At 33.7% G+C, this 57,671-nt stretch carries 49 protein-coding genes, 4 tRNA genes and 1 pseudogene (1 of these 54 running past the window's edge); 26 read left to right on the top strand and 28 right to left on the bottom strand.

Features of this window, described 5'->3' with window-relative positions; genetic code table 11:
* On the top strand, nucleotides 1-588 hold the final stretch of the coding sequence (gene dnaE, locus BAR153v2_RS03405) for a DNA polymerase III subunit alpha (protein WP_078680322.1). Its footprint begins 2,901 nt before the window's first position; only the last 588 of its 3,489 coding nucleotides appear in the window; its start codon lies beyond the left edge, outside the window; the stop codon is at nucleotides 586-588.
* A gap of 238 nt (nucleotides 589-826) precedes the next feature.
* Here the strand turns inward: dnaE and BAR153v2_RS03400 are convergent, their stop codons facing one another.
* Nucleotides 827-2,077 carry an FAD-binding protein gene (locus BAR153v2_RS03400; protein WP_078680321.1) on the bottom strand — a complete coding sequence of 417 codons (1,251 nt, stop codon included), beginning with the start codon at nucleotides 2,075-2,077 and terminating at the stop codon, nucleotides 827-829.
* 1 nt (nucleotide 2,078) lies between these two features.
* On the bottom strand, nucleotides 2,079-2,333 hold the full coding sequence (locus tag BAR153v2_RS03395; protein WP_078680320.1) for a zinc-finger domain-containing protein: 255 nt from the start codon (nucleotides 2,331-2,333) through the stop codon (nucleotides 2,079-2,081).
* 332 nt (nucleotides 2,334-2,665) lie between these two features.
* Here BAR153v2_RS03395 and BAR153v2_RS03390 point away from each other — a divergent pair, with 332 nt between their 5' ends.
* Entirely contained in the window at nucleotides 2,666-4,846 is a 2,181-nt protein-coding gene (locus BAR153v2_RS03390) for an RNA degradosome polyphosphate kinase (protein WP_078680319.1), read from the top strand.
* An 8-nt stretch (nucleotides 4,847-4,854) separates the two neighbouring features.
* Nucleotides 4,855-6,375: a Ppx/GppA family phosphatase gene (locus tag BAR153v2_RS03385; RefSeq protein WP_078680318.1), complete on the top strand. Its 1,521-nt coding sequence runs from the start codon at nucleotides 4,855-4,857 to the stop codon at nucleotides 6,373-6,375.
* 56 nt (nucleotides 6,376-6,431) lie between these two features.
* On the opposite strand, the gene rnd is transcribed toward BAR153v2_RS03385, so the two are convergent.
* Nucleotides 6,432-7,586: a ribonuclease D gene (gene rnd, locus BAR153v2_RS03380; RefSeq protein WP_078680317.1), complete on the bottom strand. Its 1,155-nt coding sequence runs from the start codon at nucleotides 7,584-7,586 to the stop codon at nucleotides 6,432-6,434.
* Between the two features lie 133 nt (nucleotides 7,587-7,719).
* Between rnd and aspS the strand changes: the two are divergent.
* Both aspS and parC read left to right on the top strand, forming a co-directional pair.
* Nucleotides 7,720-9,509: pseudogene (aspS, locus tag BAR153v2_RS03375) on the top strand (aspartate--tRNA ligase).
* Between the two features lie 340 nt (nucleotides 9,510-9,849).
* Nucleotides 9,850-12,099, top strand: a complete 2,250-nt coding sequence (gene parC / locus BAR153v2_RS03370) for a DNA topoisomerase IV subunit A (RefSeq protein ID WP_078680316.1) — start codon at nucleotides 9,850-9,852, stop codon at nucleotides 12,097-12,099.
* An 87-nt stretch (nucleotides 12,100-12,186) separates the two neighbouring features.
* Here the strand turns inward: parC and BAR153v2_RS03365 are convergent, their stop codons facing one another.
* The 10 genes from BAR153v2_RS03365 to rpe all read right to left on the bottom strand — a co-directional run bounded on the left by BAR153v2_RS03365 (nucleotide 12,187) and on the right by rpe (nucleotide 21,103).
* Nucleotides 12,187-13,440 (bottom strand): multidrug effflux MFS transporter, encoded by a 1,254-nt coding sequence (locus tag BAR153v2_RS03365; protein WP_078680315.1) that lies wholly within the window; start codon nucleotides 13,438-13,440, stop codon nucleotides 12,187-12,189.
* A gap of 66 nt (nucleotides 13,441-13,506) precedes the next feature.
* A complete protein-coding gene (gene grxD, locus BAR153v2_RS03360; protein ID WP_078680314.1) occupies nucleotides 13,507-13,839 on the bottom strand; it encodes a Grx4 family monothiol glutaredoxin in 333 nt (110 codons plus the stop codon).
* A 97-nt stretch (nucleotides 13,840-13,936) separates the two neighbouring features.
* Nucleotides 13,937-14,170 (bottom strand): BolA/IbaG family iron-sulfur metabolism protein, encoded by a 234-nt coding sequence (locus tag BAR153v2_RS03355; protein ID WP_078680313.1) that lies wholly within the window; start codon nucleotides 14,168-14,170, stop codon nucleotides 13,937-13,939.
* A gap of 16 nt (nucleotides 14,171-14,186) precedes the next feature.
* Nucleotides 14,187-16,400, bottom strand: coding sequence for a phosphoribosylformylglycinamidine synthase subunit PurL (gene purL / locus BAR153v2_RS03350; RefSeq protein ID WP_078680312.1), 2,214 nt, complete (start codon nucleotides 16,398-16,400; stop codon nucleotides 14,187-14,189).
* A gap of 244 nt (nucleotides 16,401-16,644) precedes the next feature.
* Nucleotides 16,645-17,319, bottom strand: coding sequence for a phosphoribosylformylglycinamidine synthase subunit PurQ (purQ, locus tag BAR153v2_RS03345; protein ID WP_078680311.1), 675 nt, complete (start codon nucleotides 17,317-17,319; stop codon nucleotides 16,645-16,647).
* A gap of 11 nt (nucleotides 17,320-17,330) precedes the next feature.
* Nucleotides 17,331-17,570 carry a phosphoribosylformylglycinamidine synthase subunit PurS gene (gene purS / locus BAR153v2_RS03340; RefSeq protein WP_078680310.1) on the bottom strand — a complete coding sequence of 80 codons (240 nt, stop codon included), beginning with the start codon at nucleotides 17,568-17,570 and terminating at the stop codon, nucleotides 17,331-17,333.
* An 82-nt stretch (nucleotides 17,571-17,652) separates the two neighbouring features.
* A complete protein-coding gene (gene purC / locus BAR153v2_RS03335) occupies nucleotides 17,653-18,417 on the bottom strand; it encodes a phosphoribosylaminoimidazolesuccinocarboxamide synthase (RefSeq protein WP_078680309.1) in 765 nt (254 codons plus the stop codon).
* A gap of 143 nt (nucleotides 18,418-18,560) precedes the next feature.
* Nucleotides 18,561-19,109 carry an alpha/beta hydrolase gene (locus tag BAR153v2_RS03330; RefSeq protein WP_078680308.1) on the bottom strand — a complete coding sequence of 183 codons (549 nt, stop codon included), beginning with the start codon at nucleotides 19,107-19,109 and terminating at the stop codon, nucleotides 18,561-18,563.
* An 8-nt stretch (nucleotides 19,110-19,117) separates the two neighbouring features.
* A complete protein-coding gene (purB, locus tag BAR153v2_RS03325; RefSeq protein WP_078680307.1) occupies nucleotides 19,118-20,419 on the bottom strand; it encodes an adenylosuccinate lyase in 1,302 nt (433 codons plus the stop codon).
* Between the two features lie 9 nt (nucleotides 20,420-20,428).
* Entirely contained in the window at nucleotides 20,429-21,103 is a 675-nt protein-coding gene (rpe, locus tag BAR153v2_RS03320) for a ribulose-phosphate 3-epimerase (protein ID WP_078680306.1), read from the bottom strand.
* Nucleotides 21,104-21,260: 157 nt separating this feature from the next.
* Between rpe and BAR153v2_RS03315 the strand changes: the two genes are divergently transcribed.
* Complete coding sequence (locus BAR153v2_RS03315) at nucleotides 21,261-21,800, top strand: flavin reductase (RefSeq protein WP_078680305.1); 540 nt, start codon at nucleotides 21,261-21,263, stop codon at nucleotides 21,798-21,800.
* Between the two features lie 792 nt (nucleotides 21,801-22,592).
* On the opposite strand, the gene BAR153v2_RS03310 is transcribed toward BAR153v2_RS03315, so the two are convergent.
* On the bottom strand, nucleotides 22,593-22,919 hold the full coding sequence (locus BAR153v2_RS03310; protein WP_078680304.1) for a flagellar biosynthetic protein FliO: 327 nt from the start codon (nucleotides 22,917-22,919) through the stop codon (nucleotides 22,593-22,595).
* Between the two features lie 167 nt (nucleotides 22,920-23,086).
* Between BAR153v2_RS03310 and BAR153v2_RS03305 the strand changes: the two genes are divergently transcribed.
* Nucleotides 23,087-25,639 carry a response regulator gene (locus BAR153v2_RS03305; RefSeq protein ID WP_078680303.1) on the top strand — a complete coding sequence of 851 codons (2,553 nt, stop codon included), beginning with the start codon at nucleotides 23,087-23,089 and terminating at the stop codon, nucleotides 25,637-25,639.
* A 238-nt stretch (nucleotides 25,640-25,877) separates the two neighbouring features.
* Here BAR153v2_RS03305 and purN read toward each other — a convergent pair whose 3' ends face one another.
* Both purN and purM read right to left on the bottom strand, forming a co-directional pair.
* On the bottom strand, nucleotides 25,878-26,489 hold the full coding sequence (gene purN, locus BAR153v2_RS03300; RefSeq protein ID WP_078680302.1) for a phosphoribosylglycinamide formyltransferase: 612 nt from the start codon (nucleotides 26,487-26,489) through the stop codon (nucleotides 25,878-25,880).
* Nucleotides 26,486-27,571 (bottom strand): phosphoribosylformylglycinamidine cyclo-ligase, encoded by a 1,086-nt coding sequence (purM, locus tag BAR153v2_RS03295; RefSeq protein WP_078680301.1) that lies wholly within the window; start codon nucleotides 27,569-27,571, stop codon nucleotides 26,486-26,488. Before purM ends, purN begins: the two co-directional genes overlap by 4 nt.
* Nucleotides 27,572-27,788: 217 nt before the next feature.
* On the opposite strand from purM, the gene BAR153v2_RS03290 reads away from it, so the two are divergent.
* The 6 genes from BAR153v2_RS03290 to BAR153v2_RS03265 all read left to right on the top strand — a co-directional run bounded on the left by BAR153v2_RS03290 (nucleotide 27,789) and on the right by BAR153v2_RS03265 (nucleotide 31,914).
* Nucleotides 27,789-28,946 (top strand): AI-2E family transporter, encoded by a 1,158-nt coding sequence (locus tag BAR153v2_RS03290; RefSeq protein ID WP_198934316.1) that lies wholly within the window; start codon nucleotides 27,789-27,791, stop codon nucleotides 28,944-28,946.
* Nucleotides 28,943-29,632, top strand: coding sequence for a DnaA regulatory inactivator HdaA (gene hdaA, locus BAR153v2_RS03285; protein WP_078680299.1), 690 nt, complete (start codon nucleotides 28,943-28,945; stop codon nucleotides 29,630-29,632). The genes BAR153v2_RS03290 and hdaA overlap by 4 nt, the downstream gene beginning before the upstream one ends.
* A gap of 456 nt (nucleotides 29,633-30,088) precedes the next feature.
* A tRNA-Pro gene (locus BAR153v2_RS03280) sits at nucleotides 30,089-30,164 on the top strand.
* 96 nt (nucleotides 30,165-30,260) lie between these two features.
* Nucleotides 30,261-30,566: an ETC complex I subunit gene (locus BAR153v2_RS03275; protein WP_078680298.1), complete on the top strand. Its 306-nt coding sequence runs from the start codon at nucleotides 30,261-30,263 to the stop codon at nucleotides 30,564-30,566.
* A 37-nt stretch (nucleotides 30,567-30,603) separates the two neighbouring features.
* Nucleotides 30,604-30,680: transfer RNA gene (locus tag BAR153v2_RS03270), tRNA-Arg, on the top strand.
* Between the two features lie 868 nt (nucleotides 30,681-31,548).
* Nucleotides 31,549-31,914, top strand: coding sequence for a response regulator (locus BAR153v2_RS03265; RefSeq protein ID WP_078680297.1), 366 nt, complete (start codon nucleotides 31,549-31,551; stop codon nucleotides 31,912-31,914).
* A 123-nt stretch (nucleotides 31,915-32,037) separates the two neighbouring features.
* On the opposite strand, the gene rpsI is transcribed toward BAR153v2_RS03265, so the two are convergent.
* Nucleotides 32,038-32,523, bottom strand: coding sequence for a 30S ribosomal protein S9 (rpsI, locus tag BAR153v2_RS03260; RefSeq protein ID WP_078680296.1), 486 nt, complete (start codon nucleotides 32,521-32,523; stop codon nucleotides 32,038-32,040).
* Nucleotides 32,524-32,525: 2 nt separating this feature from the next.
* Nucleotides 32,526-32,990, bottom strand: coding sequence for a 50S ribosomal protein L13 (rplM, locus tag BAR153v2_RS03255; RefSeq protein WP_078680295.1), 465 nt, complete (start codon nucleotides 32,988-32,990; stop codon nucleotides 32,526-32,528).
* Nucleotides 32,991-33,232: 242 nt separating this feature from the next.
* On the opposite strand from rplM, the gene recJ reads away from it, so the two are divergent.
* Nucleotides 33,233-35,017: a single-stranded-DNA-specific exonuclease RecJ gene (gene recJ / locus BAR153v2_RS03250; protein ID WP_078680294.1), complete on the top strand. Its 1,785-nt coding sequence runs from the start codon at nucleotides 33,233-33,235 to the stop codon at nucleotides 35,015-35,017.
* A gap of 17 nt (nucleotides 35,018-35,034) precedes the next feature.
* Here the strand turns inward: recJ and parE are convergent, their stop codons facing one another.
* The 4 genes from parE to BAR153v2_RS03230 all read right to left on the bottom strand — a co-directional run bounded on the left by parE (nucleotide 35,035) and on the right by BAR153v2_RS03230 (nucleotide 39,734).
* Nucleotides 35,035-37,113 (bottom strand): DNA topoisomerase IV subunit B, encoded by a 2,079-nt coding sequence (gene parE, locus BAR153v2_RS03245; RefSeq protein WP_078680293.1) that lies wholly within the window; start codon nucleotides 37,111-37,113, stop codon nucleotides 35,035-35,037.
* A gap of 94 nt (nucleotides 37,114-37,207) precedes the next feature.
* On the bottom strand, nucleotides 37,208-37,945 hold the full coding sequence (lipB, locus tag BAR153v2_RS03240) for a lipoyl(octanoyl) transferase LipB (RefSeq protein ID WP_078680939.1): 738 nt from the start codon (nucleotides 37,943-37,945) through the stop codon (nucleotides 37,208-37,210).
* A gap of 289 nt (nucleotides 37,946-38,234) precedes the next feature.
* A complete protein-coding gene (locus BAR153v2_RS03235; RefSeq protein WP_078680292.1) occupies nucleotides 38,235-39,086 on the bottom strand; it encodes a YgcG family protein in 852 nt (283 codons plus the stop codon).
* A complete protein-coding gene (locus BAR153v2_RS03230) occupies nucleotides 39,087-39,734 on the bottom strand; it encodes a LemA family protein (protein WP_078680291.1) in 648 nt (215 codons plus the stop codon).
* Nucleotides 39,735-40,839: 1,105 nt separating this feature from the next.
* Between BAR153v2_RS03230 and BAR153v2_RS03225 the strand changes: the two genes are divergently transcribed.
* The 7 genes from BAR153v2_RS03225 to BAR153v2_RS03195 all read left to right on the top strand — a co-directional run bounded on the left by BAR153v2_RS03225 (nucleotide 40,840) and on the right by BAR153v2_RS03195 (nucleotide 47,921).
* Nucleotides 40,840-41,685, top strand: a complete 846-nt coding sequence (locus tag BAR153v2_RS03225; protein WP_078680290.1) for a septal ring lytic transglycosylase RlpA family protein — start codon at nucleotides 40,840-40,842, stop codon at nucleotides 41,683-41,685.
* 127 nt (nucleotides 41,686-41,812) lie between these two features.
* Nucleotides 41,813-42,985 (top strand): D-alanyl-D-alanine carboxypeptidase family protein, encoded by a 1,173-nt coding sequence (locus BAR153v2_RS03220; RefSeq protein WP_078680289.1) that lies wholly within the window; start codon nucleotides 41,813-41,815, stop codon nucleotides 42,983-42,985.
* Between the two features lie 42 nt (nucleotides 42,986-43,027).
* Nucleotides 43,028-43,660, top strand: coding sequence for a dTMP kinase (gene tmk, locus BAR153v2_RS03215; RefSeq protein ID WP_078680288.1), 633 nt, complete (start codon nucleotides 43,028-43,030; stop codon nucleotides 43,658-43,660).
* Nucleotides 43,657-44,712: a DNA polymerase III subunit delta' gene (locus BAR153v2_RS03210; RefSeq protein WP_078680287.1), complete on the top strand. Its 1,056-nt coding sequence runs from the start codon at nucleotides 43,657-43,659 to the stop codon at nucleotides 44,710-44,712. The genes tmk and BAR153v2_RS03210 overlap by 4 nt, the downstream gene beginning before the upstream one ends.
* A gap of 64 nt (nucleotides 44,713-44,776) precedes the next feature.
* Nucleotides 44,777-46,318 carry a methionine--tRNA ligase gene (metG, locus tag BAR153v2_RS03205; protein ID WP_078680286.1) on the top strand — a complete coding sequence of 514 codons (1,542 nt, stop codon included), beginning with the start codon at nucleotides 44,777-44,779 and terminating at the stop codon, nucleotides 46,316-46,318.
* Between the two features lie 8 nt (nucleotides 46,319-46,326).
* Entirely contained in the window at nucleotides 46,327-47,100 is a 774-nt protein-coding gene (locus BAR153v2_RS03200; RefSeq protein ID WP_078680938.1) for a TatD family hydrolase, read from the top strand.
* 8 nt (nucleotides 47,101-47,108) lie between these two features.
* Nucleotides 47,109-47,921: an MBL fold metallo-hydrolase gene (locus BAR153v2_RS03195; RefSeq protein WP_078680285.1), complete on the top strand. Its 813-nt coding sequence runs from the start codon at nucleotides 47,109-47,111 to the stop codon at nucleotides 47,919-47,921.
* A gap of 89 nt (nucleotides 47,922-48,010) precedes the next feature.
* Here BAR153v2_RS03195 and pcsA read toward each other — a convergent pair whose 3' ends face one another.
* Nucleotides 48,011-48,772 (bottom strand): phosphatidylcholine synthase, encoded by a 762-nt coding sequence (gene pcsA / locus BAR153v2_RS03190; RefSeq protein ID WP_078680284.1) that lies wholly within the window; start codon nucleotides 48,770-48,772, stop codon nucleotides 48,011-48,013.
* Between the two features lie 179 nt (nucleotides 48,773-48,951).
* On the opposite strand from pcsA, the gene BAR153v2_RS03185 reads away from it, so the two are divergent.
* The 4 genes from BAR153v2_RS03185 (at nucleotide 48,952) to BAR153v2_RS03170 (ending at nucleotide 51,740) form a co-directional block, all read left to right on the top strand.
* A complete protein-coding gene (locus BAR153v2_RS03185; RefSeq protein WP_143245208.1) occupies nucleotides 48,952-50,181 on the top strand; it encodes a UbiH/UbiF family hydroxylase in 1,230 nt (409 codons plus the stop codon).
* 331 nt (nucleotides 50,182-50,512) lie between these two features.
* On the top strand, nucleotides 50,513-50,860 hold the full coding sequence (locus BAR153v2_RS03180) for a hypothetical protein (RefSeq protein WP_078680283.1): 348 nt from the start codon (nucleotides 50,513-50,515) through the stop codon (nucleotides 50,858-50,860).
* Nucleotides 50,838-51,164: a hypothetical protein gene (locus BAR153v2_RS03175; RefSeq protein WP_078680282.1), complete on the top strand. Its 327-nt coding sequence runs from the start codon at nucleotides 50,838-50,840 to the stop codon at nucleotides 51,162-51,164. The genes BAR153v2_RS03180 and BAR153v2_RS03175 overlap by 23 nt, the downstream gene beginning before the upstream one ends.
* Nucleotides 51,165-51,650: 486 nt before the next feature.
* A tRNA-Ser gene (locus BAR153v2_RS03170) sits at nucleotides 51,651-51,740 on the top strand.
* 576 nt (nucleotides 51,741-52,316) lie between these two features.
* Here the strand turns inward: BAR153v2_RS03170 and BAR153v2_RS03160 are convergent.
* Nucleotides 52,317-52,392: transfer RNA gene (locus BAR153v2_RS03160), tRNA-Lys, on the bottom strand.
* A gap of 280 nt (nucleotides 52,393-52,672) precedes the next feature.
* On the opposite strand from BAR153v2_RS03160, the gene rimO reads away from it, so the two are divergent.
* Entirely contained in the window at nucleotides 52,673-53,986 is a 1,314-nt protein-coding gene (rimO, locus tag BAR153v2_RS03155) for a 30S ribosomal protein S12 methylthiotransferase RimO (protein WP_078680280.1), read from the top strand.
* A gap of 40 nt (nucleotides 53,987-54,026) precedes the next feature.
* On the opposite strand, the gene ttcA is transcribed toward rimO, so the two are convergent.
* From ttcA to BAR153v2_RS03135, 4 genes are all read right to left on the bottom strand, one after another.
* On the bottom strand, nucleotides 54,027-54,863 hold the full coding sequence (gene ttcA, locus BAR153v2_RS03150; RefSeq protein ID WP_078680279.1) for a tRNA 2-thiocytidine(32) synthetase TtcA: 837 nt from the start codon (nucleotides 54,861-54,863) through the stop codon (nucleotides 54,027-54,029).
* Between the two features lie 296 nt (nucleotides 54,864-55,159).
* Nucleotides 55,160-55,777: a 30S ribosomal protein S4 gene (gene rpsD / locus BAR153v2_RS03145; RefSeq protein WP_078680278.1), complete on the bottom strand. Its 618-nt coding sequence runs from the start codon at nucleotides 55,775-55,777 to the stop codon at nucleotides 55,160-55,162.
* 173 nt (nucleotides 55,778-55,950) lie between these two features.
* On the bottom strand, nucleotides 55,951-56,763 hold the full coding sequence (gene murI / locus BAR153v2_RS03140) for a glutamate racemase (protein WP_078680277.1): 813 nt from the start codon (nucleotides 56,761-56,763) through the stop codon (nucleotides 55,951-55,953).
* Nucleotides 56,764-56,788: 25 nt separating this feature from the next.
* Entirely contained in the window at nucleotides 56,789-57,610 is an 822-nt protein-coding gene (locus BAR153v2_RS03135; protein WP_078680276.1) for an RNA methyltransferase, read from the bottom strand.
* Nucleotides 57,611-57,671: the final 61 nt, after the last annotated feature.

Here is a 57,671-nt window from a genome sequence, read left to right as displayed (position 1 = left end):
ATAGGTTTTTATTTTTCTGCTCATCCTTTGAGTGAGTATCAAGATGTTCTTATTAAAAAACGTGTTCAGACTTGGAGCGATTTTGCTACCTCAATTAAAGGAGGAGCAACTGCTGCCCGGCTTGCTGGAACAGTTGTAGCAAAACAAATTCGTAAAATAAGGTCTGGGAAGAAAATGGGTATTATTCAGTTTTCTGATACGAGTGGGCAGTATGAAGCGGTTATATTTTCTGAAGGACTTTCTGTGTATGGAGATATGCTGGAGCCTGGAAAGTCATTTATTATTACAGTCATTGCAGAGGATCGTTCTGAAGGAATTAATTTGCGTATTGAGACAGTTCAATCTTTAGATGAAGATGCATTTCAGTATCATAAAATGATGCGTCTCTTTATAAAAACAACAGATATGCTTTCTCAAATTGAGCAAAATTTAGATTCTAAAGGCAATGGAGAAATAGCGATTGTTCTAATTCAGGAGGATGAATTTCGAGAAGTTGAGATAGCTCTACCAAAAAGATATAAAGTGGATACACGTGTCGTAAATGCTATGAAAGCGCTTCCTGGTGTTATCGATGTTGAATTAAGCTAAATCAAAGAGTATAACAATTGTTCATTTGCTATTTCGAAAATTACATTTTTGATTAGTTTAAAATATTAAAATAGACTAGTATTTAAAAATTTATATTTGCAAAATAAACACTCTATTTTTTCTACAAATTTTGTCATTGTTTTCAAAAGCTTTTTAAATTTACTATGAAAATAAATTACAACTTTTTTAGCTTAAAGTGATCTAGCTGTAACTTTTATAAACTTTTTACTACATCTTTTTAAATATTATTCTTTGTTTGATTCATTGCATCATAAGTATATAGCCAATCAAGACGGGACATAATATTTTCTGCTGTATGAATTTTCATATAGAAATTACGAGCAATTGCTATAGGTCCAGTTGCGTGGTAGACAAATCTATTAAAATCTCCGCGTTTTTTTACAGCTTTAACGCGCGGTTTGCGTATTTTTTCATAAAATGTAGTGGCTTCAGCGAGTGAGAGATCATTCAGAGAGAGTACTTCTGCTAATGTGGCGGCATCCTCTAATGCCATAGAAGCGCCTTGTGCTGCAAAGGGTAAAAATGCATGCGCAGAATCCCCCACAAAAACTTGCCGTTGTAAACCCAAAAAGCGATTATGCTTCATTTGAAATAGTGGCCAATAGCTCCACTCATCAATGTGATTAAAAACTTGAAGAATTTCTGGATTCCAATCATTAAAAAGAGATTTAAGTTTCTCTTTATTTCCTGTTTTTTTCCATCCTCTCCCTGAATTTTCTCCATGAGTGATGGCTACAAAATTGAATGTTTTTATTGATTGAATGGGATAGGCGACAAGGTGATTTTTAGGTCCCATCCAACCAGTAATTGTTTTTATATTTTGTAATAAAGAACAAAATTTTGGAGAGAGACTTTCAAATGATTTTGTTGCTCGCCACGCGATAAAGTTACTGAAACTGGCTTTTTCATGAAAAGGGGGAGATTGTCGTAATGTTGACCAAACACCGTCACATCCAATAAGAAGTGGCGTTGAATAAAATTGATATCGTTGTATTCCAGTTTTTTCTTCTATTGTGATTGTTTTTATTTTAATAGTATCAGTTGTAGATTGAATAGATGATACGACCTTTTCTCCCATTTTGTATTTGATAAGAGGATTTTTAATAACAGCATTGTATAAAACGTTCTGTAAATCAGCTCGGTGAATTGTAATATAAGGAGATTTCCAGCGTTTTTCAGATAATTCAATAAGATCTGCACGTAAATGTGTTTTCAAAGATATACCATCTTTTAATTCAAGGAAATTCGGTTTAATACCTAATTTAATAAGTGTATTAAGAACTCCCCAACGAGCAAGAATACGTGTTGCATTTGGAGTCAGTTGAATACCAGAGCCAATACTATCAAGCTGCGTACGCTTTTCAATAATAATACTTGCGATTCCTTTATGAGCAAGCGCTAAAGCAGAGCTTAGCCCTGCGATACCTCCTCCAATGATAATTGGAGATTGATCTTTCAGTTGTTTCATATCAAAGAAACAGAGAATCGTTGTGATGATATATGCATCCTGTAGGATTTGTCTGATTATATGCTAATGTATGATTATAGCGATAAAGAGTTGAACAATAGGGGCAAATTTTTTCATCAGCTGCTCCCATTTCAATAAAAATATGAGGATGGTCGAATGGTTGTGTGGCACCTATACACATAAATTCTTTTACACCAATTTCGATTATTTTGTATCCATTATCATTTTGGAAATACGGAATATTGTAATCAGCCATAATGCATAAACTCCAGATAAATTATCCTAATAAAGTATGATTTAAATCATGTATTTTATTATTAATTTGTAATACGATATACTATAATGCAAGGTCCTTTTTCAGATAATTTATAAATGGAGATAGATTCAATTATTTTAAAGTATTTAATAGTTGTATGGGGAGAGTTAGCCATTATATTATAATATTATGTATTATGGTTGAGCTAAAACTTTTTGAAATTTTTGTAGTTTACAAAATTTGATAAAAAATAGATAAAATTTTATTTCCATAAGAGCAGGATTTTTATTTTGTAAAGTTTTTTATAAATATAAAGCTGCTTAATTGAATATATGAAACAAACGCTGGCAGATCAAATTACTATGCAGGATATAACGTTGGATAATCCAGCGCGATTTGTTAATCGTGAATTTTCATGGTTACAATTTAATAATCGTGTTTTAATGGAATCTGCAAATTCGAAAAATCCTTTATTGGAACGGGTACAATTTCTTTCGATTTCAGCAACTAATCTTGATGAGTTCTTTATGGTTCGTGTTGCTGGCCTTATTGCTCAAATTCGTGCTGGAATTATAGAACGTAGTGCAGATGGGCGTACACCGCAGGAACAACTTGATTTTATATTAACTGAGATTGCATATTTGCAAGCTAATCAGCAACAAGAATTACGTACCTTATGTTATGAATTAAAACAGAATAATATTGAAATTATTTGTTCTGAAAAGCTTTCAGAAGTTGAAAAATTATGGCTTGAAAGGTATTTTTTTAAAGAAATTTTTCCTGTTTTAACACCTTCTTTTATTGATTCTAAACATCCTTTTCCCTTTGTTCCTAATTTAGCTCTTTCTATTGCGTTTCAATTATTACGGCGCGTTGATCAACATCCTATAATGGTGTTGTTACCTGTGCCTAATACTTTGAGACGTTTTATTCTTCTTCCTCAAGAGGGAAATAATTTTCGTTTTATTTCATTTGAAGATCTTGTTTGCCTTTTTGTTGATCGTTTATTTCCTGGTTATGACAATAATGGGGCGGGAACATTTAGAATTATCCGCGATAGCGATATTGAAGTAGAAGAAGAAGCAGAAGATCTTGTGCTTTTTTTTGAAACTGCACTGAAAAAACGTCGTCGTGGAGAAGTTATTCGAATTGAATTTAATATGAAAATGCCTGAGAATTTACGGCAATTGATAACGCGTGCACTTAGAGTGCCTAGTAATTGTGTGAGTGTTATCAATGGTTTATTAGCACTGAATATGATTTCAGAAATTGTTTCTATTTCGCGCAATGATTTAAAATTTATTCCTCATAGTTCTCGTGTTCCCGAATGTATTCGTGAGCATGGTAGTGATTGTTTTGCAGCTATTCGTGAAAGAGATATTATTATTCACCATCCTTACGAAACATTTGATGTTGTTATACAATTTTTACGTCAAGCTGCTGATGACCCTAATGTGATTGAAATCAAGCAAACTCTTTATCGCACATCAAATGATAGTCCGATTGTTAGCGCTCTTATTAATGCTGCTGAACGAGGTAAGTCGGTGACAGCTTTGGTAGAATTAAAAGCGCGTTTTGATGAAGAGGCTAATATTCGTTGGGCACGTGATCTTGAATGTGCAGGAGTTCAAGTGGTTTTTGGTTTTATTGAATTAAAAACACATGCTAAGATGTCTTTGGTGATAAGACAAGAAGAGAACTGTCGTCGTTTTTATGTTCATCTTGGAACTGGGAATTATCATCCAATCACCGCTAAAATGTATACGGATCTTTCCTTTTTTACAACCGATGATGATATTGGTCATGATGTTGGACTGCTTTTTAATTATCTTACTGAATATGCGCAGCCAAATGAATCAATGAAAATAGCTTTTTCACCATTAACATTGCGTAGTCGTATTCTTGAACATATCAAAGAGGAAATGACTAATGCACAACAAGGGCGAGTAGCAGCTATTTGGATGAAGGTAAATTCATTGGTTGATCCTGAAATAATTGATGCTTTATACCGCGCTAGTCAAATGGGAGTACAGATTGATCTGATTGTACGTGGTATATGTTGTTTACGTCCTGGTATTTTAGGTATTTCAGATAATATTCGTGTGAAATCGATTGTAGGCCGATTCCTTGAGCATAGTCGCATTTTCTGTTTTGCTAATGGTGAGAATTTGCCAAATAAAAATGCTATTGTTTATTTGGGATCAGCTGATATGATGCCTCGTAATCTTGATCATCGTGTTGAAATATTGGTTCCAGTTTTAAATAAAATAGTTCATCAACAAGTTCTTTCACAAATTATGTTGGCCAATATTATTGATAACCAACAAAGCTTTGATATATTGGCCGATGGAACATCAAGACGTAGAACCCCGCAAAAAGATGAAAAGCTGTTTAACGCGCAGGAATATTTTATGACCAATGTGCTTTTTTTTGAGTATGAAAATTTTTTTCAGGCTCCTACTTCACATTTGATTGAATTGTTCCAGCAGCAGATGAAAACACGTAAAGACTGAAATATCCAATGACATATATAAATATTCAAAGTCGGCTGAAAGGGTATAAACCCATCGCAGTTATCGATATTGGTTCGAATTCTGTTCGACTTGTTATTTATGAAGGCCTTGTACGTTCACCAGCAGTTTTATTTAATGAAAAAGTTTTTTGTGCTCTTGGTCAAGGTGTTGCAAAGACTGGAATTTTGGAAGAAAAATCAATTGAGATGGCGCTGCGAACACTGAAACGATTTTATGCTGTTTGCCAACAGGTGGGTGCAGATGCGATCTATACTTTGGCAACAGCAGCAGTACGAGAAGCAAAAAATGGATTGGCGTTTATTCAAAGCGCTGAAAGTATTTTACAAAATAAAATATATGTTCTTTCGGGAAGCGAAGAAGCCATTTATTCAGCTTACGGAGTTATTTCTACTTTTTATCGGCCAAATGGTATTTCTGGTGATCTTGGTGGTGGAAGTCTTGAACTTATTGATATTCATGATTCCAATGTAGGCGAAGGGATAACATTGCCATTAGGCAGTTTACGACTACAATATATGTCAAATAATGATTTTGTTTTGGCAAAAAAAATTGTTCATGAGCACCTTTGTAAATCTTCTATTGTTATACATAAAGATATAGATCGTTGTTTTTATGCGGTAGGAGGAACTTGGCGTAATCTTGCAAAACTATATATGCTAATCAAAAATTATCGATTACCTGTTATGCATGGCTACGAGGTTGATGTACAGGAGATGAAGGAATTCTTGCTTCTTGTTATCAATGGTGGTATTGATAAAATCAAAGAAATTTCAGTTATTCCCAAAAATCGTCGTCAACTTTTAGCATATGGAGCAATTGTTCTTATTGAATTGATTCAATTCATAAATTTTAAAAGAATAGTTTTTTCTGGAGCAGGAGTTCGTGAAGGTTTTCTTTATTCGAAATTACCGCGAGAAGATCGTATTTCTGATCCATTAATTACCGCATGCTTAGAAATGGCTATCTTAAGAGCACGCTCACCAAAGCAAGCGAGTGAACTTATTGATTTTACCACAGGTGCGTTTGAGGCCTTTGGAATTTTAGAAACTGAAAATGCATGTCGTTATCGTAAAGCTGCTTGTCTTCTTTCTGATATCGGTTGGCGTATACATCCAGATCATCGGGGTAATGAAGCAGCCAATCAGATAGCGTTAGGATCTTATCCAGGAATTTCACATAAGGGGCGTATTTATGCTGCATTAGCTGTTTTTTTCCGTAATACAGGTTTATCGCTTGATAAGGAAGAAGCTCCTGAGGTTCTCAAATTAGCAACTAGCGATATTGTTGAAAAAGCAAGAATCCTTGGCGGAATTATGCGTATTGCTAATCTTTTTAGTGCTTCCACTGCAGGGATTTTACCTAATTTATCATGGCAAAAGAAGCAAAATAATAATATTACATTGCATGTCCCAGTACGCTATGCGAATTTAATAGGTGAACGGCCTTATAAACGTTTGCAGCAATTATCAAAAATAACTCAATTTTCCTTAGCTTTTGAAGTTTTTTAATTCTTTTGCAAGACAGAACATCAAAGTGTATATTATAATATTTTCATATTTGTAAATTAAAGTTTTTTGATCGTTACTTCTCCATTGTTATAATAAAATGCTATTTGACCTTTTAGCATTTGTTCTGCTTTTTTACCAAAAATTTCATAACGCCAACCATTCATAGCAGAAATATTATGCATTATATTGCCATTAGAAAGTTTTTCTAAATCACTAGAGGTTGCAATAATTTTAGGTGTAATATTATTTTCATTTGCAACAAGCTTTAATAATACTTTAAGAAGATCGATTGTAACAGCTGTTTTCTCATCAATAGTACTATGCTTGGGAAGGGTAGGTAAAGTAGCAAGATCGACTTTTAAGCCTTGATGTATGGCTTTAATTAATGTACGCATAGCTGGTGGGTCATTCCAGCTTTTGTTAATGCTACGTAAGCGCTTTAGAGCAGCTTCATTCTTTGGTTGTTGGATTGCGATTTCAATAAGACATTCATCTTTCATTATATGGCGGCGAGGGGTATTATATTTGTGTGCTTCACGCTCACGCCAAGCTGCTATTTTTTGCAACACAGCAAGTTCACGTTTTTTTGTAATTTTTCCCTTTATTTTTTTCCACGCTTCATTTTCTGGTATATCATAGGTTGTCGGTGTTAAGAGGATTGCCATTTCATCATTCATCCAATGGGTACGTTTTTTTTCCTCTAATTGTTTTTTTAATACAAGATAGACCTCTCTTAGATAAGTAACATCAGCGAGTGCATAGAGCAGTTGCTTTTCAGAAAGGGGGCGACAGCTCCAATCTGTAAAACGAGATGATTTATCAAGATGATGCCCAGTGCAACGTTGTACAATTTGATCATAGGAAATAGAATCACCAAATCCACAGATTGATCCTGCTACTTGTGTATCAAAGAGGGGAGAAGGAATAACTCCTCCAAGATGATAAATAATTTCGATATCTTGGCGCGCAGCATGAAAAACTTTGACAATTTTTTTATCGATCATTAGATCAAAAAATGGTTGTAAATTAATATCTTGCGCCATTGGATCAATAAGTATTGTAACATCTGACGATGCAACTTGAATCAGGCATAACTGAGGCCAGAAGGTTGTTTCACGTATAAATTCAGTGTCTACTGTTACAAAATTAGACTTGCGCAAAGCGGCAATAGCAATTTCAAGATCTATAGTATTTGTAATAAGTCTCATTATTTCATTATAGCTAAGTAGATTAAATTTGTCTTTTATTGTATTTTTTTCTAGTCTTTGTAATCATACCTTGACAAGTGATTGTTAAAAAGCGTTTGTAATGTATGTAAGATAAATTACAACCAAAGGAAAAAATATGCACCGTTACCGCAGTCATAATTGCGCTGCTCTTCGTAAATGTGATATGGGGAGGCAGGTTCGTCTTTCTGGATGGGTTCATCGTGTTCGTGATCATGGTGGAATTCTTTTTATTGATTTACGAGATCATTTTGGGATCACACAAATTGTTGTTGATCCTAATTCACCAGCTTTTAGAATTATAGAAAAGGTGCGTTCTGAATGGGTTATTCGTGTAGATGGAGAAGTACGTGCTCGTGCTGATGAAGTTGTTAATACAGCTCTTCCAACGGGTGAAATTGAAATTTTTGCAAAAGAGGTTGAAATTCTTTCAAAAGCTGATGAGCTTCCTTTACCAGTTTTTGGCGAACCTGATTATCCGGAAGATATTCGATTGAAATATCGTTTTCTTGATTTACGTCGAGAAACCATGCACAAAAATATAATGCGTCGTACTGCAATTATTGCTTCCATAAGGCGGCATATGCAAAATTGTGCTTTTACAGAATTTACTACACCAATTTTAACAGCGTCATCCCCAGAAGGGGCACGTGATTTTTTGGTTCCGAGCCGCATTCATCAGGGACAGTTTTATGCATTACCTCAGGCACCTCAGCAATATAAGCAATTGTTAATGATGTCTGGTTTTGATCGTTATTTTCAAATAGCTCCATGTTTTAGAGATGAAGATCCACGAGCAGATCGTTTGCCGGGTGAGTTTTACCAATTAGATATTGAAATGAGTTTTGTTGAGCAGGAAGATATTTTCGTAACGATAGAGCCCATTATACGTTCCATTTTTGAAGAATTTGCAGATGGAAAATCTGTGACGCAAAATTTCCCCCGTATTTCATATGATGAAGCAATGCAGAAGTATGGTTCAGATAAACCTGATTTGCGTAATCCAATTATTATGGAAGATGTTTCTAAGCATTTTCAGGATTCTGGCTTTAAAGTTTTTTCTCAGATTTTAGCAAGCGATCAGAATGCATGTGTTTGGGCTATTCCTGCAAAGAACGGTGGTAGTCGCGCTTTTTGTGATCGCATGAATGTGTGGGCTCAGTGTGAGGGGCAACCAGGTCTTGGTTATATTTTTTGGCGTGAAGAAAATGGAATTTTTGAAGGCGCTGGTCCTATCGCTAAAAACATTGGTGAACAAAGAACTGAAGCTATTCGTATGCAACTTGGACTTGAAAGTGGTGATGCTTGTTTTTTTGTCGCAGGAGATCCAAAGAAATTTGCATCTTTTTCTGGTGCAGCACGTACACGGATAGGAGAGGAATTAGGACTGATTGATCGAGATTGTTTTTCTTTTGCTTGGATTGTTGATTTCCCATTTTTTGAATGGAATGAAGAAGAAAAAAAGCTTGATTTTGCGCATAATCCTTTTTCAATGCCTCAAGGGGAGAAAATGCTCTTGATCTTCAAGATCCTCTTTCTCTTAAAGCTTTTCAGTATGATCTTGTTTGTAATGGTTGTGAAATTGCATCAGGTGGAATCCGTAATCATTCACCGGAAATGATGCTGAAAGTTTTTAAGCTTGTGGGTTTTTCTAAAGAAGTGGTAGAAGAGCGCTTTGGTGCTCTTTATCGTGCATTTCATTATGGCGCTCCACCACATGGTGGTATGGCAGCTGGTATTGATCGCATTGTTATGCTTTTGCAAGGTGTAAAAAATTTGCGTGAGGTTTCTTTATTCCCGATGAATCAGCAAGCACTTGATCTTTTGATGAGCGCTCCTTCCAATGTTTCTGCTATGCAGTTATGTGATTTAGGAATTCGGATTGCTCCAGTGGTAAAAAATCGTTGATGAAAATTGATTATGCTGTTTATGTATAAAACTTTGGATAAAGATTTCCTATATTAGCTAAAATTAGATAAATTACAAATTGTAATTGATACAGTTTTTATTAGCTTACAATTTAATGTAGTTGTAAAACAATGCGACACATGTAATCTGATATAATCAGAAGAATTATCGGTTATATTATGATATTAGGTTGTGAAAAAGTAACTTTGTAAAATCATACTGTTTATTTTATGTCATATAGTTTCGAATAAAGAGTTTCTTATTCTTATTAAGAAGATCATATTTGAGCTCTTTTTATAGCAGGCTTGTTCCTTATTTTTAAAATTGCTACCTTATATTTATGTCTGATGAAATGATTCGATCATTTGATAAGGAGCATATTGAGTCAATAGAATTGCGATCTGCTTTGCAAGAGCGCTATTTGGCATATGCACTGTCTACTATTACGCATCGTGCATTGCCTGATGTACGTGATGGACTAAAGCCTGTTCATAGGCGTATTGTTCATGCGATGCGCTTATTAAAGCTTAATCCTGGACAGCCTTATGCTAAATGTGCGCGGATTGTGGGTGATGTAATGGGAAAATTTCATCCTCATGGTGATGCATCTATTTATGACGCGTTAGTACGTTTAGCTCAAAGTTTTTCTGTTCGCTATCCATTAATTGATGGTCAGGGTAATTTCGGTAATATTGATGGAGATAATGCTGCAGCGATGCGTTATACGGAAGCACGCATGACTGAAGTAGCAATATTACTTCTTGAAGGAATTAATGAAAATGCTATTGATTTTCGTTTAACCTATAATGAAGAAGATAAAGAACCTGTTGTTTTACCAGGAGCATTTCCTAATCTTTTGGCTAATGGTTCATCAGGTATTGCTGTTGGTATGGCAACCTCTATCCCACCACATAACGTTGCGGAACTTTGTGATGCCGCGTTGTATTTGATTGCTAATCCTCATGCAGATCATGAAGATTTAAATCAATTTGTACTTGGACCTGATTTTCCGACAGGTGGTATTTTGGTTGAGCCCAAAAAAAGCATTGAGGATTCTTATCGTACAGGACGTGGATTATTTCGATTACGTTCACGTTGGCATCAAGAGGAGGGCAATCGGGGTTCTTATGTGATTGTTGTTACAGAAATTCCATATCAAATACAAAAATCACGCCTTATTGAAAAAACAGCAGAATTATTACTTGCGCGGCGATTACCGATGCTTGAAGATATTCATGATGAATCGGCAGAAGATATTCGGATTGTGCTTGTTCCTAAAAATCGCACAATTGATCCTGAATTATTGATGGAGTCACTTTTTAAGTTAACTGATTTTGAAGTAAGATTTCCTCTTAATCTCAATGTACTGACTTTAGGGAAAGTACCTAATCTTCTTTCTCTACGTGAAAGCTTGCAACAGTGGCTTCAGCATCGTAAAGAGGTGCTTATTCGTCGTTCAGATTATCGACTGAATGAAATTGATTGTAGATTAGAAATTTTGCAGGGGTATCTTATTGCATATTTAAATCTCGATGAGGTGCTTCAAATCATTCGTGAAAGTGATGAGCCTAAAAAAGAATTGATATTGCGCTTTAAATTAACGGAAAATCAAGCTGAATCTATTTTAAATATGCGGTTGCGTTCTTTACGTAAACTTGAAGAATTTCAGATTCGTAAAGAATTTGAATCTCTTAAAATTGAAAAAGAAAAATTACAAAATTTATTGGCTTCCAATATCAAGCAATGGAAAATCATCGCAGAGGAGATCACAAGAGTTCGTAAAATTTTTGGTCCTGAAACTTTTTTGGGGAAAAGGCGGACAACATTTGAAGAAGCACCAAGGCATGATGTGAATGATATTCATCAAGCAATGATTGAAAAAGAACCAGTAACTATTGTTATTTCTGAAAAAGGTTGGATGCGTGCTTTAAAAGGCCATTTGAATGATTACAAAACACTTTCTTTTAAAGAAGGTGATTGTTTGAAACTAGCATTTTCAGCATTTACCACAGATAAAATTATAGTGATAAGTACTGGTGGAAAATTTTTTACTATTAGTGCAAATATTTTACCTGGAGGGAGAGGGCATGGTGAACCAATTCGTATTTTAGTAGATATGGATAATGAGCATAATATTCTCACAGCGTTTGTACATAATACGCAAAGAAAAAGACTTTTAATTTCATCCTATGGCAATGGTTTTATTGTTTCTGAAAGCGATATTATTGCCAATACACGAAAAGGAAAGCAAGTGATGAATGTTAAATCTCCTGATAGTTTAAAACTTTGCATTCCGGTAGAAGGCGATTACATTGCAATAGTTGGAGAAAACCGAAAAATGCTTATTTTTTCTATCGAACAAATACCAGAAATGAGTCGTGGGAAGGGTGTTCGTTTACAGCGTTATAAAGATAGCGTTGTTGTTGATGTTAAAACTTTTACTTTATCAGAAGGCTTAAGTTGGCAAGATACAGCTGAGCGCAGTTTTAATCGCCGGGCTGATGAACTCGTTGAGTGGATGGGAACGCGTGCAGGAGCAGGACGTTTGGTTCCAAAGGGATTTCCAAAATCAGGTAAATTTTCCGGTTAAGATAACGTAAGTATTTTGATTGCCTGTTTATATAAGTCTCATAAAAACATTGAGAATTTTATTGTAGGAACAAGCTCCGTCTTATTGCTAGATTGATTCAGAATTATGTTTTATAAAAAAACGTCCATGCTCAGCCCACAAGACAAGAAGAATAGCTATGAGACTAAGAAAGAAAAATCCGGCTGAATTAGGAATTGTTGTTTCATCGAAGTATTGTGCTATGAAAAAGCCAAGACTTGCACCGATGGACGTTTGAAGAAAACCGGATACAGAAGATGCAGTTCCAGCGATTTTTCCTAAAGGTTCAAGGGCGAGTGTATTAAAATTAGCCATAATGCCGCCACATGCAAACATCAGTATGGAATATAATAGCATAAAAAACGGAAAAGATACAAAGCCGCCTGTTAAAACTGATCCAACAAACCAAATGCATGAAATAGTAGAAAACAGTAACAGCATTGTATGAGAAATACGTCGCATTCCAAAGCTTCCAACAAGACGAGAATTGAGAAAAGATGATATAGCTTGGAAGCCCGCACCAAGAGCAAAAGCGACAGGAAACCAAATGCCTAAATTATAGATTCCTTCATAAGTTTGTTGCGATGTATTAATAGCAGCAAAAATACAGCCTAAAATAATAGAAGTTGCAAGTGTATAACAAAGCGTTGAACGATTGGTAATGATAAGCCATAAGTTATTTTTTAGAGAAGAAAAAGAAAGAGATCGTGCTATATAAATGGTTTCAGGCAGACGCACTTGAATCCAAATCATTAATCCAAAACCAACAATTGCCATGAATATAAAAATTAATTGCCATTGTCCAAATAACAAAATAATTTGTCCTATTGCTGGTCCAATCATTGCTGCAAGAAGAAAAATCATCATGACTATGGACATAACTTCTGCCATTTTTCGACCATTGTAGAGATCGCGTACAATGGACATTGTGAGCACACGCATAACTGCTCCTCCAATACCTTGCAAGACACGCAGAATAAGAAATATAGGAAGACTTGATGCAAATATACATGCGATTGCTGCACATGAATAGCAAGCAAGACCAATAAGAATAAGTTTATGCCGTCCATAACGGTCACTTATTGGGCCAAAAAATATTTGCGTAGCACCATAGCTGATTAGATAACAAGAGATGATATAATGCTGATCATTTTCATTAGTAGCATGCAAGCTGTTTAAAATATCAGGCATAGCTGGTAGCATAATATCAATTGCTATCGAATTGATTGCCATAAGTGCTGCAATGAGGATAACAAATTCTTTATATCCAATTTTTTTTTTAATTGCATCTATGTGCTTTTGTTCGTCGGCAGAATATGACATATGTATCCTTAAAATAAGAATTTCGACTGAACAATACCTAATAAGAATTTAAATAATTAGAGGTATTTATGATTTGGTAAAGATTATACTTTTTTCTTTCAACAATTCCTGCAACTCATTGTTTTGAAACATTTCCTTGACAATATCACAACCACCAATAAATTCACCCTTAATATAGAGTTGTGGAATTGTTGGCCAATTTGAATAATCTTTTATTCCTTGACGTAATTCGTTAGAAGTTAAAATATTAATTCCTTTATAATTTACTCCTAAATAGTCAAGAATTTGAACAACTTGTCCAGAAAATCCACATTGAGGAGAATTAGGCGTCCCTTTCATGAATAAAACGACTTTGTTTGTTTTAATTTCATTATCAATAAAATCATGAACAGCAGTCATTATTATTCCTCAATATCGCCGATTTTGATAACCACACATTATACTAATAGCATTTTTAACCGTATTAACAGAATGAATGCAAGAGAAAATTTTGAAATTATTTAGGAATACTTGTTTGGAGAGCTAAAGCATGGAGAACGTTTCCCATATTTCCTTTAAGAGCATCATAGACCATTTTGTGCTGTTGAACACGGCTTTTTCCTCGAAAATTTTCTGAAATAATTTCAGCTGCGTAATGTTCGCCATCTCCAGCAAGATCACGAATTGTTATTTTTGCATCGGGAATGCTTTCACGAATAAGGATTTCAATTTCATTTGCACTCATTGCCATGGAAATTCTCCTTGATTTATTTACTTTTATCCATAAATTTTGGAAACCAATTTTCATAAGCCTGTGTAAGCTCAGTTATTGAAAGTGTTAATACATTTTTTATATCAAGCGTGTTACCTTCAACTATACCAAGCTCTATTAAGGGAATTGCGTTTGTTTGCGCAAGCATTTTAAGATTATCTAATGTATTAGGCTTAATGGCTAAAAGGTAACGCCCTTGGTCTTCACCAAAAAGTTCAGCATGATGTGGTGATTTATTAGTTAATTCTACTTTGATTCCTTTATTTGCTTTAATTACCATTTCTGCAAGAGCAATGGCTAAGCCTCCATCAGAAATATCATGAGCAGCATGAACAAAACCGCGATGAATGACATTGCGAACAAATTGGCCATGTTTTTTTTCAAGGTGTAAATCTACATAAGGTGGAGCGCCTGCTACAATATTTAAGATGTTATGCATATAGATCGATTGTCCTAGATATGAACCGCAGGAGCCAACTAAAACAATAATATCTCCATTGTGCATACCATTGACCGTAGCCATTTTTGACCAATCATCAAGGAGGCCAACACCCGCTATTGTAGGTGTAGGAAGAATTGCTTCTCCATTACTTTCATTGTAAAGGGAGACATTTCCTGAAACGATTGGAAAGTCGAGTATTTTGCAAGCTTCACTTATCCCTTTGATAGCTAAAACAAGTTGCCCCATAATTTCAGGCTTTTCGGGATTCCCAAAATTAAGATTATCTGTGGCAGCGAGTGGTGTTGCACCTGTGGTGCTTATATTACGCCAGCATTCTGCAACGGCTTGTTTCCCTCCTTCATAAGGATCAGCATCACAATAACGAGGTGTTACATCGGTAGAAAAAGCAAGAGCACGTTTATCATTATTGCTTACACGGATAACACCTGCGTCACCACCTGGTCTAACAAGAGTGTTCCCTTGGATCAAGGTATCATATTGTTCATAAACCCAGCGCCGTGAGCTTTGATTGGTAGAATTCAAAAGTGTAAGAAGTACATTCCCAAGATTATCAACTTTTTCAACTTCTTCTACTTTTAAGGCAGATTTTTTAAGGGGTTCTATCCAAGGACGATCATAGATAGGTGCTTCATTACCAAGTTCTTTGATTGGGAGATTTGCTACTTCTTTGCCTTTATGTAGCACACGAAAACGTAAATCATCAGTAGTTTTTCCAATAACAGAGAAATGAAGTCCCCATTTTTGAAAAATTTCTTCTGCTTGTTTTTCTAGCTCTGGTTTAAGCACCATAAGCATACGCTCTTGGCTTTCAGAAAGCATCATTTCATAGGCTGTCATATTATCTTCACGAACAGGCACTTGATCAAGATTAAGTTCTATACCTAGATCTCCTTTTGCACCCATTTCCACCGCAGAAGAGGTTAGACCTGCAGCTCCCATATCTTGAATAGCAATAACAGCTCCTGATGCCATTAATTCTAAACAGGCTTCAAGAAGACATTTTCCAGTAAAAGGATCACCTACTTGAACAGTTGGACGTTTTTCATCAATTGTATTATCAAATTCAGTGGAAGCCATTGTTGCTCCGCCAACACCATCACGCCCTGTTTTAGCACCAAGGTAAACAACAGGAAGTCCTACACCTTGTGCTTTGGAATAAAAAATGGAATCTATCTTCGCAATACCAACTGCAAAGGCGTTAACAAGGATATTACCATTGTAGCGTTTATCAAAATTAACTTCTCCACCAACAGTTGGCACGCCAAAAGCATTACCATAACCACCAATTCCAGAAACAACACCAGAAACAAGATGGCGTGTTCGAGGATGGCAGGGAGAGCCAAATCGTAATGCATTCATAGTCGCAATAGGTCGGGCTCCCATCGTAAAAACATCGCGTAAAATGCCACCGATGCCTGTTGCAGCACCTTGATAGGGTTCAATGTAAGAAGGATGGTTATGACTTTCCATTTTAAAAACAATGCATTCACCATTACCGATGTCAACGACTCCTGCATTTTCTCCAGGGCCTTGGATGACACATTTTCCTTTTGTTGGTAAGGTTTTAAGCCATTTTTTCGATGACTTATAAGAACAATGCTCATTCCACATAGCAGAAAAAATTCCAAGCTCTGTAAATGTTGGTTCTCTACCAATTAACTCCAAAATACGTTGATATTCATCGGTTTTTAAGCCATGGTTTGCAACTAATTCTGGTGTAATGGCAATATCATTGCAAAAGGTCATATTAGTTTTCATTCCGTTAAATTAATCAAAATTAACATTTATTATTGCCTTTAAATGCAGTAATCTAGATTATTAGCTTTATTCATTTATAAATCAACAACACTGTGTATATAGAGTAAAATATATTTCATTATGATGGGCGAAGAAACATAACTGATAAATTTATTTTATATATTTTCGTATTATTGGCTGTTTTGTACAGACAGTTAATGCAAAAATATCTAGAAATTCCAAGAAATATTTTTTATGGGCATGAGACTAATTCTAAAACACTTTGAAAAAGTAAACGGCCATCAATACCGCCGTGTGCTGCTTCAATAAGGTTTTCAGGATGAGGCATCATACCAAGCACATTACCAGCTTTATTAATAATGCCAGCTATATCATTTACTGAACCATTAGGGTTTTCACCTTTCGCATAGCGGAAAACAATCTGCTTATTATCTTCCATTTGTTTCAATGTATCATTATCAGCAAAGTAATTGCCATCATGATGAGCAACAGGGCAGTGGATAATTTGTCCTTTTTTATAAAGCCGAGAAAATTTCGTTTCAGTATTGGTTACTTCAAGTTTTACTTTACGGCAAACAAATTTCAAGGAAGCGTTACGCATTAGAGCACCTGGCAATAATCCTGCTTCTAACAAAATTTGAAAACCATTACATATTCCTATGATTGTTATACCCTGTTGTGCTTTATCGCAAACAGCCCGCAAAACTGGTGTTCGTGCACCAATAGCGCCACATCTTAAGTAATCACCATAGGAAAAACCACCAGGAATAACAATCATATCCACATTTGGAATTGTTGTTTCTGTTTGCCAAATTTTTAATGGCTCAACACCTGTTATGTGATACAAAGCTGCAATCATGTCTTGATCACGATTTAATCCGGGTAATTGAATGATAGCAGTTCTCATGATTAGTTTACTTAAAGAAGTTCTATTGTATAATTTTCAATAACAGTATTCGCAAGCAATTGTTCACACATTTGTTCAAGTGTTTGTTTTGCAGATTCAATAGGCATATCATTAAGGATAATATCAAAAACTTTTCCTTGGCGAATAGATTGAATATTTGTAAAGGCTAAGCTATTTAAAGCATTAACTATTGCTTCTCCTTGTGGATCAAGGACACTACTTTTTAAAGTAACTGTGACACGTGCCTTCATTTTTTTTCCTATTATTTAAGTAACTCTTTTTTGAAGAATAGTATTTTTATTAAGTAACTTACGGATTGCACCATTTTGCTTTTTATTTAACTAAAACTGGACCACTAGGCCGTGGAGGTTCGTTTTCATTCATAATACCAAGACGTCTTGCAATATCTTGATAGGCATCAATAAGTCCACCCATATCACGCCGAAAACGATCTTTATCCAGTTTTTCTTTTGTTTGAATATCCCATAAACGAGAAGAATCAGGTGAAATTTCATCTGCGAGAACAATACGCATTGTTTCACCTATCCATAAGCGACCAAATTCCACTTTAAAATCAACCAACTGGATACCAACGCCTGCAAATAGCCCAGAGAGAACATCATTAATACGAAATGAAAGTTGCATAATATCTTCTACTTCTTGTGGAGCAGCCCATCCAAAAGCAACGATATGTTCTTCTGTAACCATTGGATCATCAAGAGAATCATTTTTATAATAAAACTCAATGATAGATTGCGGAAGAGTTGTTCCTTCTTCTAACCCTAAACGCTTAGAAAGGGAACCTGCAGCGATATTACGTACAACAACTTCTAATGGAATAATTTCAACCGCTTTAATAAGCTGTTCGCGCATATTGATACGTTTAATAAAATGTGTTGGAATTCCTAAACGAGCAAGTTGAGTAAAAATATATTCTGAAATACGGTTATTTAAGACTCCTTTGCCATCGATAATTTCATGCTTTTTTGCATTAAATGCAGTTGCATCATCTTTAAAAAATTGAATATAAGTTCCCGGCTCAGGCCCTTCATACAGGATTTTGGCTTTTCCTTCGTAAATGCGGTGGCGACGATTCATCATATTTTTCTATTCGTTTAGAGGTGTCAAATATTACTACGAAGGAAAACATTATCCTAATTGTCAAGAATTCTCAATGATTGCTATCATATTTATTACAGTTTTTGTTATTTAAAGTATGTGAAAGAAAAGCTATAATGGATTCAGAGTTTTGCAAAGAAATGAGAAAGAATTATCAATCCTTCTGGCCAAGGTCCATGTCCAGATTCTACATTGATATGACCAGACTGTCCAGCATCAACGAAAAGTGCACCCCAGTCATGAGCAAGTTTTTTTGCTACTGAAAATTGGCAAAATTCATCGTTATGGCTAGCTACAACCACTGAAGGAAAAGGTAAACTTTTACGATGATATGGAGCAAATGTTATCAAATGTTTGGGATGTATCTTTTCATTCTCTATATCCGGTGGGGCAACAAAGAAAGCACCACGAATTTTTTCCGGATTATGTGCAATTGCGTGAATAGCTGTTGGAATTCCCAATGAATGAGCTATAATAGCGATAGGTTTATTAGCTTGTTCGATAGCAGCTTCAACCGCATTAACCCACTCTTCGCGGACAGGTTTTGACCATTGGTTTTGTTGTACACGGCGAGCTGTAGATAATTTTTGTTCCCAACGTGTTTGCCAATGATCAGGGCCAGAGCCTTTATAGCCGGGGATAATAAGAATATCCAGTTGATTTGCTTTCATGAACTTTTTTATCCAAAAACCCGTTTAAAAATTCTATCAACATGTTTAGTGTGATAAGAAAGATCAAATTTTTCACGAAGTTCTGCTTCACTTAAGATTTTTAGAACATCTTTATCTCTTAGCAATTCTTCTAAAAAATCTTTCCCTTGTTCCCAAGCTTTCATTGCATTGCGTTGTACAATCTGATACGCATCTTCACGGCTAATACCAGCTTGTGTAAGTGCTAAAAGTACACGCTGTGAATAAATAAGGCCACAAAATTTGTTGAGATTTTTTTTCATATTTTCTGGATAAATGATTAAGTTTTCAATTACAGATGTTAATCGGGCAAGAGCGAAATCAAGTGTAATAGTAGCATCAGGGCCAATATAACGTTCAACAGATGAGTGAGAAATATCACGTTCGTGCCAAAGTGCTACATTTTCCATTGCAGGTACTACAAACGCGCGTACCATACGGGCTAATCCAGTTAAATTTTCTGTTAAAACCGGATTACGTTTATGAGGCATTGCTGATGAGCCTTTTTGACCAGAGAAAAAATATTCTTCTACTTCAAGAACTTCTGTTCGTTGCAAATGGCGTATTTCTATGGCTAATCTTTCAATAGATGAAGCGATAATACCAAGTGTTGCAAAAAACATAGCGTGACGATCACGTGGTATAACCTGAGTGGAAATAGTTTCAATATGCATACCTAATGCTTTTGCCACATATTTTTCAACACGTGGATCAATATTAGCGAAAGTTCCAACAGCTCCAGAGATAGCACAGGTAGAAATTTCTTCTCGTGCAGCGAGTAAACGTTTATGACAACGAGCAAATTCAGCGTATGCAAAAGCCAATTTGATCCCAAATGTTGTCGGCTCAGCATGAATACCATGACTACGTCCAATAGTAATTGTTTCTTTATGTTCAAAGGCACGTTTTTTCAATGTTGCAAGAAGATGGTCTATATCTTGTAGAAGAATATCAGTAGCGCGCATCAATTGGATATTGAGCGTTGTATCTAATATATCTGACGATGTCATGCCCTGATGAATAAAACGAGATTCTGGTCCAATAAACTCGGCCAAATGAGTTAAGAATGCTATTACATCATGCTTAGTAATTGTCTCAATTTCATTAACACGATTCACGTTAAATTTGGCAATTGCACCTTTTTCCCAAATGGTTTTAGCTGCTTCTTTAGGAATAATACCAAGCTGAGCCATTGCATCACAAGCATGTGCTTCAATTTCAAACCAAATACGATATTTTGTTTCTGATGACCAGATAGCCACCATTTCAGGACGAGAATAACGTGTGATCATGATTTTTCCTTATTGTGAGAGGATTACAGCTTGGCGCAGTGCACTAATACGTGTTTTGTAAAGATTTTTGTTACCATTTTTATAAATTGCAGAGCCTGCAACAAATATATTTGCACCTGCTTTTGCAGTTTTTCCAATTGTATCAATTGTAATACCACCATCAACTTCAAGATCAATAGGACGGTTGGCAATCATATTTTTTACTCTTTTGATTTTATTTTCCATATCTGGAATAAAATTTTGCCCACCAAATCCAGGGTTAACTGTCATAATAAGGATGAGATCTAGTTGATCCAGCAAGTATTCGAGTATATGTTCTGATGTGCTTGGATTTATTGCAATTCCGGCTTTTTTACCCATTGCTTTGATCATTTGCAATGAACGATGAAGATGAGTACTTGATTCTGCATGAATGGTTATAATATCTGAACCAGCTTTTGCGAAAGCTTCAAGATAAGGATCTACAGGTGCTATCATAAGATGAACGTCAAATACTGCTTTCGTTTGTGGACGTAAAGCTTTAATAACATCTGGCCCAAAGCTAATATTAGGGACAAAATGACCATCCATGATATCAAAATGAATCCAATCTGCACCAGCATCAAGAACATCTGATAATTCTTGACCAAGTTTAGAAAAATCAGAAGCTAAGAGTGAAGGGGCGATAAGGTGGGAACGGGACATTAAGATCTCCTTAGTTGATCTTTTTTAGCATGTAATTTTAAATGATAAAATATACATTTTATTGTTCATATATGATATTAAGAGAGTGATAGTGTATAATAAAAGAAAATATTGAAATATATTTTGAATATTTTAATAGCTGTATAAGTTAAAAATTATGTCTAAGCATAAAATATATTTAACATCGAAATCTCAATCAATAGTTCCTGTTTCGTCTCAAGAATATCGGGATACAATGAGTCATTTTGCAGGAGCCGTGCATATTGTAACAACAGATGGTATTAAGGGGAAGCGTGGAGTAACAATTTCAGCTTGTTGTTCCTTATCAGACGATCCTCCAACACTTCTTGTCTGTTTAATGCGATGTAATACTGAAAATAAGCTATTTATGGAAAACGGGAATTTTTGTGTTAACAGTTTAACAGGAAAACATCGTTTGTTAGCTGATGTCTTTTCTGGACGCTATAGTTCCACACAAAATGAACGTTTTGCTGCAGCTGAATGGGGTGTTCTGCAGACCGGTGCTCCGAGTTTATCCAATGCTTTAGCCTCGTTTGACTGTAATTTAATTTGTTATCATGAACATGCAACTCACTATATTTTGATTGGTGAAGTTGTTGCAATAAAGCGTAATCAAGAAAAAGATTCTTTAATATATTTTAATCGCAACTATCACACCTTATCTTTACCTTTGTGAGCGTATATTTTGCAAATGTTGGTAATTTGTTATTAGTAGATTTAACATTTTAATTTGGTGATTAGCTTATTCTAGGATAAAAAATCTTTGCTAAATCATACCAATATTTAAAATATATGTATATCTGTCCTCGCAAGATAAACAATCAGTTATATTAGGTTGATTAACCTTTTCTGCAATTTTTCTAAACTTTCATCTGCTTCTCTTAGTATATCATTTTTTCAAAGAGTTAATTTAGCATAAAGATGTGTTTTTTTCTGCTCATTTATGAAATAATCATCTTTACTAGCATAATATTTGTCATCATTCATTTTATAAGACTTCTACATATAAAAAGCTTAAACGCATATTTTGAATATAATTTGAGTGATACAATTGAATTACGTATTCGATCGATGAAAAAAACTATTGTAAAATAGATGCAGCTTTGAAGCGTATTGATGATGTTAATTACAGATTTTATAAGAGAAATGGAGGATCTAATAGTATAAAGCATTTTGAAATCAGACTAATTGGAGTTTTACATTGGCAATACAAGAAAATGCTACAAACAACAAAAAACAATCTATCGTGATGATTTAAAAACAGCTATTAGGGAGAAGATACATCAATCAAAAAACTTACCATCTAAATTTTAATATAGTCATAAAGGGAGAGGAAATACTAGTTATAAAGAAGTATAAAATTTACGGAAAAGGATTTTATTTCTAAGAGTTAGAAGTATAGAAGAAATATTGATTTCTACTGTATTAGTATCGACTATCTATCTCTTGGTTATTTGTATGAGATATTTTATGCAGTATATTTTCTAACAATATCTAATTCTACATTGGCAATATTTGATTCTATAATAACAGCTGTTGATCCACCTATAAGAACCAAATGTTCTATATTATCTCGGCGTATTAAAACGAGACGATGTGTACGATCAATAGCGACTGTATCAGATACAGCTAACCGTGGTTGACACTTCCTGTTAGTTCTAAATTGTATTTTATTTAACTTAGTTAAAAGCTTAATAATTATAGCGATTGCTACAATTATTAGCATGAGATAAAAAAAGTTGATCACCACTTGTGTTATCGGCACGTTTATATAATCTGATAAGAAACTTTTCATATTATCCCTCTTAAATCTTAATAATGAGCCTATTATTTTTCATTTATAATATTATAAAAAATTTAGACTTTTAAAATTACATTATAAAATATAGTATTTAATATCAATAATTTATAGAAACCGTAAAGGCAATTTGTGACATAAAAATAGTCATAATTGGGGCAAAAATGGATAAAAATTTTGAGAATATTAATAAATTATTGTCTACTTTCGTACGTTGGGAAATTATAATTGGAGTTACTATTTTTACAATAATTTTTTCACTCATTATTGGATTGATAGCTTTTTTTTATCCGCAAGGCTATTTTTATAAGACTGCTTTGATATTTCTTTTAGTTTTAGCAATAATAGGTATTATAGCACTTTTTTTATTAGGAATGAATATTTTCAGATGTAGTGCTGTGCAAATACATAAAGATTTAGATTTAAACATTTTTAATGAGATAGATGATATAATTATAGTTTCTGATTTATCTGGTTTTGTTTATTATTCTAATCAAAATTATCAAAAAATTTTTACTTATAAGCCTGAAGCTTCTTGTTATGTAGTTATTGCTGATCTTCCAAACACTGACGCACTTTTATACCGTTTAAAAGTGGCAGCATTAAGTGGTTCTGCAGCTCAAGAAGTATTGATAATGGATCGATCAATTTTTACTAATTCAAAACAAAAAGACGCTATTTGCTACAATATTTCTATTCATCCTACTACAGTTAAGAGGGGAAAGAAGCTTTTATTTTGGCGTATCACAGATGTTTCTCATTTACAGCAATATCATCAGCACAATGAAACTTTTTTCTTAAATTCACAGGAAGCTATTAGTTATTTAGATCAAGCTCCTATTGGATTTTTATCTGTGAATGCACAAGGAATAATTATATATTTGAACACCGTTTTTGCCAAATGGTTTTTAATCGATTTAACAAATTTTACTGTTGGTCAATATAGTTTTGATCAATTATTTCATTCAGTTGGAAATAATCGCACATGGAGTGATATTTGTTGGAACAATAATAAATATCAAAATTCAAATTGCACGATACCCTATAGATTTTCTTTATGTTCGATTTCAGACACTGGTAATAAAAGGATATTCAATTGTTTTATGTATGCTTCTTCTCTTGTAGAGGATGAGGCTATTTATCGCATTATTATGATACCACAGAAAATAAAAAAGAACGAAAATAATAGTCAATCAAAATTACCAAGCATATTGATCGAGTATTTTAATGCGAGCCCTTTTGCGATAGCAATCGTTACTCAAAAAGGACAATTTATATATGTCAATAATGCCTTTTTATTACTCACGGGAAAATCTAGTAAAGCTGTTAGTTTTTATGATATTATATCTCCCTGTGATCATGTCCAGTTAGAGCGCGTATTTCAGCAGATTACAACGAATAAAAACTATTCAGCTCCAATAGAAACAGTATTAGAAGGTAATCAAAAACGCTATTTGCGTCTTTATACAATGCTTATAACATTAGATCACGATAATGCATTACAAGATTTAGTGATTGTATCTGGAATAGAAATAACAGAACAAAAAATGCTTGAAGATAAAATGATACAAAGCCAAAAAATGCAAGCCGTGGGACAGTTAGCTGGTGGTATTGCTCATGATTTTAATAATGTTTTAACAGCAATCTTAATGTCATGTGATTTTCTTTTAAATACACATCGCAGTTCTGATCCAGCACATGCTGATCTTATTAACATCAAAAACAATGCTAATCGTGCAGCTGCACTTGTACAACAGTTATTAGCTTTCTCCAGAAAGCAAACGCTTCGACTTGAAAAAATTGATTTTACAGAGCTTTTATCAGATATACGTAATCTTATTTTACCTCTTTTAGGGAATAATATTCAATTAAAAATCATTCATGGAAAAGATCTGTGGAACGTTAAAATTGACCAACCATCTTTTCAACGTGTTATTATGAATTTAGTTATCAATGCGCGTGATGCTATGCTCGATGGAGGAATAGTAACAATTGCGACAAATAATATTACAAAGCAGCAAAGTGCAGAATTTAATTATGCTGGCTTTGTTGTTGGTGAATATGTACAGTTAAGTATTTCAGATACAGGAACTGGTATATCTGCTGTTATACAAGAAAAAATGTTTGAACCATTTTTTACAACAAAAGAAGTTGGTAAAGGCACAGGACTTGGCTTATCAATGGTTTACGGTATTGTCAAACAGACAGGGGGATATATTTACTGTGATAGTCAAGAAGGAGAAGGCACAACATTTCATATTTTTCTACCACGTTATATTCCTGTGAGTAGAGAGATTCCTCAACAGATTGAAAAAGTAGAAGAACAGGAAAAGAATACAGATCTAACAGGTTCTGCTACTGTTTTATTAGTTGAAGATGAAGATTCTGTAAGAATGAGTAGTGTAAGAGCTCTCCAAATGAGAGGTTATACGGTTTTAGAGGCTACAAGTGGGGTAGAAGCACTTGCCATACTTGAAAAAAGCAGAGGTATTGTTGATATTATTGTATCTGATGTAGTTATGCCAGAGATGGATGGACCTACTTTACTCATAGAAGCACGTAAAAATTATCCTAATATAAAAATCATTTTTGTTTCTGGATATACAAAAGATGCTTTTACTAAAAATCTTCCAGAAGATGCTATTTTTGGGTTCTTATCTAAACCATTTACACTTAAGCAGTTAGCATTAGCAGTTAAAGAAACCCTAGCACAATAGAATATGTATTTTATATTTTAAACTTTTAAAAGCCATAAGACTTCTATATTTTCAAGTATTGTACTTTAAGTAGTAAAGATATTTTTAGTAACTATATTATTAATTTTTTATTTTAAGTTATATATTTAAATCAAATAAAAAAATTGTTTAAATGAATAAATGCTACATGTATTCCTATGTTAAATATTTTTTAGCAATTTTGTATTTTATCTGAAAATTCTTGATAGAAAATTGTTGTTTAAAGGGAAAAAAGTTGTTGTTGGTAGTCTGTTGCTTTATTATTTCCTTGAATAAATGCTTTTAAGGCTTCTGGATAGAGTTTATTTTCAGCTTTTAAAACTCTTTGCGCCAAACTTTCTACAGTATCATGGGGGTGTATTGGAACCGCAGCTTGCGCAAGAATCTTTCCTGCATCTATTTTTTCTGTAACCAGATGAACAGTACAGCCAGTGATTTTCATTCCCGCTGCTAAAGCTTTTTCATGGGTATTTAAGCCCTTAAATAAGGGAAGAAGAGAGGGATGAATATTAAGTATCCGTTCTTCATACAACTTGATAAAATATGATGAAACAAGGCGCATATAACCAGCAAAACAGATTAGATCTGGTTGATATTGGGATAAAATAGTGAGGATGTTCTCTTCATGTGTTTCTTTTGTTGGATAATTTTTGCGATCAACAACATGAATAGGTACATTATTATCACGTGCTTTTTTAATGCCAGCAGCATGAGGATTATCACAAATAACCGCAGCGATTTTAGCAGGATATTCTGTTTGTTGGCTAGCCTTAATCAGCGAAACCATATTAGATCCGTTACCGGAAATAAAGACAATGATCTGTTTTTTCATAAATTAAGCTTACCTTTATAAGTAACTTTTTTATTTTGGTATTTTTTTAAAATACCAAGTGGAGTAATGGTTTCTCCTTGCTCCTCAAGTGCTTTCGTAACAGCTTCAACTGAATTTTGTGCTACAATAACAATCATACCAACACCACAATTAAAGGTTCGGAGCATTTCTTTTTCTTGTATTTTACCCAGTTGAGCAATCCATAAGAATATTGGTGAAATAGGAATTGCAGAGAGGTTAATTTCAGCACAAAGGGAAGATGGCAGAACACGTGGAATATTTTCAGGAAAGCCACCGCCTGTGATATGAGCAAGAGCTTTAATTCCTTTGTTATTCCTTATAACTGGCAGAAGAGATTTTACATAAATACGAGTTGGTATTAGCAGTGCTTCACCAAGAGTTATTTCAGGACTAAAAGGAGCAGGGTAATTCCATTTAAGATCATTTTCTTCAACGATTTGTCTTATTAGAGAGAAGCCATTTGAGTGCGCTCCAGATGAGCTAAGACCTAAGATAATATCCCCTTCTACCAGGTCTTTTGAAGGTAACAATGAATTCCGTTCAGCAGCTCCTACAGCAAAACCTGCTAGGTCATAATCTCCTTTTGCATACATACCAGGCATTTCTGCAGTTTCTCCTCCGATAAGAGCCGCTCCTGCTTGTTGACATCCTGCTGCAATCCCAGAAACAATTTCTACTCCTTGTTTGGTATCTAGTTTTCCAGTCGCGAAATAGTCTAGAAAAAAAAGGGGCTCCACACCTTGTACAATTAAATCATTAACACACATGGCTACGAGATCAATACCAACAGTATTATGAATACCTGTCTCAATAGCAATTTTTAATTTTGTACCTACGCCATCAGTAGTTGCTACGAGAATAGGATCTATAAAACCTGCTGCTTTTAAATCAAATAGACCACCAAACCCGCCTATTTTTGTATCTGCACCTATTCGTTTTGTTGAGTGTACATAGGGCTTAATTTTTTCTACCATTATATTGCCTATGTTAATATCAACGCCGCTATCTGCGTAGGTAAGATTCTTATTAGTTTTTTTATTCACTAGTTGTTGATTGCTCATTGGAGCCTTCCTTATAGGAAATGAGATTTTGATATTTATGCAATGCCATGATAAAGTTATCTCTGCAAGAGTTATCGGATCTATTAATCAAAATACAATTATTGTTTACTTGACTCAAGCAAAAGAAATTTCATAATCTTTTAAAAGAATTTCACTAATATTTATTAAATGGATATCAAGTAGTTAAAAGAACTCTTTAATGCTAATGAACAGGAAAATGAATAAAAAAAGTAAATCTCATGATAATTATACGGCCTATATACCCGCTTATGCCCAAGTACCATTACCAAATGATATGAAAAAGCAAATTTTTTTCTGGCTAGGCACATTGATTTTTTTCGTTATTTTTATGTTTATTTTTGGATCAATTTTGTTTCCGTTTATAGCAGGAATTGTGTTAGCATATTTTCTTAATCCAATTGTACAAATCTTTGAAAGAATTGGAATTCATCGTGTTTTTGGGACTGTACTAATTACTTTGTCCATTATTATTATTTTTGTGGCTGCTTTAATAATTTTGATTCCTATTATCAGTGGACAAATACAACAATTTGTAAGCAACGGTTTACCGATTTATGTCAATCGCATTCAAACCTTTTTTGTTGAGCATAATTTTGATTGGGTCAGGCGTTACTTTGATAGTGATCCAAATGAGCTACATACTAATATTAAAGCGCTTTTAGGACAAAGCTCTGACTTTATTACGTCTCTATTGAATTCGCTTTTAAAATCAGGAAAATCTATCGTTAATATTGTTAGCCTATTTGTAGTAACGCCAGTAGTAACATTTTATATTTTATTAGATTGGCCACAAATGGTTAATGCTGTTGATTCTTGGATACCACGCAGTCATCTTATAACTATCCGGAGTCTTTTTCATGAAATGGATAAAGCTGTCGCAGGTTTTGTACGTGGACAAGGAACTGTTTGTTTAATTCTGGCAGGGTATTATGCTATCGGCTTAACTATTACAGGACTGAATTTTGCTCTTTTAATTGGTATATTTGTTGGTCTGATAAGTTTTATTCCTTACATTGGTACAATGATTGGCTTTATACTATCTATTGGTGTTGCATGGGTTCAATTTTATCCAGATGATTGGAGTTGGGTTTTTGTTGTAATGATAGTTTTCTTTATTGGACAGTTTATTGAAGGTTATATTCTACAACCAAAGCTTGTTGGCTCATCAGTTGGCCTTCATCCAGTTTGGTTGATGTTTGCACTTTTTGCTTTTGGTTCATTATTAGGGTTTACAGGTATGCTTGTTGCCGTTCCTGCAGCTGCTATCATTGGCGTTCTAGTTCGTTTTGTTCTGCATATTTATCTGAATTCTCAGATGTATGCTCAAAATGAAAATTTGGAGTCAATAGAATGAATAAATATGAAACGCAGTTACCTTTGGATCTTTCTCATAAATCAGTTTTTCAATTTGATGATTTAATAATGACAGATAGCAACCGCATGGCCTTTCAACTGATTAATCATTGGCCAAATTGGATTCCACCTATTGCGGTCTTAATCGGAGATAAAGGATCTGGGAAGACGCATTTTTCTAGTGTATGGGCTCAAAAAGCTAATGCTTTAAATATTTGTCATGAAGAAATTGATCAGGTTATTGCTATAGCTTCTTCAGGTAAATCATTTTTAATTGAGGATATTGATTCAGCTGAGATCAGTGAAATTGGTCTTTTTCATCTAATTAATAGTGTTAAACAAGCAAATCTACATATGAATCAAGCTACTTTATTGATGACTGCACGTACATTACCGTCTACATGGAATTTGCAATTGAATGATCTGAAAAGTCGTCTTAACTCAGTTATGCTAGTTGTGTTAAAACAGCCTGATGATGCATTATTAACTGCTATTGCTTTTAAACTATTTTCTGATCGGCAAATTACAGTTCATCCAAGTGTTATTCATTATCTTATAAATCGTTGTGAACGTTCTTTATTCTCATTAAAGAGTATCATTGATTCTGTTGATCAATTAGCTTTACAAAGAAAAAGTAAGGTAACGCGTGCTATTATTAGTGAGGTTATCAATATGCAAATTCAGTAAATACTTTTTCTAATGTTTTTTAATCTTAATGTTATCTGGATTTATGAAAAAATACAGCTTATTTTTTAAAGTATAATATCTTAACGAGTAATGATTTCATTTTTAGTTTTTAGTATGGGTGTATTTTCTGTTTTTTAGCAAGTAATGATAATTTAAAGGATAATATTAGGTTATTTTATATTGAATTTTATTATAAACATACATAATAATAACCTAGAGTTGCTATAATGAATTATTATTAACTTTGTTAAAAATCTATATTAAGGATATTTTATTCTATCTGCTATGGATTTTGTTTTTTATAGAGTGTTTTTTTATTTCTATAGTTTATCATTTGATTAAAAAGTGTTTAAAAGAATTATTATATACTGAGGAATAGAAAAATTAAAAAAAGTGTGTTTTTCTCTTGCACTTTTGCTATGAAAATTTTAGGGAAGATGGGTTAAATATAAATGACGGAGCGTAGCGCAGTCTGGTAGCGCACCTGATTTGGGATCAGGGGTCGTAGGTTCGAATCCTATCGCTCCGACCATGTTTATTCGATGAAAGATAATATCACGAATTGGATGGTATATGCTAAAGTTATTATTTAGCTTTAGTTATTGTTTATCTAAGGGAAAAAAGATCTATGGTTGTGCGTATTTATAGTCCTGCAAAAACACCAATGCAGTCAGGCAAGGCAAATACTGGTTTTTGGATTCTTCAATATGAGCCAGCACAGAGAAAAATGATTGAACCTCTTATGGGTTATACAGCAACAACTGATATAAATAGTCAAATAAAAATTCGGTTTCAAACAAAAGAAGAAGCAATAAATTTTGCTATAAGAAATGCTATTCCTTATCGTGTAGAAAATTTGCATAAAACTTTACGACGCGCTATTTCTTATTCTGATAATTTTCATAGTAATCGGCAACAACCTTGGACACATTAACGAGGATGTTGCTCATAAATTAAGATGTTTTTTGTTTGGTCCCGTAGCTCAGCTGGATAGAGCAACGGCCTTCTAAGCCGTAGGTCACAGGTTCGAATCCTGTCGGGATCGCCAAATATCAATAATATATGTGAGCTATATAAAAGTTAGAAATTTTTGATCATATTGATTTAATTTTTTTATTTCCTCTATGCTGCTAATGTTTTCTTGAGAATGCTTCATCATGGTGAAAAAAAGTTTGGAAAGCATTTATAAATACTATAAATTTTCAATTTATTGTCTTATCAAATATTTGAAATGGTTCGAATAGATGATTTTGACTTAGACTATCCAAATTATTAATCAAATCAATTCGATAAATAATTATTATTAAAGAACTCAAAAATGCTGATAATCTGTAAATAATAGAATGCTTTAGCAGTTTCATTACACAATGGAGCTCATGGAATATGACTGAATATTAAAATAACACTCTGAATGCAAATATTTTTATTGAGTGGGGTTTTTCATATTTAAAACTAATTTTTATAAAATATTCAGCAATATTAAATATGCTATTCGTCAAATAAGATATTATCAATTGATATAAAAAATCATTAAAATTTATGAGATTGAGATATATAACTTAATGCTTTTATGAGTAAAATACGTTAAATATTTTTTTACCGCCATGTATAAAAAGTATAAGCGGTATTCGCTTTTATAACTGTAGATATATATTTGATTTCAAAATTATTGAGTTTCTTTTTTGGTTTCAAATCATAAGTGTCTCAGCTTTTTGAGTAATTTAAATATTATTTTTATTGAAATGATATTTATAATTAACTTAATTGTATCACTATCGACAGATAATGAAAAAATGCTTTTATTATGGTTTATTTAGACTTTTAAAAATTTATAGTTTTTTTTTCATCTCAGCTTAGTGATAATTTATTCTAGTATATAATAGCCTTTTTATATAGGAAGGGTGGGAGTTATACGAATGTTAAAAAAAGTCATGATCGTGGAAGATAACGAACTTAATATGAAGTTATTTCGTGATCTTATAGAAGCGTGTGGTTATGAAACCATTGAAACGCGTAACGGACTTATTGCGTTAGATCTAGCTCGTTCCTCAAAACCTTCTCTCATTCTCATGGATATTCAATTGCCTGAAATATCAGGAATTGATATTATTAAACAATTGAAAGAGGATGAAGAACTTAAATCTATTCCCATTATTGCTGTAACAGCTTTTGCTATGAAAGGAGATGAAGAACGAATTCGTGCAAGTGGCTGTGAGGAATATATGTCAAAACCTATTTCTGTGACTCATTTTATTACAACGGTAAAATCTTTTTTAAATTAAAAGCTTTATTTTAGACAGCGACAAGAAAAAACACTGTTTTATTAAATAACCTTAGTTATTTTTTAAAACAAAAGAAACCTCTATTGAAAACGAAAACTCAACATACCATTATAAAAATTTGAATTAACGTTTTGAAAATTGGAAAGAACGCCGCGCTTTTGCTTTACCGTATTTTTTGCGTTCAACAACACGGCTATCACGTGTAAGAAATCCTCCTTTTTTTAAAATAGTGCGAAGTGCTGGTTCGTAATAAGTTAGTGCTTTTGAAAGTCCATGCCGTACTGCGCCTGCTTGACCCGAAAGACCTCCTCCAGCAACTGTTGCAACAATATCAAACTGAGTATCTCTTTTGGTTGCTACAATTGGTTGGTGAAGGATCATTCTAAGAACAGGACGGGCAAAATATTTGTCGAACTCTTTATTATTAATAGTAATTTTTCCAGATCCTGGCTTGATCCATACACGAGCAATAGCATTTTTACGTTTGCCTGTTGCATAAGCACGTCCTTGTGAATCAAGTTTTTGTACGTGAATGGGAGCAACATTTTCATTAGATGCTACAATACCTGTTGCGGTACCAAATTGAGAAAGAGAATTGAGTTCAGCCATATCTAAGCAATCCTTTTATTTTTGCAATTTAAAGCACCTACATCAAGAACTTCAGGTTGTTGTGCTATATGTGGGTGTTCATTACCGGCATAAACACGCAAATTTTTCATTTGACGGCGACCAAGAGGACCACGAGGGATCATACGTTCTACAGCTTTTTCAATAACTCGTTCAGGAAAACGTCCTTCGAGAATTTGGCGAGCTGTGCGTTCTTTGATGCCACCAATATAACCAGTATGCCAATAATACCTTTTATCGGTATATTTTTTCCCGGTGAGAGCTACTTTATCTGCGTTTATAACAATAACATTATCTCCATCATCGACATGGGGAGTAAAAGTAGCTTTGTGTTTTCCACGTAAGCGGTTAGCAACGAGCGTAGCAAGACGACCTAAAACGAGGTTTTCTGCATTAATAATAACCCATTTTTTTACCACTTCGGCTGGCTTTTGTGAAAAAGTTGCCATGAAGTATCCTTTATAAGAATCCCTTTGAAAGTAAGGGCATTTTTTGTTGCTTGGCGTTGTGCATTCTATCACAACAAAATACATTACAACTATGCTATTTATTTGATATAATGTCTGATGATTTGCGTCAAGAGAAAATAAAATTTATATACGTGTACTGTTATGATAACTTTACCAATGGTGATTTACTCTTTTAAGGTGTGATTGTATTTTTGTTACTTGTTGGAGTATAATCAATAATAATGCAGCGATTTCGTTATTTACTTAATGTTCAATCTTCTGCTTGTGATCAAGCTTGGGTTGATGCTCTTGATATGGATAGGATTAATAACGCTCGTGCTATTTCTCAAAAATTTGGTTTACCAGACCAACTTGCGCGGGTTCTTGCAGCGAGAGATGTTGATGAAGCGGAAGCTGTAGCTTTTATTAACCCAACACTGCGTATTTTAATGCCTGATCCAAAAAAGATTACAGATGTGGATTGTGCAGCAGAGCGTTTAGTTAAAGCTATTATAAATCAAGAAAAAATTGCTGTTTTTGGCGATTATGACGTTGATGGTGCTTGTTCAGCAGCGCTTTTAGCGCGTTTTTTACATTGTTTCGGTATAATAGTAAAAATCTATATTCCTGATCGTATTATTGAGGGATATGGTCCAAATGAACAGGCAATGAGAGGATTGGTACAAGAAGGGGCGAGTTTAATTATTACTGTTGATTGTGGTGCGAATAGTCCGGATGCAATAAGAGCAGCGAGGCTTGCGGGTGCTGATGTCATTGTTTTAGATCATCATCAAATGGAGAATATTCACGAAGAAGCTGTTGCCCTTGTTAACCCTAATCGTCCTGATGATTTTTCTGAACAAGGACATTTATGCGCTGCTGGTGTTGTATTTATTACATTAATGTGGGTTAATCGTTTATTGCGGAAGAAAAAATGGGGAGGAGCGCTGCCTGATCTTTTGAGTATGCTTGATCTTGTTGCATTAGCTACTATATGCGACGTTGTTCCATTACAGGGTGTTAATCGTGCTTTTGTGAATAAAGGGCTTCAGGTAGCTCGGTCTATGTATAATCCTGGAATAGCTGCTTTAGCGAAGGTTGCACATATAGGAGAGCCACTCAATAGTTTCCATTTGGGTTTTTTATTAGGACCCAGGATTAATGCGGGGGGACGTATTGGAAATCAGGCCTTAGGAGCATATTTGCTCAGCTGTAATGATAGAGATGAAGCAGATAGAATAGCACAAGAGCTAGACCGACTTAATAAAGAACGTCAAGAAATGGAGATGATTCAATTAGCTCAAGCTGAGTCTTATCTTGATTCTATTTATCAAGAGAAAACAATACCATCACCTTTTGTGATTGCTCATAAAGAATGGCATCCTGGTATCATTGGTATTCTTGCAGCTCGTTTAAAAGAACGCTTTTTTTGCCCTGTTTTGGTAATAGCTTTGAAAGAAGATGGAAGTGGTATTGGATCGGGGCGTTCAATTAGTGGTATAAATTTGGGAGCACTTGTACGTGAAGCGGTTACATTAAATTTATTAGAAAAAGGAGGAGGACATAGTATGGCGGCGGGATTTACAATTCAGTCAACAAAAATTGAAGCTTTTCGTGAATGGCTAGAAGAAAAAGTGTCTTTAATGGTTTCACAATTACGTGCTAAGAAGTCTCTCAGCATAGATGGTTTTCTTTCTGCTTCTGGTGCTAATAAAGATCTTTTTGATATGATTGAAAAGGCGGGTCCTTTTGGTTCAGGAAATGCTATACCTGTTTTTGCCTTTCCTTCTCATCGGTTAGTTAAGTTATATGAAGTTGGAAAAGGCCATTTGCGCCTTATTATTTCTAATATTGAAGGCGAAAAATTGCAAGGGATCGCTTTTGGTGCGGTAGGAACACCACTTGGTCAATTTCTTTTTGAAAATATTGGTAAAACAATTCATTTGGCTGGCAATCTTAGTTTAAATCATTGGAGAGGAAACATCAGTCCACAATTGCGTGTTATTGATGCAGCTGCAGTAGTTTAATAAATACATTTTAAAGATCAAATATCTAGATTATCTGCAAAAGTGGAGTTTTCTTGTATAAATCGAAATCGTGCTTCTGGTTTCGTACCCATTAAATTTTCGACTATATTTTTAGTTTCTTGTATGTTAACTGAATCGATAGAAACACGTAAAAGCGTGCGTTTTTGTGGATGCATGGTTGTTTCTTTAAGTTGTTCGGCCCGCATTTCTCCCAGACCTTTAAAGCGTCCAATTTCAATTTTCGCCTTTCCAGTAAATTCAGTTTTTAGCAATTCATCTTTATGGATATCATCGCGCGCATAAGCAACTTTCCCTCCTTGTGATATTCTATAAAGAGGGGGTACAGCGAGATATAAATGGCCCTGACGAATAAGATCAGGCATTTCTTGAAAGAAAAAGGTAATCAAAAGTGACGCAATATGAGCACCATCAACATCTGCATCTGTCATAATAATAATACGCTCATATCTTAAATCATCTTCACGATATTTAGAACGCGTTTGGCATCCTAGTGCGAGGATGAGATCATTAATTGTTTGGCTTGTACTCATTTTTTCACGCGCTGCACTAGCTACATTTAATATTTTTCCACGAAGGGGTAAAATTGCTTGATTAATTCTATTTCGTGCCTGTTTGGCAGACCCACCAGCAGAATCACCCTCAACAATGAATAATTCAGCTCCAGCAGCAGAATTTTGCCTACAATCTGCTAACTTTCCAGGTAGTCTTAATTTACGTACAGCAGTTTTTCTATTTATTTCCCTATCTTGGCGCCGTTTTAAGCGTTCTTCAGCTCTTTCAATAACCCAATCAAGAAGTTTTGTCGCTTCTTGTGGAGAATTAGTGAGCCAATGATCAAAAGGATCACGTATTGCATTTTCAACAATACGCTGTGCTTCAATTGTAGCTAGTCGATCTTTAGTTTGTCCAACAAACTCAGGTTCTCTGATAAAAACTGAGAGGATTGCAACTGCTGAGATCATCACATCATCAGAAGTGATGATGGCAGAACGTTTATTACCTATTAATTCGGCATAAGCTTTTAAGCCACGCAAGAGAGCTTGTCGTAATCCTGCTTCGTGTGTTCCACCTTCTCCAGTCGGAATAGTATTACAATAAGACTGTACACAAGCATTACCACCATACCAAGCGATAGCCCATTCAACTGACCCATGACCACTATGTTGTTTTGTTCTACCAGAAAAAACTTCAGAGGTTACACAATATTCATTTTTTAATAAGGATAATAAATAATCTTTTAATCCATTTGGAAAATGAAAAATAGCTTTTTCAGGAACATTTTTTATACCTTCAAGTATTATAGGATCACAATTCCAGCGAATCTTTACTCCACCAAAGAGATAGGCTTTAGAGCGCGCTATCTTATAAATTTTTTCTGCTTCAAAAGCTGCTTTTTCGCCAAAAATTTTACTGTCGGGATGAAAGCGCACGCGCGTACCGCGACGATTATAAACATCACCTAGATTTTCTAAATCAGATTGAGGAATACCGCATGAAAAACGTTGGCGGTAAAGTTTGCGTTCTCGTACTACTTCAACTTCCATATCATCAGAAAGAGCATTAACAACAGAAATACCTACTCCATGTAATCCACCAGAGGTTTGGTAAGCTTTTCCATCAAATTTCGCGCCTGAATGAAGTTGTGTCATAATGACTTCAAGGGTAGATTTATCCGGCATTTGGGGATGATTTTCAATAGGAATTCCACGCCCATTATCTGTAACTGTTATATAACCTTGGCTATCTAATGAGACATCAATTAAATCAGCATAACCAGCAACAGCTTCATCCATTGCATTGTCGATAATTTCAGAAAATAAATGATGAAGCGCTTTGCTGTCTGTGCCGCCAATATACATTCCAGGTCGTAGACGTACAGGCTCTAAACCTTCAAGTACTCGGATAGATAAAGCGTTATATTCATTTTTTTCTGTATCATTGTGGGAAGCAGATACAGAAATTGCCCGAGATACCTTTTGCCGGTTTACTGAAACTGGCTTATTTTGTTCTTTCATTTCTATGCGAGATTGAGCATTATTTAAAATACTAAAAAGATCTTTATTATTCTCGCTCATAGCACTCGATCGTCTATCTAAATTGAGGTTATATAAATAAACCTTTAATCAGAATTAAGTTTTATGCCTGTTTTTTATTTAAAAATCAATGCACTTAGGAAATAGCAATTGTTGGACCAAAAATTTGTTCAAAAGTTTGTTTCATAGCAATATCAACATCATGCATTGTTATAGGTAAGCCTAGATCTAATAGACTTGTTACACCGTAATTTGCAATTCCGCAGGGAACAATTCCTGTATAGTGAGATAGATCAGGATCGATATTAATACAAATGCCATGAAAGCTTATCCATCTACGGATACGAATACCAATAGCAGCGATTTTATCTTCTGCTGGTGTTCCATTTATTGTTGGTGGACGATCAGGGCGAATAACCCAAACACCAACTCGATCTTCACGACGTTCTCCTTTAATGTTAAATTGTGCAAGTGTTTCAATGATCCACTGTTCTAATGCACTGATAAAAGCGCGTATATCTTGTCTTCGACGTTTAAGGTCAAGCATAATATAAGCAACACGTTGTCCTGGACCATGATATGTAAATTCACCACCACGACCTGCTTCATATACAGGAAGAGAATGAGGAGCTAATAAATCTTTTTGTTGAGCACTTGTTCCCGCTGTATAAAGAGGAGGGTGTTCGAGAAGCCAGACTTGTTCGTGTGCAGTTTTTGCAAAAATATTCTCCACACGTTCTTGCATATAGCGTAACGCTTCAGGGTATTCGACTAAACTATTACTTATTTTCCATTCAACTGGTGAAGTATGGTGAGTTGCTTTAAAATAATGTGATAAATGATTGCGATCAGTATATTTCAATTTAGATGTCACTAAAAAATGTATATTAAAGTTATTTGCTCTTTTATCACTTAAAATAATAGCACACGATATAGAGTTGCTTATTGAAATGAAAATTAAAAAATAAAGAGTATCAACATTGTCATTAAAATGAAAGTTATTATTATAAATCATTACAGTTTAACAAAATCTTAAAATAATTAGAAGATTTTTAATTAATAATTTAATTTATTATTATATTTTTGTTTTTTAATAATTTTTTTTTATCGTATGAATTAGTATTCAATATATGAAGTGATAAAATTCGTCTTTTAAAGATATTTTACCATCTTCCTGACGCTCCACCACCGCCTGATGAACCTCCTCCACCTCTAAAACCATCGCCATTTGAATGTCTTCTGAAATTACCATCGGAGCGTCTACCATTAGTACTCAAATTGATAAACCAAAGAGTAAAAATGATTCCCATCCAGCGATATTTTTGTGGACCTACTTTTTTACCAAAAATCATTGCTAAAATGGGTAAACCAATCACTGTAAAAAAGATTAAAAATATAATTGCATTAACTATCATTTCTTCTTCTTTTTCTCGTTGACGTTGTATTTCAATGGCTTTAGCCTTTTCTTTGATTCGAAAAGTGAAATCAGAATCATTTTCTATAATAACTCTTATAATTGCATTGATTGCTTCGATAATTCCCTGTTGATAATTTTTTTTACGAAAATTAGGAAGAATAAAATTATTAATAATGACGGCAGAAACTGCATCTGTTAATTCTCCCTCTAAACCATAGCCAACTTCAATACGTACTTCACGTTCATTTGGTGCAACAACAAGTAATACGCCATTATTAATCTTCTCTTGACCTAAAGCCCATTTTCGGAAAAGGGTATTACTATAGGTTTCAATATCAATTCCAGAAAGAGTAGGGATAGTTACAATAACAATTTGATCACCTGTTTTTTTTTCTAAAGCAGAAAGCTTCGTTGTCAAATTTTCTATTGTTGCTCGATCAAGTAAGTGTGCTATATCATTAACGTGGCCAGTTAAGCGAGGGAATGAGCTGTGAGAATAGAGAACACTATTGAATGTAATAATTAAAACTAAAACACTTATAAAAGCCAAAAAACATAAAATAATACTACGTTGAATAGAATATCGAAATAGCATCATTTAATTAAAATTAACCTGTGGTGTTTTGTGAGCATTACTGTCAATAGTAAATGTTTGCATAGATCTTGCATCGCGAAACCATAACTTTGCCCAAATTATTGTTGGCATTGTTTTAAGTGCAGTATTATACATACGTACTGCTTCAATATAATCACGGCGAGCAACAGAAATACGATTTTCAGTTCCCTCTAGTTGTGATTGAAGAGTTAAAAAATTCTGATTTGCTTTAAGGTCGGGATAATTTTCAACAATAGCCATCAGGCGTGAAAGTGCGCTTGATAAATTTGCTTGATTACTGAGATATTGTTGTATAATTTCTGGGTTATTTAACATCTCAGCATTAATGGTTGTTTGCGTTGCTTTTGCACGTGCTTCTATAACATTAGCAAGTGCAGTTTTTTCGTGTGATGCATAACTTTTAACAGTTTCTACAAGATTAGGAACTAGATCTGCACGACGTTGATATTGGTTTAAAACTTCACTCCATGCTGCATGCGCTTTTTCTTCATTTGTTGGTATCACATTAAATCCACATCCGCTTAAAAACGGTATTAAAAACGCTAAAAAAATAACAATAAAAAATAGCTTTAATATTTTTAACTTAGGATAGATAGTTATAGTTCGTTGTGTAGTTAGTACATCTAGCATAAAATATCTCCAAAAACTTATTCATGTATATAGGGCATAGCTTATTATATGACAAAATATTTTGAACTTTGTAAATTAGCTCATTTTATATTAACGAATTAGCTTAGTTTTCAATAATTAGTTTAGCGAAAAAGCTAATTATACATTCTTTAACAAGAATTTATGGAATCTTGGTTATTTTATTAATGATTAAAAATTAAAACGATCATTGAAGTTAGTGTATTCAGCTTATTTTGCATAAAAAAATGTAATATAGGATTTCAAGTGTTTGGTGTTATCTCTGCTAATTTTGTATTGGTTTGTTTCTAATTTATCTGGAGAAGAAAGACTGTGCTATCATCAGCTCAAAAAAGCAAATTTGATAAGACAAATCTTGAAGTATAGCAAACAGAATAAACATTTGTGTGGATGGTAAAAAAATAAAGTAATTAAAGAGAAAATATCTGATGATAAACGGAATAACAATTGCCTTACAAGAAAGACATACTGAAATTTAAAGATCAAGATTTGAAGATGGTGTTGTCTGAAGAGATTGGCCTTTATCACTTTTATGTCTGTTATTGATACTACCCATCTTTATGGATGCATCAAATTCTCCTTTAAAATAGTTTAGGCTTTTAAAAGCTTGAGTAAATAGACTTTATTATAGCATATAATTTCACAACTGTAATTTCTACGTGCTCATCAAGAATATTTTTCAATATTTTTTATGCATAAATTAATAAAAAATGTTGAGACGATTCGTTGAATATGTTTATCTGCTATTCTTAAATTAAAAGCATTTATAAGTTATTCACATAAATATATACTATTTATTTAATAAACTACATCGTGATTATTTTATTCAAGATTCTACTTTAATAAATTGATTTTATTAAACTTTAATGACTATTTTATCTTTTTAAAATGTTATTTATCATTTCTAATGATATAATAAATATTTTTAACGTTGTGTTAAACTATTGATAAAAAGTAAATTTTAATAATACCATAGACATTCGCGTGGGAGTAAGGATTTTCAATAGCGTTAATTTCCTTATCATATGCAGAGATTTTAGTTTTGTTTGTGTACATGATGTAAATATAGAAATAAGCGGGTTGATAAATGCTTTTAGATAGCAATGTAAAATTTACCTCCATTGTTAAATTGATATTTCGATTTATTTTTATAATAGTTGCCACTCAATTGTTGATAGCTTGTGCAAGTCCAATATTGCAACTTTCAACAAAAAATGTTGATAATAATAAAGCTATAAAGGCTAAAGCTGTTTCTGTGCCTGAAAGAATTTTAAGTGAACAAAATAAATCAAAAAATAAAGTTGTAAAACGAGCTATTATTGGTAAACCTTATCAAATAAAAGGAAAGTGGTACTATCCAAAAGCTGATCCAACATATCAGCGTGTTGGACAGGCATCGTGGTATGGTTCGTATTTTCATGGACGCTTAACTGCAAATGGTGAAGTTTATAATATGAATCTTTTAACTGCAGCACATCCTACTATGCCGTTACCTAGTTATGCTCGTGTTACTAATTTGAAAAATGGGTCCTCTATCATCGTTAGAGTAAATGATCGTGGTCCTTACATGAAAAATAGAATTATTGATCTATCAAAACAAGCTGCAACAATGCTTGGTTATTTAAATCAAGGCACCGCAGATGTTAAAGTAGAATATGTTTCTGAAGCACCTATTAATAATTATGATAGTGAATATTTAATAGCTTCTTATAAACCTGGAAATTATAACCCATCTATGATGATGGCATTATTAAATACTATAGAAGCGCAAAAAGATATTACATCATTTACTTTTAATGTAAATAATTATATTGTGAGTAATCAAAAGAAACAAAATGAAACTATTTCAATAAAATTGCCGCAAATTGGCCCGGTTTTGCTTGATAAACCCACATCATTCTATCAAGTTGCTTCTATTAAATATTTAAAATAGGTTCAGTAAACTAAATGGCTTTTAAAGCATTTTTTTATTCTGAAAACACTTTATTTAAAAAAAGAATAAATCTTTTCTTGTATAATAAACCGCTTTATGTTGATCCTAAAAAATAGGGTGAAGCAGCATGTATCTGTTATTAAAAGTCTTATTTTCCTTAGTTTGGATATTAGTATTCAATGAACAAGGACAAACAAAAAAGTTTCAAACATCTGCATTACAATTGCTGATATTTGATGACAATACAGATACAATACTTTTTGAAAAACAAAGCGACGTTGTTTTTTTTCCTGCTTCATTAGTAAAATTGATGACAGCTGAAGTGGTTTTTTATCAACTTAAAAAAGGATTTTTAAATAAAACACAAAAATTTAAAGTCAGTGAAAATGCTTGGAGAAAAGGGGGAGCGCCTTCCGGTACAACCACTATGTTTGCAAAGGAAAAAACGGAAATTAGTGTTTTTGATCTTTTGCGAGGTCTTATTATTGTTAATGGAAATGATGCAGCTATTACTTTAGCTGAAGGAATAGCTGGTAATGAAGCTAACTTTGCAAAATTAATGAATAAGAGGGCTAAAACACTTGGATTGCTACAGAGCCATTTTGTTAACGCAACAGGGCTCCCTGAAAAAGGGCAATTTATAACATTACGTGATATAATTACGTTAGCGCGCCATATTTCTCGTGAATATCCTGATTATTATGCTCTTTATCGTGAGCCTAAATTTACTTGGAATAAGATTACTCAACATAATAAAAATTCCCTTCTTTTTCAAGAAAATGATATAGAAATAGAGGGACTAGGTTTCGGTTATAGTGAAGAAATAGGGTTTTCAACAGTTGTTTCTGCTTGTAAGAAACAGCGACGTATTTTTCTTGCAGTTAACGGCTTGCAAAATAAAAAAGAGCGTACAAAAGAAATAGAACGCATTCTTGAATGGGCTATGACAGCTTTTGATCTTAAAACAGTTTTTACAAGAGGTGAGACGGTTGGTTATGCTTCTGTTTATGGTGGAGCACAAAATTCTGTTCCGCTTATTGTTAAAGAACCGATAAGTTTTATGCTTTCAAAGCAAAAAACTTTTAATGATGTGAAAGCGATAATTCAATATCATGGTCCGTTAAAAGCTCCTATCACTATAGGGGAAAAAATTGGTATTATTCAAATTTTTTCAGATAAACAACTTCTTGTTGAAAAATCAATCTGGGCTGGAGCAGATATTGAAAAAGGCAATTTTTTTGCAAAAGTAAAAGATGCACTTTATGAAATAACAATTGGGTGGTCACGGAAATACTTATAATTTGCAAACGTGCACCAAAATAAGGAATTAAGAGATTCTTACATGTCAGGTTATTTTATTACATTCGAAGGAGGAGAAGGCGCAGGAAAAACAACTCAAATTTCTTTGCTTGCTCAACATTTAGGTAGAAAAGGTTACGATGTTATTATAACGCGTGAACCTGGAGGAACAGCAGGTGCAGAAGCAATACGCTATATTTTATTATCAGGTAGTGTAGCCGAATATGGGCCATTTATTGAAACGTTTTTATTTACAGCAGCACGTGCTGATCATGTTTCTGAAATCATTAAACCTTCTTTGCAAGCTGGAAAGATTGTTTTATGTGATCGATTCATTGATTCTACACGGGTTTATCAAGGATTAGATAATAAAGTGGATGCACATATTTTTTCTATTTTAGAGCATATTGGTATGAAAGGAATAAAACCTGATTTAACGTTTTTATTAGATATACCTGCAAAACTTGGGATGGAGCGTGTAAACTTACGAAGAAAAAAAATTGATTATTTTGAAAAAGCTAGTCTAGCTCTTCAAGAGCAAAGACGCCAAGCTTTTCTTGAATTAGCGAAACATGAGCCTCACAGATTTCAAGTTATTGACGGGACATGTTCAGTCGAAGTAATTGCAGATCAAATAAAAGATATTTGTCATCAGGCACTATTGGCTTTTTCATGAATGATATAAATTTTTTACGTCAATATGATGATATTGACGGTATTTTATCACCTTCACAGAATAATACCCTCATTGGCCATGAAGAGGTTCGTCATTTTTTAGGGCAAATGCTTAGAGAAGGGCAGCTACATCATGCGCTATTATTTGAAGGAGAACGTGGAATAGGAAAAGCAACGTTAGCATTTCATCTTGCTTGGAATATTTTAAATTCTCAAAAAAACAAATTTTTGCAACCAGGACAAGATTCAATCATATGGCGCCAAATCAAGCAGGGTAGTCATCCTGGTATTATACACGTCTCACGTCGTTTCAATGTAAAAACAAAAAAGTTCAAAACAGAAATCACAGTTGACGATATCCGTGATATCAAGCATTTTTTAACTCAGACGTCTCGAGATGGTTTGTGGCGCATTATCATTATTGATTCTGCGGATGATATGAATAGAAATGCTGCAAACGCTCTTCTTAAGACACTTGAAGAGCCTCCAACAAAAACTTTATTCATTATTATTTCTCATTCTTTAGGAAAATTGCTTCCAACAATTCGTTCACGTTGTCAGAAAATCTCTCTAAGACCTTTACATGATAATGAAATGCAAAAAGCCATTTTACATTTTTTTCCTAATCAGGAATTAATTAACCCGCAAAATATTGAAACAATTATTCAAAAATCTCAAGGTAGTCTTCGAAAAGCAGCATTACTTCTTTGTCATGGTGGCCTTGAAATTATTCAAACCATTAATAAACTCTTAGAGCAATCTATTTGTGATCCAGTTATTGCACATAATCTTGCTCAAGCGCTTTCGTTATCTGATACAGATATACAATTTCAACAGTTTTGTGATGAAATTCTTGATAGAATTCATAAAAAAGCTATTATGTTGCTAAAAGAGGGAGCTATTCATTTATCCAAAAAGTATGCAGAAACATGGCAAAATGTCTTTCAAGAAATAATAGAAATACAATCATTTAATCTTGATAAAAAGCAATTCGTCATTAATCTTCTTTTTAAAACTCATGAGATTGTTTATGAAAATAAGCTTTTTTCGTGACAATGTTACAAACAAACGTTATGTCATTCATATTCTTTGATTACATTTTATAATGGGCATAATTATGCGTGACATATACTATATAACGACTCCAATTTTTTATCCTAATAGTGCTCCGCATATTGGACATGCCTATAACGCAATTGTAAGCGATGCCTTGGCCCGTTTCCAAAAAGCCGATGGAAAAAATGTATTTTTTCTATCTGGTACGGATGAGCATGGTCTAAAAATGCAACAAACAGCACAGATGTTAAATATGACACCTCAACAACTTGCAGATCGCAACAGTGCTGTTTTTCAAAAAATGCTTGCAATGCTTAATTGCTCTAATAATGATTTTATCCGCACAACGGAAGAACGGCATCATAAAGCTTGTCAAGAACTTTGGAAAAAAATGGAAGCTAAAGGTGATATTTATCTTGGTTGTTATGCTGGTTGGTATTCAGTTCGTCAAGAAGCTTATTATGAAGAAAAAGATACCAAAATTGATCAAGAAGGGATCCGTCGTGAGAAAGAGTTAGGATCTCCAGTTGAATGGAATGAAGAAGAAAGTTATTTCTTCAGGCTTTCACGTTATGAAAAAGCACTTCTTGAGCATTATGAAAAATATCCTGATTTTATTGGGCCTAATGAACGACGTAACGAAATTATAAATTTTGTCAAATCAGGCTTAAAAGACCTTTCCATTTCACGAACAACTTTTGATTGGGGAATTCGTGTTCCAGGGAATCCAAAGCATGTAATGTACGTTTGGGTTGATGCACTTACAAATTATCTTACTGCAGTTGACTTTTTTGATGAAAATTCAAAGAAACGTAGGTTTTGGCCTGCAGATATTCATATTATTGGTAAAGACATTATTCGTTTTCATGCGGTTTATTGGCCAGCATTTTTAATGTCTGCTGGAATTGAATTACCTAAACGGATTTTTGCACACGGATTTTTACTTAACCGCGGTGCCAAAATGTCAAAGTCTGTTGGAAATGTAGTTGATCCTTTTGAAATGGTTGAGCGCTATGGTCTTGATCAAGTACGTTATTTTTTTCTTCGTGAAGTACCATTTGGGCAGGACGGTAGTTACAATCATGATAATTTTGTCAATCGCATTAATGCTGATCTTGCTAATGATCTTGGTAATTTAGCTCAACGTTCTTTATCTATGATTGAAAAAAATTGTAATATGAAAATTCCTACACCAGCTGCATTTTTAATTCAAGATGAACAGTTATTGAAACAATCTCTTCAAGTACTTGAAATTGTACGCCGAACTATGTTAGATCAGGCCCCACATTTAGCGCTTTCAGCTATTTTTTCAGTTGTAGCAGATGCCAATCGTTATTTTGCTAGTGAAGAGCCTTGGAGTTTACGTAAAAATAATCCAGAAAGATTTTCTACAGTTCTTTATATAACCTTAGAGGTTTTGCGACGAGTAGGGATCATGCTATTACCTTTCATTCCACAATCAGCAGCTAAACTTCTTGACAGTCTTGCAGTTGCTGAAGAGGATCGACTATTGCATCATATTAGTGATTTAAGAATTAAAGAAGAGACTGTACTTTCACCACCAGTGCCAATTTTTCCTCGTTATATTTCTAATGAAAGCTGATATTGATGATGTTAATTGATACACACTGTCATCTTGATTTTGAGGATTTTTCGCAAGATTTGAATGGAATTATTCAGCGGGCTCTGACTGCTAATGTTGGACGTATGATAACGATTTCAACGCATATTCATAAATTGGATAAGCTTTTAGAAATTACACAGACTTATGATCAAGTCTTTTGTTCTGTTGGAACTCATCCTAATTATGTACATGAAGAACAAAATATTAAAGTTGAAAATCTTATTCATTTATCAAAGCATCCTAAAATCGTTGCATTTGGTGAATCTGGACTTGATTATCATTACAATTATTCTTTACCTCAAGAGCAAAAGGAAAATTTTATCAAGCATATTATCGCCTCTCAAGAAACACAATTACCTCTTGTAATTCATTCGCGCAATGCTGATTTAGATATGGAACAAATATTACGTGAGAAAACAAAAGAGAAATGTTTTCCATTTGTTCTTCATTGTTATTCTTCTGGAATGCAACTTGCTCATACTGCTATTGAACTTGGTGGCTATATATCTTTTTCAGGTATTCTCACTTTTAAGAATGCTCTTGAAATTCGTGAAATAGCGAAAATTGTTCCTCATAAGCGTTTATTGATTGAAACAGATGCTCCATTTTTAGCACCTGTTCCTTATCGTGGCAAAACAAATGAGCCATCTTTTTTGTGTCATATAGCGACTGTTCTTGCTAAAACTATTAATTTAAGCATTGAAGAAACAGTACAACTAACAACGCAAAATGCCTTTCGTTTGTTTAGTAAAATGAAATAGAAAACAAAATGTCTGATCGATACCGTTTTACAATATTGGGTTGTGGTTCATCACCAGGGGTGCCACGTCCTAATGGCTATTGGGGAGCTTGTGATTCAAATAATCCTAAAAATAAACGTTATAGAACTTCTTTATTAGTTCAACGAATTGATAAATCGGGAATGAAAACGACAGTCATTATTGATACTGGTCCGGATTTTCGTTCACAAATGATTAATGCGCGTATTAGTCATCTTAATGCTGCTGTTTATACGCATTTCCATGCAGATCATACTCACGGTATTGATGATTTACGCAGCTATGCCCTCGCACAAAAATGTTTAATAGACATTTATGCAGATGCTTTTACGTTAAAACACCTTAATAAAGCTTTTGGTTATTGTTTTCAAACACAAAAGGGATCACATTATTCACCCATTTTGAAAGAAAATCTTATATATGAAAACAGTGAGTTTAAAATCCAAGGGCAGGGTGGAGCTATTGTTTTTCAGCCACATTTACAGATTCATGGTGGCACTCATTCTTTGGGTTTTCGTATTGGTAATGTTGCTTACTGTACAGATGTTAGTGAGTTTCCTGAAAAAACATTGTCATGTCTTATGAATTTAGATGTTTTAATTATTGATGCTCTCCAATTTGCACCTCATCCAAGTCATTTTTCAGTTGATCAAGCATTATATTGGATAAAATATTTTAAACCAAAACGAGCTATATTAACACATATGGATAACTCACTTGACTATAATGCTGTTGCAAACTCTGTCCCAGCGCACGTTGAACCAGCTTATCAAGGACTTATCTTTGAAACGAATGTGTTATAAGCGTAGCGGATATTTTATAAATTATCGCATAATATATATTATGGAACTTTAATTCATTAAAACTGATAACTGATATAAGAATAATTCCGTTATTTTTTATTATCTTTTACACCTAATTTGGGAAAAAATTGCATAACAGCACCAATACAATAAATGTAAAGACCAGAGATTGAAATTCCAATTTTAATCCAATTTGGAGCATTTAGCTGGTAAAAAAATGCAGCTATACCAAAACAGCACCATATAAGAAAAATTGAAAAATTAAGCATACGTAATCGGATAACTCTCACTGGATGGATAAAATAAATAGGTAAAAAAGATACAATTGCTGATAAAGAAATAATAATGAAAGCAATCCATTCCCCCGGTTTTACCACAAAAAGCATAAAAACCATCATATTCCAAACTACAGGAAATCCTTTAAAAAAATTTTCTTCAGTTTTCATTCCAGTATTTGCGTAATAAACAGCTGATGAAATGACGATAATAGCGCTTGATATAAATGATAATTTAGGATTCATAAAACCACTTTGGTAAAGCGCGAATGCTGGAATTAAAATATAAGTTATATAATCAATGATACTGTCCAGTATTTCACCAGACCATGCTGGAAGTATATATTTTATGTCTAATTTACGCGCAATTGGCCCATCAATACCATCGACAAAAAAAGCAAGTCCAAGCCAAAAAAACATAGAGACCCATTCTTTTTCGGACGCAGATATTAGAGAAAGAAATGCCCAAAATGAGCCTGATGCCGTTAATAAATGAACAGAAAATGCTTTTACTTGCAATACTGTCACTATTTTGGGATATAATCTATCGCTATTAATTTGAGTTTTAAGTTTCAAGGCTTTTCTATCCTAAATTAGAGCTTTTATTTATTTTCTCAAATACTTACTCTATTTATCATATGACTGATAGCTAAAAAGAGTACAAGATAATTATTTTATATTTATTTAAATATATAATAAGATATAATTTATTTGAAGATGCTGTAACGATTAATATTAAAAAGGCTTAAACAATCGTGATATCTAAAAAAAATATGCATCAGAACATTGCTGTTATTGGTGCGAGTCAAATCGGTATGTTAGCAGCGCTTAATCTTGCTCGTAAAGGATATTCTGTATCTCTGATTGGTCCACCTGCTAAAATAGATGAATTACGAACAACTGCTATTATGATGCCTACGATCCGTATGCTGCAGACGCTCAGTATTTGGGATACTATCAAATGTTATGCAGCTGCCTTATCTTCAATTAGAATTATTGATATAACATCTCAGATTGTGCGAGCTCCTACTGTAAATTTTCACTCCACTGAAATTGGTGAAAAAGCTTTCGGTTATAATATACCTAATTTAAAATTAAATGACGCTTTAATCAATACTATTAAACACACACCAAATATTACGAGGTTCTTTTCTTTAGCAAAAGACTTTGATCATCAAAAAGATCATATTTGTATCACTCTTGAAGATAGACAAGTTATTAAAGCATCGCTTGCTGTTGCTGCTGACGGACGTTCTTCTCCGACAAGAGCTGCAGCTGGAATTAATATTAAACAGTGGAATTACCCACAAATAGCACTTGTTTTCAATTTTTCACATAATTTACCTCATCAAAATATATCAACTGAATTTTATACAGAAGATGGTCTTTTTACACAGGTTCCTTTGCCAGGCAATAAATCTAGTCTTGTGTGGATTGGTAGCTCCTCTCGTGCTAAAGAGCTTTTGAGCATGAAATTAGAAGTAATTGCAAAAATAATTGAAAATCAAATGCAATCAATTCTTGGTGAAATAAAAATAGAAACTAAAATTCAAGCATGGCCTCTTTTAGGGCTTATTCCTAATCTCTTTGCCGCTAAAAGAGTAATTTTGGTTGGTGAAGCAGCTCATGTTTTTCCTCCTATCGGTGCACAGGGATTTAATCTAGGGATGCGTGATATTCAAACTTTGGTTGATCTTATGCCTAATGAAATATCTACTGCTATTTCTCAAGAAATCACTGCTAATTATAATCAACATCGTAAATGTGATATCTTTACTCGAAGCGGATTTGTTCATACACTTAGCTATACTTTGCTCTCCAATATGCTACCTGTTCATATTTTGCGTAGCATTGGGCTTGAATTGTTACGTAATTGCTCACCATTACGTAATTTATTTATGAGGGAAGGAATGGGTTATGGTTATAGCTTAAAAACAATTATGAATATGTTTACAACAGAATCAGCTAATATTAAGATTGAATAATAAAAAAAAATACGTTCTCTTCTCCCCTGCACGGCTCTATCATATGAAAATGGAAATCTTGAATTTTTTCTCATTATTAATATAGGCTCTAGTCGCTAGAAAATTCCTAAAAAGTTTTTTTCATGAATAAAGGCTGATATATAAGCGGTATATATAAATGCGCACGCATTAAAACAAACCCTCGTATAAATTTGTTCAAACGAAAATAATCTTATTTATTCGATAAACAAGATTTGAAAATAAAATGTTAGGGAACCCATTAAGAATAAAAGGGTTAAGTTAATATGAAAGTAAATATTTTAGAGAATTTTTTAATCGATGGCAAACATAAATGAAACTAAATAAAAGTTTGAGAACAACTATTATTCTTTTTATGGTGATTGTTTGTATCTCGCCCACCGTTATAGCTTTGCCAATAAATATTTATTACGATCCCTGTTATCAAATATCCCAATATATTTTCTTTCAAAAAAACAGCAAAGTGGGAAAAAACTCATTCACTGCTTCACAAATCAAAAATCATCTTATAGAAAATGGTTTTAAAAATATTAAACGATTACGTTTAGATGATAAAGGTATTTGGCGTGCTTTAGTAAAATTTAAAAACTGTTATTTTTTTATATCCATTGATTATTCTGGAGAAATTAATATTCAAAATGAAAGAAAAAAATATGATTAATTTTAAAGCGCATAGCGATATTAACTCAAACAATTATGAAAAAAACTTTTTGAAAAGGACTTATTATCATATTAAAGATTCAGCATTTGTTGGAGGCCTTAATGGTAGTTTATCAGGAGCACTTGCAGCAATTCTTGCGAATTATGGCTATATTGCTCTTCCAGGATTTGGCCCAATTGTAGCAATAGGTATAAGCCTAACGCTTCCTGCTGGAATAATAATTGGTGTTGCAATAGGATCAATAATAGGTGTTATTATTAGTATTGTTTTCAATTTCTTAAATAATTTTAATATTTTTCAATAATTATTTTTTTAACTTTTGTGGTGAGAAAAAACTCAGTTATCTACATTATATTTATGTATGACTAAAAATTTATTCTAATTCTTTTCTTTATATTATCATTATATCTCACTATACCTTGCAGACATGTTAATTGATATTTTTGTTAGGGCATTGCTTTTTTTCTGTATTCTAATGATAAATATTATAAAATATTAACCTCTGAAAAGACAGAAATAGTAATCTGTTTTGATCAAAGTAATTTTTATATGTTTGAACAAAAAAACTAAACAATAAGTGATCGCCCTCCTCCCCTTTTCTGCTTTTAAATATCAGAGTTTACAATCTGGCTTCTTAGAATATTATTATTATCGATAATGTTTATTCATTTTGATAAAAATATTCAAAACGATTTAATTAAAATCTTTAGAAATACAATTTAGGTCATTGACCTTTTAAAAGAAGCTTGTAAAAGGTATATTGTTCTTTTAATAAGGTCGTATTTACTTTGGAGGGGTGGTCGAGTGGTTTAAGGCACCGGTCTTGAAAACCGGCGTGCAGGAGACTGTACCGTGGGTTCGAATCCCACCCCCTCCGCCACAGCATTTTTATCGTTCTATAATATTTTGATTTTATATATGTTTTTTAAAGGTGCGGGATAACAAAATAAAGGTTAGGGAATAGGATTTCACGTTTTTTTCTAAAACGTATTATGGGGCAATATCGTTTTTTAGGTCTTTTTAATTTTTATGAGTTGATCTTTTGTGCATGTTGGGCCTCACAGAAACGTTCACCTTATTTGTTATGCTTTAAAATTTTCTTCACCAAACTTGAGCCAATGATAATATATAGTTCTTTTTTTCAAATATATTTGGGAAACTGGCCAATACAAGAGAGCATTCATAAACGTTATGAAGCTATAACAACAATAGGGCGTGATAAATGAATGTGCTTCTTGGATTAATGTTTTTCTTTACATCGGTTTGCGATGTGGTGATTCAATACGAATCAATTGGAAAAAAAATATTTATCTGTGATAAATAAAGCACTAACTGTTAAAATGAGCATAAAGAATCACTCAAAAGGCTACAATCAAGTTTAGAGCCTCCAAAAAACTAGAAAAGAATCAGTAGAAGTAAAATTTCTGAATATATATCTATTGATTTTATTTAAGCATGGTGAGCGCGCAGGGATTCGAACCCTGGACCTACTGATTAAAAGTCAGTTGCTCTACCGGCTGAGCTACGCGCTCCCCAAACAAGTTAATCTTGCTTATAGAAAGTAGATCGAACATACGATTGACTCTTCATTTGGTCAACACTTTATTAAAAAAAATATCATTTTCTAATTTTATTTATTATAAGGGGTAAGTTTGATTTATAAAATATTCAGCCCAAAAAGAAATTAAATACTTAGTTTACAAAGTTATTTAAATTTTGTTTTATAAATAATCTTTTTTAAAAAAAGTAGTAAAATGGCAGAAATAATGAATCAAATGAGAGCTTCATTAAAGAATTTGCAGGAATTGTTATATGGTAGCGCCTCGTATTAGTTTTGTTTCTCTCGGTTGTCCAAAAGCACTTGTAGATTCTGAGCGCATTATCACACGCCTTCGTTCTGAAGGTTACGAGATCTCAAATAAACATAAAGGAGCTGATTTGGTTATTGTTAATACCTGTGGTTTTATTGATTCTGCTCGCAATGAATCATTAGCTAATATTGATGAAGCTATCAAAAATAATGGAAAAGTTATTGTAACCGGTTGCCTTGGTGCTCAGCCTAATATTATTCTTCAAGCATATCCTAATGTATTCGCTATTACTGGACCACAAGATTACGAAAGTGTTATACGAGCAGTGCACACAGTAATACCTCCAGTTCATGATCCTTTTGTAGATTTAGTACCTCCGCAAGGTATTCGTTTAACACCTCGCCATTACGCTTATTTGAAAATTTCTGAAGGATGTTCCAATCGGTGTAGCTTTTGTATTATTCCTACTCTACGTGGTAATCTCATTTCACGCCCTATAAGCGATGTTCTTCACGAAGCAGAAAAACTTGTACAAGCAGGTGTGAAAGAACTTTTGGTTATTTCTCAAGATACTGGCGCATACGGGATTGATCTTAAATACGCTGAAAGTGTTTGGAAAAATCGCATTATCAAAACAAAATTTTTAGATCTCTGTCGCGAACTAGGTGAAATGGGAATTTGGGTGAGAATGCACTATTTATATCCTTATCCTCATATTGATGAAGCTATTGAGCTCATGGCTGCAGGAAAAATTCTTCCTTATCTAGATATCCCTTTTCAGCATGCATCACCAACTGTTTTACGTAATATGAAACGTCCTGCCCATGTCGAAAAAATAAGCCGTAGAATTGAAAGATGGCGAAAAATTTGTCCGGATTTAACGTTACGTTCAACATTTATTGTTGGCTTTCCAGGAGAAACCAATGAAGATTTTAATATGCTTCTTGAATGGTTAGAGGAAGCAAAAATTGAACGTGCTGGCTGCTTCAAATATGAAGCAGTGCAAGGTGCTGTAGCAAATGATCTTGGATTGGAAAATATTACAGAAGAAGTGAAAGAACAACGTTGGCATCGTTTTATGACAAAACAACAAAAAATTTCCGCACATCTTTTAAAGAAAAAGATTGGAAAAAGACTTCAAGTTCTTATCGATGAAACACAAGGTAAAATCGCTAAAGGTCGTAGTAAATATGATTCTCCAGAAATAGATGGTGTTGTGCACATATCATCTCGGAGACCACTTCGTATAGGTGAATTTGTTACTGTTAAAATCGAGCAATCAGATTCTTATGATCTTTATGGAAACGTAATTTGAAAATATCAACAACTTAAACTTATTTTCTAGCATCTTATAATTATGACAAACTCTTAAAAGAAAAAAGTTTTTTATCAAGTAAATGACTAGGACGAACATTTGTTAAGGCACGGATCATGATGTCTTTGCGTCCTGGCATTTTTTTTTCAATATCATTGAGCATTTTTTTCATTGCATTGCGCTGTAAACCATCTTGACTCCCACAAAAATTACAAGGGATGATAGGGAATTGCATCGCTTGAGAAAATTTCTCTATATCTTCTTCAGCAGCATAGATAAGAGGACGTAAAACAAAAAGATCTTTTTCATCATTTATAAGTTTTCCAGGCATAGCTGCTAGTCGGCCACCATGGAACAAATTCATAAGGAATGTCTCTAAGACATCATCACGATGATGACCAAGTACCAAAGCAGAGCATCCCTCTTCACGTGCAATCCGATATAAATGTCCACGTCGCAACCGAGAACAAAGTGAACAATATGTTTGTGTTTGTGTTAATTTATCTGTAACGATTGAATAAGTATCTTGATACTCAATGCGATATGGAATCTGATAATAATTTAAAAAATCGGGAAGAATATGCTTTGGAAAAGCTGGCTGACCTTGATCAAGATTACAAGCTAAAATGTCAATAGATAGAAGACCACGCCATTTTAAATCAAGCAAAAGTGCTAGTAAAGCATAAGAATCTTTTCCGCCTGATAAGGCAATAAGCCATTTTTTTCCTGAAGAGAGCATAGAAAAATCATCTAATGCCTGCCTTATATGGCGCAAAAGACGTTTACGTAATTTATTAAATTGTACAGTTGAAGGAGCAACCCAGAACATCGGATGACAATCACCAGTCTTTTCTTCCAAAGGATCACTCGTATCCATGTTTTTTTTTCATCACACAAAATTTGATTAAAATTCAATTTATAATATCATAACTCTGTATAATACAATGACTTAATCCTGCAATAATAAATTATAATCCAATAGCAGACATATCACATAATCTAAGTCTATTTTAATCAATTTGTACGTTTGAATTATACAAGAAAAAATCATCAAAATGCATTGCTATAGAGAATAATAATAGACACCATCCGTTGCTATTATCAAGAACACTGCTATAGCATAATAATTTTGATATATAGAGAAAATTAAAACAATGATCTCTGTATAAAAAGCTAACGAGAATAAAACTCAACAACCAAATTAGGTTCCATATGAACAGCATACGGAACATCTGCAAAAGCAGGTATACGGATAAAGGTTGCTATCATCTTGTTATGATCTACATTAATATATTCAGGCACATCACGCTCAGCTAATTGTACAGCTTCCAAAACTAAGACAAGTTGTTTTGATTTTTCACGGACCTCAATCACATCACCTGGTTTACAACGGTATGACTGAATATTTGTACGCCGACCATTGACATTAACATGACCATGATTAATAAATTGACGAGAAGCAAAAATGGTAGGCACAAACTTTGCACGATAAACAATAGCATCCAAACGCGACTCTAAAAGACCTATAAGATTTTCACCTGTATCACCACGACGACGAGCAGCCTCTTCATAAGTTTTGCGAAATTGCTTTTCTGAAATATCGCCATAAAACCCTTTTAATTTTTGCTTAGCGCGCAACTGGATTCCATAATCAGAAAGTTTCCCTTTACGGCGCTGACCATGTTGTCCAGGACCATATTCGCGGCGATTAACTGGAGATTTTGGGCGCCCCCAGATATTTTCTCCCATACGGCGGTCAATTTTATGTTTTGTTGTTTCGCGTTTACTCATCGCATTTCCTTTAAATAAAAATAAGATCAAAAATTAGATCTTAAGGAAACGCGCCCTCCTCTGTTTTCAAAAAAGAAAACCGACAGGACAACACCTGCATCAACTGCAAATTACCCACGGGACACGTCAATTAATGATCTTTCTCAGAAAAAACATCTTAACTTCTACTTATCTTACAATTTAAAGTCAACTCCCTTCATTATTTTTAAGTGAAACTTTTGCAATAAATTTTCAGTTGAAGGGCTTATATTTTGTGATGTAAACAAAGTGAAATCTGTATATTCCTTCATATTCTTGTTTTGGATTTTCATTGGTAATAATGATCTTATGTGTTTAGCTATAGCTTTTGCTGGATCGATCCAATCAACCGGCCATAAAGCTTGTTCACGAAATAAGTTGATCAAAAAAGGATAATGTGTGCAAGCTAAGACAATAATATCAGTTAATTTGCCATTTTTCTCAATAAAGCATGGCAAAATTTCATGGCGTAATTCTTCATAATTGATAGGATAACCACGTAAATAATTCTCAGCAAATCCTGCTAGCTTTTCACTTCCTACAAGCTGTACATAACATTGACCAGCAAAAGAATTGATTAATTCATGTGTATATGCACGTTTAACTGTGCCAGGAGTTGCTAATACTGAAATAACACCAGATTTTGTTTGTTCAGCAGCTAATTTAATTGCAGGAACAGTTCCTACAAAATGAATATTAGGAAATTCGCGTCGTAAATCTTCTATCATTAATGTAGAAGCTGTATTGCAAGCAATCACACATAAAGCAGGATTATAAAGTTCTAGAAGATATGTAAAAATCTTTAAAATACGGTGTCTTAACATCTCCTCTTCCCAGATACCATAGGGAAATCCTGCATCATCAGCAACATAAATAAATTGGTACTCGGAAACAAAAAGGCGTACTTCTCTTAGTATTGTTAGTCCACCAATACCACTATCAAAGAAAAGAAGAGGTTGTTCACTCATTAAGTATTCACATTTTTTTAAGTATTCACATTTTTTTTAATTTTTTGCGATCACGCCCTTCGGGGGCTCCACTACCCCGCGGAAATTTAGGCGAAAAATGATCCAGTGAAGATATAACACCTCGTAAGAGCTGAATTTCAGACTCGCTAAAATTTGCGCGTGTAAAAACAGAGCGTATATTTGTAACCATTACTTCTTTACGCTCTTGAGGTCTAAAATATCCACGAACATCTAAAGCATCTTCCAACTGTGATAAAAAACCATGAAGTGTTGCTTTATCGGCTGGTTTTAACTTTATTGCACGAAAAGCCGTATCACTCAAATCTTCCAAGCCTGATTTCATCCATTCGTAAGCTATTAACAAAACGGCTTGCGCTATATTAAGTGATGCGAAAGCAGGATTAACTGGAAAAGTAATAATCTCATCAGCAAGGCTAATTTCATTATTCTTCAATCCCCACCTTTCTCTTCCAAATAAAATACCTGTTTTATGACCAATATTCTCATAATAACGCAAAATATTTGCAGCTTCTACAGCACTTTTAACAGTTTTAAAACCACATCTTTCACGTGCTGTCGTCGCATAAACATAATTTAAATCCGCAATTGCATCGCATAATGTATCGAATATTAGTGTATCATTAATGATATGATCTGCTTTGCTGGCTGTAGCCTGAACTTTTTCATTTGGAAATATTTCTCGCGGTTTAACAAGTCGAAGTTTTGATAAACCAAAATTGGCCATCGCTCTTGCTACCATACCAATATTTTCTGATAATTGTGGCTCAACTAAAACAATAATTGGGCCATTCATTACATTTTGACATTTTCTATTTGTTCCGGCCATTTACTTCACCAGTTTTCATAAATTATGCCTTCATTATTAATTTTTTAAAACGCAACTTTTT

Origin of the sequence: Bartonella sp. AR 15-3, assembly GCF_002022445.1 — a bacterium.
GTDB lineage: Bacteria > Pseudomonadota > Alphaproteobacteria > Rhizobiales > Rhizobiaceae > Bartonella.
This window is presented reverse-complemented; position numbering and strand designations above follow the sequence as displayed.

What these genes read in the sequence shown, in the direction of transcription:
- BAR153v2_RS03400 (WP_078680321.1), bottom strand. Translation starts at nt 2,077, where the DNA reads ATGAAACAACTGAAAGATCAATCTCCAATTATCATTGGAGGAGGTATC.
- BAR153v2_RS03395 (WP_078680320.1), bottom strand. Translation starts at nt 2,333, where the DNA reads ATGGCTGATTACAATATTCCGTATTTCCAAAATGATAATGGATACAAA.
- BAR153v2_RS03390 (WP_078680319.1), top strand. Translation starts at nt 2,666, where the DNA reads ATGAAACAAACGCTGGCAGATCAAATTACTATGCAGGATATAACGTTG.
- BAR153v2_RS03385 (WP_078680318.1), top strand. Translation starts at nt 4,855, where the DNA reads ATGACATATATAAATATTCAAAGTCGGCTGAAAGGGTATAAACCCATC.
- parC (WP_078680316.1), top strand. Translation starts at nt 9,850, where the DNA reads ATGTCTGATGAAATGATTCGATCATTTGATAAGGAGCATATTGAGTCA.
- BAR153v2_RS03365 (WP_078680315.1), bottom strand. Translation starts at nt 13,440, where the DNA reads ATGTCATATTCTGCCGACGAACAAAAGCACATAGATGCAATTAAAAAA.
- grxD (WP_078680314.1), bottom strand. Translation starts at nt 13,839, where the DNA reads ATGACTGCTGTTCATGATTTTATTGATAATGAAATTAAAACAAACAAA.
- BAR153v2_RS03355 (WP_078680313.1), bottom strand. Translation starts at nt 14,170, where the DNA reads ATGGCAATGAGTGCAAATGAAATTGAAATCCTTATTCGTGAAAGCATT.
- purL (WP_078680312.1), bottom strand. Translation starts at nt 16,400, where the DNA reads ATGACCTTTTGCAATGATATTGCCATTACACCAGAATTAGTTGCAAAC.
- purQ (WP_078680311.1), bottom strand. Translation starts at nt 17,319, where the DNA reads ATGAGAACTGCTATCATTCAATTACCCGGATTAAATCGTGATCAAGAC.
- purS (WP_078680310.1), bottom strand. Translation starts at nt 17,570, where the DNA reads ATGAAGGCACGTGTCACAGTTACTTTAAAAAGTAGTGTCCTTGATCCA.
- purC (WP_078680309.1), bottom strand. Translation starts at nt 18,417, where the DNA reads ATGAATCGTCGCCACCGCATTTACGAAGGAAAAGCCAAAATCCTGTAT.
- BAR153v2_RS03330 (WP_078680308.1), bottom strand. Translation starts at nt 19,109, where the DNA reads ATGAAAGCAAATCAACTGGATATTCTTATTATCCCCGGCTATAAAGGC.
- purB (WP_078680307.1), bottom strand. Translation starts at nt 20,419, where the DNA reads ATGATCACACGTTATTCTCGTCCTGAAATGGTGGCTATCTGGTCATCA.
- rpe (WP_078680306.1), bottom strand. Translation starts at nt 21,103, where the DNA reads ATGTCCCGTTCCCACCTTATCGCCCCTTCACTCTTAGCTTCTGATTTT.
- BAR153v2_RS03315 (WP_078680305.1), top strand. Translation starts at nt 21,261, where the DNA reads ATGTCTAAGCATAAAATATATTTAACATCGAAATCTCAATCAATAGTT.
- BAR153v2_RS03310 (WP_078680304.1), bottom strand. Translation starts at nt 22,919, where the DNA reads ATGAAAAGTTTCTTATCAGATTATATAAACGTGCCGATAACACAAGTG.
- BAR153v2_RS03305 (WP_078680303.1), top strand. Translation starts at nt 23,087, where the DNA reads ATGGATAAAAATTTTGAGAATATTAATAAATTATTGTCTACTTTCGTA.
- purN (WP_078680302.1), bottom strand. Translation starts at nt 26,489, where the DNA reads ATGAAAAAACAGATCATTGTCTTTATTTCCGGTAACGGATCTAATATG.
- purM (WP_078680301.1), bottom strand. Translation starts at nt 27,571, where the DNA reads ATGAGCAATCAACAACTAGTGAATAAAAAAACTAATAAGAATCTTACC.
- BAR153v2_RS03290 (WP_198934316.1), top strand. Translation starts at nt 27,789, where the DNA reads ATGAATAAAAAAAGTAAATCTCATGATAATTATACGGCCTATATACCC.
- hdaA (WP_078680299.1), top strand. Translation starts at nt 28,943, where the DNA reads ATGAATAAATATGAAACGCAGTTACCTTTGGATCTTTCTCATAAATCA.
- BAR153v2_RS03275 (WP_078680298.1), top strand. Translation starts at nt 30,261, where the DNA reads ATGGTTGTGCGTATTTATAGTCCTGCAAAAACACCAATGCAGTCAGGC.
- BAR153v2_RS03265 (WP_078680297.1), top strand. Translation starts at nt 31,549, where the DNA reads ATGTTAAAAAAAGTCATGATCGTGGAAGATAACGAACTTAATATGAAG.
- rpsI (WP_078680296.1), bottom strand. Translation starts at nt 32,523, where the DNA reads ATGGCTGAACTCAATTCTCTTTCTCAATTTGGTACCGCAACAGGTATT.
- rplM (WP_078680295.1), bottom strand. Translation starts at nt 32,990, where the DNA reads ATGGCAACTTTTTCACAAAAGCCAGCCGAAGTGGTAAAAAAATGGGTT.
- recJ (WP_078680294.1), top strand. Translation starts at nt 33,233, where the DNA reads ATGCAGCGATTTCGTTATTTACTTAATGTTCAATCTTCTGCTTGTGAT.
- parE (WP_078680293.1), bottom strand. Translation starts at nt 37,113, where the DNA reads ATGAGCGAGAATAATAAAGATCTTTTTAGTATTTTAAATAATGCTCAA.
- BAR153v2_RS03235 (WP_078680292.1), bottom strand. Translation starts at nt 39,086, where the DNA reads ATGATGCTATTTCGATATTCTATTCAACGTAGTATTATTTTATGTTTT.
- BAR153v2_RS03230 (WP_078680291.1), bottom strand. Translation starts at nt 39,734, where the DNA reads ATGCTAGATGTACTAACTACACAACGAACTATAACTATCTATCCTAAG.
- BAR153v2_RS03225 (WP_078680290.1), top strand. Translation starts at nt 40,840, where the DNA reads ATGCTTTTAGATAGCAATGTAAAATTTACCTCCATTGTTAAATTGATA.
- BAR153v2_RS03220 (WP_078680289.1), top strand. Translation starts at nt 41,813, where the DNA reads ATGTATCTGTTATTAAAAGTCTTATTTTCCTTAGTTTGGATATTAGTA.
- tmk (WP_078680288.1), top strand. Translation starts at nt 43,028, where the DNA reads ATGTCAGGTTATTTTATTACATTCGAAGGAGGAGAAGGCGCAGGAAAA.
- BAR153v2_RS03210 (WP_078680287.1), top strand. Translation starts at nt 43,657, where the DNA reads ATGAATGATATAAATTTTTTACGTCAATATGATGATATTGACGGTATT.
- metG (WP_078680286.1), top strand. Translation starts at nt 44,777, where the DNA reads ATGCGTGACATATACTATATAACGACTCCAATTTTTTATCCTAATAGT.
- BAR153v2_RS03200 (WP_078680938.1), top strand. Translation starts at nt 46,327, where the DNA reads ATGTTAATTGATACACACTGTCATCTTGATTTTGAGGATTTTTCGCAA.
- BAR153v2_RS03195 (WP_078680285.1), top strand. Translation starts at nt 47,109, where the DNA reads ATGTCTGATCGATACCGTTTTACAATATTGGGTTGTGGTTCATCACCA.
- BAR153v2_RS03180 (WP_078680283.1), top strand. Translation starts at nt 50,513, where the DNA reads ATGAAACTAAATAAAAGTTTGAGAACAACTATTATTCTTTTTATGGTG.
- BAR153v2_RS03175 (WP_078680282.1), top strand. Translation starts at nt 50,838, where the DNA reads ATGAAAGAAAAAAATATGATTAATTTTAAAGCGCATAGCGATATTAAC.
- rimO (WP_078680280.1), top strand. Translation starts at nt 52,673, where the DNA reads ATGGTAGCGCCTCGTATTAGTTTTGTTTCTCTCGGTTGTCCAAAAGCA.
- ttcA (WP_078680279.1), bottom strand. Translation starts at nt 54,863, where the DNA reads ATGGATACGAGTGATCCTTTGGAAGAAAAGACTGGTGATTGTCATCCG.
- rpsD (WP_078680278.1), bottom strand. Translation starts at nt 55,777, where the DNA reads ATGAGTAAACGCGAAACAACAAAACATAAAATTGACCGCCGTATGGGA.
- murI (WP_078680277.1), bottom strand. Translation starts at nt 56,763, where the DNA reads ATGAGTGAACAACCTCTTCTTTTCTTTGATAGTGGTATTGGTGGACTA.
- BAR153v2_RS03135 (WP_078680276.1), bottom strand. Translation starts at nt 57,610, where the DNA reads ATGGCCGGAACAAATAGAAAATGTCAAAATGTAATGAATGGCCCAATT.